Here is a 56823-nt window from a genome sequence, read left to right on the forward strand (position 1 = left end):
GCGGCGGTTCCGGGGCGGGTGGTGTCGGGCTGGTCAGTTCAATGGTCATTTCCGGAACTTGCGGCGCAACTTCAGGCAGGTCTGGCTGGGCAGTTTGCATGTACCACCAGATCACCCCATGGATAAATACCGACGCAGCAATCAACACCATTACTTGTGGCTTGTTAAGGCCACCCGGTCGTGACGTATTGGCGCTGAAAGGAATGCCCTGCCACGCCGTCGAAGTGTCATCGGGCGAAGGAGAGGGAACCGCTTTCATTATTACCGCATCATTCATTAACGCTCCCTCGGGTAGTTAAAGGGCAATAAAAATCCGTTCGAATATTTTTGTGAATATTCGACTGAGGGCGGCTTGCACACTGTTTATATGCAGCGCACCGCGGTGCCTGCGCGCGGCAGGCTTAAACAGGGAAAAGCGGTGTACATCAGGGCGCTGGCATTGCTGATCCTTGCTTCTTATCGTCATGTACGGGGACGTACAGCGATGTTCCTGAATGCTTACATTGCAACCGCTGTGCCAGAAAGCCCACGCAGGGACCGTTGATTCAGAGCGGGTGTCGCATTCATGTAACTATTTATCGAATCCCGATTTCATGGACTTCGAAGGCATTCAAATGAAGGACTCCTTAAACAAAACAGCAGACAAAATCGTACCCTCTGCTGTGCCAGACGCGTTCAAAACTCGTGACCTACTAGTCACTTTCCTGGATGCACCAATACTGTGTAACGAGGATCAACTTGGTGCGTTAGTTACTCAACACTTCATAAAGGGCTGCTCCGTGTGCGTCCGTGTTTATATGATCAGTCACCGCTAAAGAAACAAAAGCCATCGCACAAATGATGGCCAAATGAAACCACTCCAAATAAAGTGTCGGACAATCTTTATATGTGGGTTGCCCGTTAATTAGAAAACAGGGGGTTTATCCTTATTGCGCGCACAGTTCTGCAAGGCCCTGATTAATCGTCAGAACATTCAAGGGCACACGCAAAATGACTTACGTCCAGACGTGCAGGGTCGTCGAAAAACAACAAGCAGATCTGGATAACGCGCAGGCACCGCCCAAGGCAGGCAATGCCTCAAGGGTAGGCAGCCAGCGTAACGGTGGTCTGACACAAGACTGATAGAGCACGGCTAGATTCCTTTCCTGGTGAGGAGAAAGACTTGTGGTCTGCCCTCCTGCACTGTTTGTGGACGCTCTGGCGTCCGTTAACTGCACTTTGGTGCGTGTAGGCACCCCTTGAATGCAGCGTGCACCAATGGTTTATGGCACGACCGTTCCACTTGAAAGAACTGTGCCAATTTGTGTCTTTTTGTATCTGAAGGGGTACATTTTCATGTAATCGACGCTAAAGGCCCCCGCCGGGTGATGTTCGGGGCCTTGACTTGAAGACATGGGAGAAGATGAAAGCCAGCGATGGCTGGCTCTGGGGAAGGGCATTACTTTTCAGAGCGTCAGGGACCGCTTCGATACTCAGAGCTGCTCCAGCGCTTGTATCCGGATCTTGAACCCGTTGGGTGCGAGGATTTTCTGCCAGCCGACGTATCTGAATTGGGCGTCGGGGTTGATCCAGTCACCGCTGTTCACGCCGCGGGTTCCTCTGATCGCGAATCTTTTTACTGACCCACATGGGCCATTGAATCTGGGGTCAGTCGTATAAATGACGTACGGCTCCACGTACTGCGTGGCCCGCAGATACTTTCCGCATTGCTGGTCAACGTTAATCAGTGTTGACTTCAGCTCAGCGTCACCGACCATGTCGTCATACATTTTCAGAAACGTGATATTGCCTACGTCCTTGAACCCCAACGATCTCGCCTGTTTGTATTCAGGTAAATTCTGGTGAGCGATCAAGTCGGCTTTCTTTTGCTTCTTGTCTTCAATGGCCTGAGCGGCCGCCAGAGTAGCTTCGGCCTGCTTGCGCAACTTACCCGCTTTAGAGTAAGTGGCATTGCATCGCGCAAGCTCCTCTGCGCTCACACCCATTTCGCTGGGGGTGTAGTTGTCAGCGCTGAGGGAGTAGGAAGTAATAGTGAGCGAGTTGATCACTTCTTTTGGGTCCAGCGGGCCTTGTTGAGCCTCCAGAGAATCCACTTGCTCTTGCGTTTTGTTGCAGTGCTCCATGTAGAGGGTGTAGGGAGAGTAGGCGTCATTTTTGTCGGAGTCGGTATACATCTTGGCAAAAACCAGGGGGCTGATGGCGGTCGTCACAAACGCCAGGAAAATACACCTGATTGGAAGAGCAAAGGTCATGACTTATTCCTTTAGGGTTAAAACCTGATCCGTGAGCATCACTTGGCAGCCGCCGGGTTGTGCCATTATAACGACATCGCTCTGTTGTTGCTTTTTCTGATCTCGAAAATACTGGTCACCAGAACGCAGCAGGTGCGCTGAGCGCCTTGCTGAACACCTCAATGGCACGCTCGACGTCTGCCTGCGTGGTGTAGCGGCCAAGGCTGACACGCACGCTGGCCAGGGCCTTGGCTGAATCCATACCCAGAGCGAGCAGCACATGCGAAGGTGCATTGCTGGCCGAGTTGCACGCGGACGTAGAAGACAACGCCAGGCTGTGGGATAGCTGCGAGCTGGTGAAGCCACTGCGGGTGATGCACAGGTTCAGGGTGTGCGGGATGCGTTGTTGCGGACAGCCGTTGAGCTGCACATCCGGCAGGCTCAACAAGCCTTCGCGCAGGTGGCGACTCAGCTCTTCGATACGGCGGTTTTCAGTTTCGGCCTGGCTGATCGCCAACGCAAAGGCTGTACCCATGCCGACGATCTGATGGGTTGCCAATGTGCCCGACCGAAAGCCGCCTTCATGTCCGCCGCCGTGGATCTGCGCTTTCAGCAACGAATGCGCGCGTGGGCCCACGTACAGCGCGCCAATACCCTTGGGGCCGTAGGCCTTGTGCGCCGAGAACGACATAAGGTCGACGGCCAGACTCGCCAGATCGACCTTCACCTTGCCGACGCCCTGCGCAGCGTCCACATGAAACAGCGCGCCGTGCTCGCGCACCAAGGCGCCAATGCTGGCGATATCGGTCAGCGTACCCAACTCGTTATTCACCAGCATCAGCGATACCAGCAGCGTGTCTTCGCGCAATGCAGCCTGAACCGCCTGGGGCTGGATCAGGCCCTGGGCGTCCGGTTTCAGCCAGGTGACGGGAAAGCCCTGACGCTCCAGCGTGCTGGCGGTATCGAGCACTGCTTTGTGTTCCAGCACGCTGGTGATGATATGCCGGCGTTGCGCGCTGCTGTCGTGAGCAATGCCCTTGATCGCCAGGTTGTTGGACTCCGTGGCACCGGAGGTCCAGACGATGGTGTCGGCAGACGCACCCACCGCATCGGCCACCTGACGCCGAGCCTGCTCTACAGCCTGCCGCGCAACCTGCCCGTAACCGTGCCCGCTGGATGCCGGATTACCGAAATGACCTTCGCGGCCCATACAGGCAACCATGGCTTCAATCACCTGTTCATCGACAGGCGTGGTAGCGGCGTAATCCAGGTAGAGCGCAGAGGTGGTCATGGGCAATTCACTTGGTAATCGAGTCAGAATCAAGGGCTGGCATTACCAGACCGACTGCTTGAAAGATTACTGATCCGCACGCGAAATTTTTTTGATATTTGCACGTATACCAGCAGCCAAAGCGAAAAATTATTCGCTTTGGTTTGGATTTTTACGATTAAAAATTCTAGGATGCTGCTTCAGGCGCAGAATCGCAGTCATACACCATCGTTCCTCACGCTCCGCGTGGGAATGCAGTTCTGGACGCTCCGCGTCCAATCCGGGATGCAAGGGGCTGCACCGTTGGGTGACGCAGAGCGTCACGAAATGCATGCCAACGCGGAGCATTGGCACGATAGTCATGCTGTGTGAGGCGCAGAATTGGAGTCAGACACCCATCGTTCCTCACGATAAGTGTAGAGCGACTAACGCAGGAAACCGCTAATGGACAAATTCGACCGGGCAATTCTCGACATTCTGCAAACCGACTGCACCCGCTCGGTGGCGGACATCGCCGAGCGTATTGGCCTGGGCAGCACAGCGTGCTGGCGACGCATTCAGAAGCTGGAAGAAGCCGGCATCATCGACCGCCGGGTAGCCCTGCTCAACCCGCAACGTCTGAACGTGTCGGTCAGCGTATTTGCAGCCATCCGCACCAACCAGCACAACGCCGCCTGGCTCGAACAGTTCCACGCCGCCGTCGGCGAACTGCCTGAAGTGGTCGAGTGCTACCGCATGGCAGGCGACACCGACTACATGCTGCGCATTGTCGTGGCTGACATCGCAGGATACGACGCGGTGTACAAACAACTGATCAGCATCCCCGGGATCAGCGACGTAAGCTCCAGCTTCGCCATGGAACAGATCAAGTTCACCACCGGCCTGCCGCTGCAATATGCGTCGTTTGGCGGGTAAAGCCCGCCACGCTCATCGATTGAATCGAACCCTCAGCCCAATGCCACGTCCACTTTCTTTGGCAAACGAAAAAGGTGGCTGACATGACAACCGATCACATACTCACAAACAGCGTGCCCAAAGAAGACCCCGCCAGCCCGGAACTCGGCCAATACGACCGCGAAGCGGACCCGGTCCTCGCCATGAACTCAAACAAGCCCGGCGTCGGTTCTGCCAGAGGCGATGAGGTCAAGAAACGCACGGAAGGCGACGAGGCTTACGAAGACGATGAGCCGGAAGTCTATTCGGATGACCCGGATATCGTGGCAGATGAAGGTGGTGGTGTTTCGCCGGGTTAAGGAAGTACAAACCTGGCGTTGAGGTGGTGTAACAGCTCAAACGTGTTCATGTAAGGGACGTTGAGCTGCTCACACAGGTTGGGGATGATGAACTTTCGCTTTGCGTCCAGATTACGCACCTCATGCGTAACTACGGTTGCTCCGGATGTCAGCGCCTTGGCAATCAGCCATGGATCGGCCCCCTTTAGAAACTCCTCCATTGCTCCCGTCTTCATGCCTTGCGCTTGTGCTACCAACGTAGCGACTTTCACGAATTCGGCCTGAGTCTTTTGATCCGAAATGCTTTGGAAAAAAGCCGAATTATTTTTTGCCCAGTCAGCCAGTTCATCATGGCCTTTGGTAAGTTCGTCTTTAACAGGACCGATACTGGCCAAGAAAAATGTCTGGTTTTGGAGCAGCAACCACTGCCAATAAGCCGGACAAATCGTCATGCCGTAATAGCGATTCTTGGCTTCAATCAGGGTGTTGGAGTCCATCAGAAACATCACCGGGCCAGTGTCTCCGCCAGCGTTCTTAACTTGGCTGGCTGTACACCGAGCAGACTACCAGCCTCACGCAACAGCATCCGCCCATTCAGGGTTTCGGTCAGTACAGCCTTACTCAGCCGCGTACTGTTTTTGGCCGTTGCATTGCGGTAGTAATCCCCGGCACCGCCTTTCTCGTCCCGGAATGCCTTTAGGACCTTCTGGTAATACACGCCGTACTGCTCTTGCGTAACGTAGCCCAGGTCCATCGCGCGTCGGCCAATAACAAGCTTGCTGACATGAAACCTCGTAGCGAGAGGGGCCAGATTACTTTCCCATTCAATACCAGCGTTCCATACAGCTCGAAAAAGCTCTTCGGGTACAAGAAACTCACCCGCCACGGCGTTGCAGAATCGCTCTTCCTCTCGACCATTTGCAGTACCCGCGTCAGAAACGCCGCTGCTGCCAATCCAGAGATGAGCGAGTTCGTGCATTAACGTAAATAGGCGAGCTGTCGGAGCATCCGAACTGTTGATAAACACCACTGGAGCCAGCGAATTACTGATGGCGAAGCCTCGAAACTCACTGACCTCCAGTTTGCGATGGGTATTGCCCAGCGCGATACCACTGCGCATGACAAGCACACCAGCCACTTCAGCAGCATCAATCAGCGCGCGGCTGTATTTATCGTAATCAAGGCGGGACTTTTCCGGATCGACACCGAGAGTTTGCCGAATATCACTCACAACCGTCTTCACCGGCGTCCGGCTGTCGAAGCGACCGACGAACGGAAGAGGCTGGTGCTCTTGTACGTGAAGGTATTCCAGATACCAGTCCTGTTTGCGAATTGCGTCTTTTACTGTGTCCACAAGCTCCAGACTTGGCCGCAAGGGTGCCGAGTTACCGACTGTGCGCAGGTCTGGTAGCGGCAGCTGTTCGACAGGAGGCTGAGGCAAGAACAAAAACCCAAAGGGAACATGCGCAACGCTCGCCCACTTCTGGGCTTGCAAAAAGGTTGGTCTCGCCTTTCCTGCTTCCCACTCCTTGATACGCTCAGGTTTCACAGGCAGCTTTCTGGCGACCTGGGCGGCAGACAGGCCTGCCCGCTCGCGGGACCACGTGAGGATGCTTGGGTTAACGAACGCGGCTTGGCTCATGGCAAATTTGGAATATCAGAGAGGAGTGTGTCGGGCCAGTGCAAGCGCGGGCTACTGTGCATTGCCTTTTCCTTGGCTATGACGAGCACCGCAGAATACAGCGCGTGCACGTACACTATGGGCTCGCAACGCTACGGTCAATGACGGCAGCGAGTGAGATGGGGATGATGAACCCGATTTTCGCGGGCATGTAGGTAAATAATTACCTCATTTGCCACGCCAGCCGATCATTCAAGGGCGAGAAGCAATCTCGTCCAGATGATTCAGCAGATCCAGCGGATCTTCATAGACCCTCAAGGCACCTGCGCGCTCAAGCTCGCCTATGTCATAGCCACCCGACAGCAGGCCGACGCCGGTTGCCTTGCAGCGACGTGCCGCCAGCATGTCCCAGATCGCATCGCCAATCACCAGACACTCGTCAATCGGAGCGTTTATCTTCTTTGCAGCCGCCAGAAACAGGTCGGGGTCAGGCTTGCCATAGCTCACGTCATCGCGCGTAACAATGTTGATCTTTTTGATGTCCAGTTTCAGCGCTTTCAGGTTGATCGTCGCCGTATCAATCCCGCCGCTGGTGGCGATGCACCACTTGAGGTTTTCCTTGTCGAGCGTCTCCAGCAACTCGACGGCGCCGGGCAATGCGATGATCTGTCCTTGCAGCCGCTCGTAAGCCTGAGCATGTTTCTCGCTGAGCCGTTCGGCTTGTTCTTCGCTGATGTTCAAGCCGGTTTCACGCGACAGTGATTTCAACATCAGTCCGCCGCTCATGCCGATCTTGCGGTGAATACGCCACATCGCAAGCGGGATTTCTTCTGCGTCCAGTGCTTCTTTCCAAGCGGCAACGTTTTGATAAACACTGTCGGTCAGCGTGCCGTCCAGGTCGAAGATGAAGGAGGTTTGGGGTCTCATAGGGTTACTCTTTTTGAATGCGGATTGACCATCTGGCGAGGTCCGGAGCGCTGTGGTCGACACCTGATCGGCGGTATCGGGATGTGGCGTTCATCAATGAAGCGAGGGCTGTACCGGGGCTTCGAACACGGAATTGCCAGATGGAGGGAAAGGGCGGGTTTTTGAGGTCACACCCTTTCGAGTGTGCGTGGGAGTGGCGGTTCGATCTTTCGCGCGGGGGGCAGCTTGGTAGCAGAAAATCCTTATGGCTTTTCAGCCGCGTTGAAGACTCTCCAGCCGCGTTAACGCTTTAAGTAATCTTTCACCAGCGCCTATCCGCGCCGCCTCAGCATGGATAACCGGGTTATAAACAATCATCGACAGAACGCCCACAGGCACGCTGCTTTTTACAATTCGTTTAATTACGTTACCCAACAGGCGGCTTAAACTCGTGCGTTTGCCATGCAAGGGAAGCAAACGATGAGCATCAACCAGCTGCGTAAAGATGTAGAAGAACACTTTCAGCGGTTTGAGCGGGCACCTTTCAAAGAGGCTTGGCGTCGGCGTGATGCCCGTATCTGTCTGATCTGGATGGCTGCGTTGATATTGGCATTTTCAGGTGCGCTGATATTTTTACCTGCGCCGACCCTGACTGACTACGTTCCCGCGTTGCTGCCAGTCCTGCTGACTTCCCTGATATGCACAGTACATCTGGGAGAGGTGTACGCGCGGATCAGAGCAGAGCGGATGGGCGCCGCTTCAATTACTACGCCCTCCGAAAGGTTAAAGCTGAAACAGGACTGGCTATGCACACGCTATAACTGCGGACCCGGCGAGCTTGTCGATAAAGCGAGGGCGCTTAGACATCTGTGGGAGGAGCGTCAGGAGCTCAAGCAACTGGCCAGTCACGACACAATGGGGCCACGTATTGCTGCGTTCTTCCGGCTACCTGACCCTGGCAGATTCATTGCAGCACTCTTCACTATCGCCGCGATCTTTACAACGATGGTGACCTTGGGCAGCAGCATCGACGCCATCTTCGAAGCCTTGCAAGACTGGCGAACGATAGGTGCCACTGTTTTGATTGTCACTTTCCTGTGTGGCGAAATCATACTGCTCTGGATCATGGTCACCAGCATGGTCCGCGAGGTGGGCCCTTCTATACTTGAGCAGATCGGGCTGCTGCCGATGAGTAGCCGTCGGGTGTATCGGTATTTGCTTGCCGTCCATGATGCGAGTGAGCCTGTTATGACCATTCGCAGAGATGTGCCTGGAGTGCTGAAGCTGATTTCGGTGTTTTTTATGCCGGTTGGCGAGGTGTGGGCGAAGGTGCGTGCTCGCTTTATGGCCGGTTCGGCAACCGGGGCCTGAATGAGATGTTGAGGTGACTATCGTGCCAATGCTCCGCGTTGGCATGCAGTTCGTGACGCTCTGCGTCACACATCTACAGTCTGGCAACGCAGCCCAAGGACCCTACAGAATCGCGTGTAATCAGCGTGATTACTGGTGAGTGTCCGCATTCTCAGCTGGATAAAACTCACCCTTGCTTCCCATCCTTTCCAGCCGCTCACGAACGAGCGCCTCGACGCTGGCCACTGCAGCCCGGTCGTCAGGGTTGACCAGTTGCAAGTGCAGGCGACTATTGTTCTGATCGTGGGTACCCTCGCTGAGCATGTCGTGTGTGACGACTTGTTCGCCACGCCACAGACATAGCTGAGTATGGGTATCACCAAGCCATATCTCTTTAACTGATCTGAGGTCAGTTTTAGCCAGTTGGTCCACGGTGATTGTCTTTTCCATTGCGCTGTACCTTTTCAGTGAGTCGATAGAGGTCTGACGTACTGGCGCAGCGGGTCGTTCCCGACATCGTCAGCTCGACCGCGCGAACGGTGATTAGCCGATGCTCCAGATCAACCCCGGTCAATCAACCGTTGCATGGCGCAAGGCTTATTTCTTCAGCCAACTCTCGACGACATCAGCACCGTGCTCTGCTTTCCACTCTTTCAAGGCTCTATGATTCCCACCTTTGGTTTCGATCACTTCACCGGTCTTCGGATTCTTGTACACCTTGAGTTCACGCGGCTTGCGCGTGCCCGCAGGTTTATCCGCGACCTGGCGACGCGACGAGTTCTGTGGGTCCAGCAGATTGACGATGTGCTTGAGGCTGAAGCCATAGTGCTCAAGCAGCTTGCGCAGCTTGGTTTCGAACTCGATCTCTTTCTTCAGGCCCTCGTTGCCTTTCATGGTCTCCAGTGCCTGAAGTTGCTCGGCGAGGTGTTTTTCCAGCTGACGGTATTCTGCGAGTTTGGACATGGTATTTTCCTCATAAACAGGTGTGCGTAGTTATTGAGAGAGACAGTGCCCGTTACAAGTTCAGCCTATTTTCCGCAGGTCGGTTGGCCTTTAACAAGTCGGAGTAACGTCATAAGCCGGATTGCCCGGGCTTCCGGTTATTTTCAAAAATGCGGTTTTTCGCGCACAGAATTAACAGCGGTTTTTGCCCATCTGTTCTGCAAGCCAGTGGAAAGTTTTGATTGGCCTATTTCCTGACGCAATAAAACGGCGACTCCATCTATTGACTGCGCGCCAGCGAAAAGCAAGAGCGGAAGGCGAGCGCTTTGACAGCGAACCAGGCCTGGTCGCGTTGAAAATGCAGGAGCAGTGAGCATCAATACCGCTCACTGTTCCTGCCTTGTAGGCGTCCAGGCAACTAAAGGTGGGAAGGGGAGCCCACACGCTAGCTGTTCAGGTGATATCAGCTCGCGAGGTCGACGGCGGTTTGACCCACGAGCGCCACGTCTGCCGTATCGGCAACCACCAGGTCGGCGTTGGTGAGCTCTCGCGTGTAGTCGAACCCTGCTAGCGTGACCTGGAACGCATGCCCATCGGCGCCTGGCTCGCTACTGCGCAGGTAGGTACGGTCGGTGTTTTCATCGTAGGTCATGCTCAAGGTGCCGTCGCGGCCGTTGCCAAAACCGGTTACGCCGAGCGCAGAGACGTCGAGCTTGTCCTGGCCCCAGATGAAATCAGTGATCAGATCGCTGCTGCCCGCATGGCTGTCGGCGCTGCTAGTGAATACGAAACGGTCGTTGCCTGTGCCGCCGGTGAGCTTGTCCGCGCCCAACCCACCGGTCAGCACATCATCACCGGCGTTACCCTCGAGGGTGTCGTTTCCGGCGCCACCGACGAGGGTATCGTTGCCCCAGTAACCATAAAGGATGTCGGACTTGTCACCACCTACCAGACTCACCGAGGTGATCGGCTGCGGAGTGGTCACAACCGTCGCATCACTGGGCGGGGCGAACAGCACAGTGCTGGCGTTGAGTTCATTGACATGGTTGCCACTGAGCAGAATTTCAAAGCGGTTACCGTTGACATCAGCCTCTAGTGATTTAAGCGCGGTGGCATCGCCGGCCAGGTTGAGGACCACCTTCAGCGTACCGTTGTAGCCGTTACCCAGCCCGGTGAAGCCCAAGGCGGACACGTCGATCATGTCATGGCCGTTGCCACTGAAGTCGGTGATCAGGTCGCGGCTGCTATAGCTGCCACTGGCATCGTTGCGGTAGCTGTCGCTGAGCCGGGTATACACGAAGCTGTCGGCACCCGCGCCGCCGCTCAGAGTGTCGCCGCCGGAGCCACCGAACAGCCGATCATTGCCCGCACCCGCTTGGACGTTGTCGCGGCCAGCGCCGGCTTTCAGGGATTCGCTGGCGTCTGTGCCTTCGAGCAGATCGTTGTGCGAAGTGCCGTTGATCAGCGGCTGGAAGTTGGCATCGGTAATAAGGCCGCTATTGGCCAGGAACTGCGCGGCAAAATGTTTGCCATTACCGTCTCGCTCGTAGCTTTCCAAAAAGTAAATGCCGCGCAGAGGCTCGCTACGGATGTGCAAGGTATCGCCATAGCCATCACCTAAATGGCTATAGCCAAGGGCCGACACGTCGAGGGTATCGTGGGCGGGGTCAAAATGGCTGATGGAATCGGTGTGCTCGCCTCCGCTATTGATATAGCTGTCGCCGATGCGGTCGAAGCGGAATACATCATTACCGGCGCCGCCGTCCATACCGTCGTATCCGGCACTGGAGACCATCACATCGTTGCCACCCCCGCTGACTAGCTGGTCGTTGCCGCTCCCACCCATCAGCAGTTCATTAGCCAGCCCACCACGTATGTAGTCGTTGCCAGGAGTGCCCTGCACGATGAGTTCGACCGGGTTATTGCTGACCTGGCTACTGGCGCTTTTGACCTGCAAATTCCCAAGCGCCGCAGGGTTGGTGGCGTCCTTGATGTCGAATACCTGGGTCATGCCGTGCTCCTTACTTGCAGTTGGTCCACTGGGAGTGGGGTATGACGCCAGTAATGCCGTCTCGTTGATAGCAGTGGGCCTTATCCGACGAAGGGGTTATAAGCGGCGGGGACTTTCCGACCAAAACAGCCCGTTAGTGAGGACGGATAGCGACCTCATTCTCACAAGTGAAACAAGTCACCAGACAATCGGCTTATCGTCCCAGGCCCAAAAGGTCCCGCTGTCGGCCGGTCCATGTGCGCCTATCACTTCAATAATGCGATCCGCCGAGAACGCCGGTTCGAACAGCTGGCCTTCGGGTACGTTCGCCTGGAATGGCTGAGACAGCTCCGTGTCCGTCGTGCCTGGGTGTATTGCCAGGACAGTAGAGGCCGGGTTAAGGCGTTTCAATTCGATACTGGCCGTGTGCAGCAACTGGTTCAGCGCTGCTTTGCTGGCTCTGTAGCTGTACCAGCCACCCAGTCGGTTATCGCCAATGGAGCCAACCCTCGCGGAGAGCGCCGCGAAGGTAGAAGGTTGTTTGCGCAGTAGTGGGAGTAGGTGTTTGAGCAGCAGGATCGGTGCAAAGGTGTTGGTCGCGAAACTGGCTTGCAGGCTCGCAAGTGTCAGTTGTGCCAGGCCCTTTTCTGCTTTTGCGCCGTCCTGATGAAGAATGCCGAGCGTACTGATGACGAGGTGCAGATGCTCACATCCATCAAGCGTCTCGCTCACGAGTGCCTCAAGGGATTGCTCATCACGCGCGTCGCAGTCGACTCGTTTGATGCGTTGGCCATATTGCTCTGCAAGCGTTGCCAGCTCTGTGGAAGTGCTGGCTTGTCGCGCGACCGCCCATACCTGAGCCACATCATCGCGAGCAAGCAACGCCGCGCACAGTGCCAAGCCAATACCTCGGCTGGCCCCGCATATCAGCACGTTAGCCTCGCTGTTCAGTTCGGGTATCAAACTCATAAGGCACCTTGAGGAGCATGGTTGAAGTGTTTTTGACTTCGGGGCAAGACATTGCGTTCAGGCGGACAGTTGCTTACCAATACGGAGCTCAACGAAAGGGGGCTTATGCAATCTTGCGGATAAGTTGAGTGCTCGTTTAAACAGCTTTCGCCATGCAGCCGAGTTCGAAGCGTTTCTATTCGGCCTGCGGTGAATGGCCGAAGCGTTCTGCGGCAGTTGCCAGACTGCCGCCGCAGATGAGTTCGACGAAGGCGGGGGCTTTTAAATCAATCCATGAGTTGGGTATCAGACCCGACAGATCAAGCGTTCGCCAGCGCAGCATGGGTCTTCAATTCTTCATTGATGAAAGCAGCAATCATCGCACGATAGACCTGCTCCACTACCTCGGGCGAAGCGCCGGTCTCGCTTGCCATCGCTCGCACCTTTGCAATGACCTGTTCCACCCGGTTGGGCGCGCGGACGTCATCGGTTGTCTTCTTGAAAGCGGCAGCCTGGTTGACCAGTTTGCCCCGCTTGGCCAGCAGGGCGACAACGTCGCGGTCGATATTGTCGATGTGCGTGCGGACTTCTTCGATTGTGCTGTACATGACTTCCATGTGGGGATCTCCGAGAGGACAGGGTTGGGTTGGATTGGATTGTGTTGCGAATGGGACGTTAACGGGCTGCGGTGGCAGGTGTCTACTCGGTTGCACGACTTTTTTGTGTGCGGCACTGCAAGCTGTGATGGTGATGTTATGCGACGTTTTTCGCGAGCCGGCTTACCAAGGCAACGGTATTGGTCGGCGGATATTTTGGGGCCTGCACATTAGGTACGTAGACAGCTCGTAACGTGCAATCAGACCAGGCACACCCTAGGCTGGTAATCTGAGAGAGAATTCGGCTAATATTTTCTTTTTGATATGTTGAAAAGCAGGGAGCTAAGATTATGTCTTTTGATGCTTTTATGAAAGTTGATGGTGTTGAAGGCGAGTCTCTTGACGATGGACACAAAGGTTGGATAGAGCTGCTTTCTTATCACTACGACGCCATGCAGTCGATCAGTCAGACTGCCAGTTCCAGTGGCGGAGCGACCGCTGGAGGCGTTTCCCTCGGGGATTTTCAGATCAGCAAATATATAGACAGAGCCACCCCGAAATTATTTGAGCTTTGCTGCAGGGGCTCACACATCAAAAATGTGACCATCCGAATCCATAGGGCGGGAACTGAAAAATTCAAGTATCTGGACATAGTGCTTGAAGAGGTGCTGATTGCATTAGTCAGTGGGCAAGGTGCAGAACAGTCTGGCTTTCCCGTTGAAGTTGTGACCTTAAACTACGGTCGAATCAAATTTGAATACTCACAACAGCGACGTGCTGATGGTGGAAGTGCGGGTATCGTTTCTGGTGGTTGGGACAGGACCGCCAACAAGCCATTTGCGTAAGGAAACGCATTATGTCTGATGATGGAAGCTTTCGCGTCATCCTCAATTTTACACAAATGGCAGCGGTACTCTCTCATGAGTCTCTTACGCCTGCTGAAATTATGTCTAACCGTATATTTGGCAGCCTTCGACTTGTCGGCGGCATCATTGAGCTTGCTGGTTCAGGCGTTTTGTGTGCGTTACCTGATCCAACGATGATTTCAAAAGTCGGTTGTGTGGCAATGGGAGTGCATGCATCTGACCAGCTTTCAGCCGCGTCAACGCAGATTGTTACAGGAAAGCAAACCGATTCTTATGCATTTAAAGCAGGGATGACTGCGGCTGAGGCATTGGGGGCGTCTCGAGAAACCGGTCAGGTTATTGGTCTAGCTACTGAGTTCGTGGTTCCCCTGACTACTGCTTCTATGTACAACGCATTTCGAGTTTCCTCGGTACGCGCTGGTAGAATGACAGTTGATGTTAGTGAAAAGCCAAAAAATGTGCCAAGAAAAGATCCGGGTGGTCATACATGGAAGGATCACTTTCAAAAAGATATTCCCGGATTACAGCAACGCCTGAAAAAGGTAAGATCGGCGACTGTAATGTCTACGTTTGAAAGAGTAGATATTGCAGAGTGGGCGGTGAGCCAAACACTGAAAGCAAATCGCCTCAGAATTCTAATGTATTCCAAAACTCAATTTATTCGTAAGAGCAACCGACTAGTCTTAGATTTCGATGCTCAACAGGAGGTAGGGTGGGGCATATACCGTTCAGCGCCAAATACCCCCGTAACCATGACAAGGTTGAGGGTAATTATAGAGTTTGTTGAGTTTAATCACATGCCCAGATACATCCTTACTGCCTTTCCAATTCCTTGAGGTTTTTGCAATGCGCGGATATATGGAGTTGATAAGCTTTATGAAGGCGTTGAGTGATGGATTGCTCGATTATCTGCCTGAAGATCAAAGAGCTGGACAGCTTACCGTCGAAGAGGTAATCGGGCAATGGATGTCAAGCAAATCTTATTACTCTAGTCTCTCACTGCGAAAAGATATAGTTACTTATATAAGACTCCAGAAGTCCGGCGATTTTTCAGTTGATGAGATACTGTCATGGTATGACCTTTGCTTCATCCCTGAAAGATTTGGTGTTGAAGAGCATGTTTTTTTTAGCGGAATACTCAAGTCAATAGACTCGCATATTGAAAAGAAAAAGAAATCTTTTTTTGCTAAATATTTTAGTTGGGCAGGATGCAAGTAATTGCATATTAGCCCATTAAAAATTGCGTCGATAGAGCAGATGCTGCACGTTGCAGATTATCGTCTTGGTGGCTAATTTTTGATTTCATCAGGCGTCAGCGCCTCCTGAAGGCCCGGATGCAGCAGCCAAGAAGGCCACGAGCAGGAAAATCCCGGGTGTGGTGCTTCTGAAACACCACACTGATGTGCTGCATGCACGAATTCAGCGGAGCAACTATAAGCCCTACCGCCTCGCCAACAACCGCGCCAACACAGCCGTCACCACCACAGCCAGCAAAACGGCAGCCGCGATAGACACAAGCGCGCCCCATTGCAATATGGAATACCTGAGGGTCAGGTAGAAACTCACCACCCCGACAGCGCCAATGGCATTGCCTCGGACTATTGCCGCCAGTTCGTAACGCCCGCCTTGAACGTGGACAAACACTGCAAGCGGCCAGGCGATCACCGGGATCGGCGCCAGCAGCCCACTGACCAACGGCCCGAGCCAGGTGGCACTTGCGGTAATCGCCAGCAGCAGAAGGGTGGCGGTCAGCATTCGCATCGGAATGACCCAGCGCGGCAGTGCCACGTATGACGCTACGTCCGGCGGTGTCTGTTGCGAGGTGGCAACGATGATCAGCGCAACCATCAGCAGCGTGACAATGATCGACAGCGCCAGTAAGCCCGACAGGTTCACCGCAAAGGCCGTTGCGCCATACACAGCCAAGGCCAAGGTGCATCCCGTCACCGCTGAAACGCGTCGAGTGACCAGAAAATAAAACAGATAAGTCACCTGAATCGCCGCCAGCCCGGCCAGTGCGCCGGGAACCGCCATCGACGCGAATTGGGTGCCTTGCTCAAGACTGAGAAACAGCATGACCAGTGCCGAGGTCATCGGCAGACCAGAAAGAAGCCCCGCCACACCAGTGCCCCAGCGCCTGGCCGCCAACGAAATAGCCAGCATGAGCGCGGGGGTAATGAGTAACTTGAGGTAGAAGGCCGTCATGCAGAAAAACTTCACATCCGAAGGAGGGCTGAATGCTAAACCTTTTAGCGGTTGGCAACGATGCGTGTCTGCTCTTACTCCTCGCTCAACGGCGCATCCGCCAATAGCCAGAAACAGAAAAGCCCGGCGAACCGGGCTTTCTGAAGCAGAGCGGTGCTTATTTAGCCGTTTTCAGCTTGATCACGTCACCAGAAACGGTAGTGGTGTAGCCGTTCAGGACCCAGGCCCAGAACCACTTCTCCTGCACTTGGGTATTGATCAGCGCATCGCCACCCTTGGCCTGAATGGCGCTGTTCTGCGCACGAACGAAACGGTCGTTCTGACGAATCGGGATCAGACCGAACAGCATCAGGCCGGTGGCGCTTGCTTCACTGTGACCTACGACGGTGTATTGGCTGCTGTCGTATTGCGGGGTTTTCATAGGGGTGCCGGTGCAACCCGCCAGAACCAGACTACATACTGCTGCGGCTACGACTTTGCTAAATGACTTCAAGGTGAAACTCCATGAGAAAACCCGGATCCACGTCTCGGGCGGCGGTACTTTACTCGCCGAGTTCATGCTTGAGGTAATTTTTTGAAATTGCCTCACAGCGCGCTCACGACCGAGCATCCGCCAATCCCGAGAGTGGCTGTTTTCCAGTTGTAGCGGGGCGCTCCACCTCCAAGATATTCAGCACGCCTGCAAAAGTATTAACGCAGCAGGCGGAAGGTTTCACGAACATGCTCGGTGAGCGTTGTCGGGTTTTCCATGGCCGTGAAGTGGCCGCCGTGCTCGGCTTCCGCGAAGAACCGCAGGTCGTCGAAACGCGCCTGCGCCCAGCGCCGTGACAGGCGCAGCGGCTCGCCCGGAAACATGCTTACGCCCGCAGAGATAGGAATCGCTGGGGCAGGGCCTTGCTGTTGCATTTCGCGCATACCTTCCCAATAGAAACGCACCGAGCTGGGACCGGAACTCGGCAACCAGTACAGCATGATGTCGTCGATCAGCGCATCGAGCTCGATTACCCGCTCAGGCTCGCCGCCACTGTCGGAGGCATCCTGAAACAGTGCATACACCCACGCCGCCAGGCCAACGGGCGAATCCGCCAGGGCGAATCCTACTGACTGCGGCCGGGTGCTGTGCACTTTCATGTAACCGGAAAGCTCTCGGTCGTAGCGCTGCGCGTCGGCCAAAATACGTTGTTCTTAAGGGGTGTCGCCCATGATCAAGACCTGACCCTACGGGATTACCAAGCGCGTCATTGCTGCGGCTAAGCGGCTATGGTCGGCAGTGGCGGGATGCAGTTGAACTCATGTGAACCCAAGAGGCGTCTGACGCAGATCGACATCGCCAACTGCATGGAGAACGCTCCAGCAGCCTAAAAGCTAATTTCCGGATTGCGGCCTAACGTCGTTGATCCTTCGCTTGGGTCGGTTGAGTTCCCCGATCAGCGCTCATTGAGGTGCTCGCCTTGCTACTGGTGGAGTGCTGCCAGACTGATAGCGGAATAGCCGTCATCTGGGTTTCTCAAATCCAAGGTACAAGCCCCGGCGTCCCGTATTCTGCGATAACCTCACCACGACGGCCTAAAAGCATGGGTTTGGGAATGGGGGCCCAAAAAAACGGATCGTTGAATCTCGGCAGACGCTATGATTGCTCCAAACTCATTGGTTATCGGCGCATGCCAGCAGTAGGAAACCGACCCAATCTGTGGTTCGGGGAAAGGAGTTAAGCTCCATCAATGGTGGGGAGGCATTTGAACGTGAGACGATTTGCTGGGGTTAGGAGGCCGATGCGTTACAGCACTATGAATCGAACGCACGTCAGGGATAGTCACAGGTATGGCACAGCAAAGTAGGTGCATTTAAGGAGGGGATTATGAAAGCTATACCATTCAATGTTTCCGCCAGAACCGCAAGACTAATCGGCAGGGAAAACGTTTCATCTGCCGAAGGCGCGCTGATTGAGCTAGTAAAGAATAGTTATGATGCTGATGCATCATTTTGTATTGTCTATTTTGATGATGAGTTTGTTGAATTTCCAGATACATTAAATGCTCTCGAGTATGAGAAATTTAAGAAGGTACTTGGTGGACTAGAGCTGCAAGATGTTCTTTGTTTCTACTTACTTGATATGTTTAGTGAGTCTTATGTCTTTTCAAGGATGTCTTATGAAAAGGCTTACACTGCTGACCAGAGAAAAATAATAGAAAAAACCCTATCCGAAAGCGGTACGGTTTATATCCTTGATGATGGTGATGGGATGACCGAGGATATAATTGAAAAAGCCTGGATGACAATTGGTACCGATAATAAGAATTATGATTTTGTATCTGTTAATACCGGTCGTGTGAAGTCTGGAGCTAAAGGCATTGGTCGTTTCGCCTTGGATCGATTAGGAGAAAAGTGTGAATTATTAACAAAAACAAAGAATTCGGAAAAATGCCTTTTTTGGAAGGTTAACTGGAACGATTTCGATCAGCAAGGATTGACTATCGACGGAGTTAATGCAACTCTAGGTTTCGTAGGTCGGTCTTTACAACTCAACTTTTCAGATGCGCTTGGTGAGAACTTAGCGCAGTCTCATGACATTCTAAATTTAGTGCAAGGCAGCCAAATTAAAATTTCCCGTACTAGGGACTGCTGGAAAAAATCCAATGTTGAAAAAATATTTTTGGAGCTCGCATCGTTAGTGCCTCCAGCAGAGGCTGGAGGGTTTAATGTTTATGTATATAGTAAAAGGCATAATTCGGAATTTGGTCAGGTATTGCCAAGTATCTGTGATGACTTTGACTATAAGCTTTCAGCTCACATGGATGATGAAGGGCTAATTAGTTTCGAAGCGACTCGACAAGAATTAGATGTGCACCGCCTTAATGAAGACCTTCTTTCTAGAGCGTTCTTTAAGAACCCTGCGTATATGAAAACTAGGTTGTTTGGAGAGTCGGTAAAATATGCGAAGTCCCTTTATCAGCTTATTCCTGGCCTCAAGGAAAGCAACGAGAACGCGCATAAGCTTATTGGTAGGTTTGATTTTACCCTATACTTTTTGAAGCGAGTAAGTGACAAAAAAGACATTGAAATATTTTTGCACCGCTCTTATAATAGTGATTCTCGCAAAAGATGGCTCGAGCATAATAATGGTGTTCGTATATATCGAGATAATTTCAGGGTACGGCCTTATGGGGAAATTGGTAAAGCATCTTGGGATTGGTTGGGATTAGGTCGGAGACAAGCTGAGGATCCGTCGGCGCTTCGATCGGGTCGCTGGCGAGTAGCCCCTCATAACATGTCAGGTATTATTAATATCTCTAGGCTGAATAACATTGGCTTGGAGGATAAGTCGAGTCGAGAAGGCATACAAGAGAATGAGGCATTTAGTCTTTTCAAGTCAATAATTGAAGCTATTATTAAAGAGTTCGAGCAAGACCGAAGCTCATTGTATAAGGAGATATATTCTTTTTATAATGATAAAAAGAAAACCCCTTCAGATGAAGAGCTTAATCCAAAGCAAGAGGAAGATGCGGAAAAATTAGCTCAGAAGATATTCGACAATATCAAAAAAGAACATGCTGAAGTTAAGGATGATTCTGAAAAGCTTGCACTGGCACTACTCAAGGAAAAGGCTCGAACTCGAGAGATTGATGACCGGCTAGAAGATATGAAGAAGGAAAACTCTCTATTGAGAGTCTTCGCTTCAAGCGGAATTACGATTGCATCCTTTACTCATGAGCTGGATAGCTTGAACTCAAAACTGGGTAATCGGTTTGATCAGTTAGAGAGCCTAATTCATGGTTATGCTGATTTAAGTTTAGATGCTAGAGCATTGATTCAAGATTTTAAGAATCCATTCAAAAGAATAGAAATGCTCAGACGCGACGATGAGCGAGTTAAAAATTGGATAAAGTACTCCCTGAGAACTATCAGAAAGGATAAGCGAAAAAGAGTAAAAATTAATATAAAGACCTATCTTGAAAATTTGCGTGATGAGTGGATGGGCACGCTTTCAGAGCGCCATGTTTCTGTGCGCGTAGAAGTCGATGATTCATCACTTTACCTGAAGGCTTATGAGATAGACTTGGATTGCATATTTAATAATTTAATTATCAATTCGGCGGACGCTTTTAAACGCCCCGGGTTTTCTGGCGGGCGTGGAATCACAATCGGTTCCAGAGGGTTAAGCGGGAAAATAATCTTCGAGTATAAAGACACTGGCCCTGGTCTTTCTCAAGACATCCAGAATCCACTAGATATTTTTCGACCGACTTTCACTACGAAGACAAATAGTCTGGGCGAAGAAGTCGGCACTGGACTCGGGATGTGGCTTGTTCAGAAAACAATTGAAGAATATGGTGGTACAGCCCAGCTCGGGCGAGGGAGTGGTTTTAGCATAGCAATGGAGTTGAATGGATGAATAAGGGTCGGGTGGTTTATATTGATGAAGATCCTGATGATATTGTTTATTTTCAGGAATTTATGGATGGTCATTTCTCCTTAGAAGTTTTCCAAATCGTCAATGATTCAGATTTGAATGACGTAGTCGACGAGATAATGAATTCACCTCCAGATGCTCTAGTGACAGATTTTATGTTGAACGAGAAGGCAACTGTCGGTTTTAATGGGCAGGCTTTAATAGAGCTGGTACAAGAGCGTAACAAACACATCCCCTGCTTTTTGCTGACATCTCACGCTCCAGATGCACTAGAGGCTACACATGATGCTCGCTTAGTTCAAGCTAAAGCGGTAATGATGAAAGATGATCTAAAATCCTTGTTCAGAGCCCAGATAGCTAAAGTTATTGAAGATCACAGAGTTCGACTCAATAGTTCTGAAGAAGAGTTTGAAGCTCTGCTTGCGCTGCCACGTGAAGGGCTCACAGCCCAACAGAGACAGAGAATTATTGAGCTGGATAGCTATCTTGAAGAGCATGGCCTTTCAGGCTCGATGCTCCCTAATGAACTAAAGGAAGATCGTAGTTTAGAGCTGTTGACCCAATTGGTTTGCCAAGTTGATATATTGCTGAAACGCGGGGGAGGGGCGTAATGTACCCAATTCATACCTGTCGCCCGGAACGTCGCGCCGCTGTTGAGCAGAAGACTCGATACTCACTATACAAATTAGAGCTGCGAGAAGATTTTATCTCAAAGTGCGGTTATTGCGACACTCCCGATTACTATTCGGGAGGGAAGCGGGGTTTTCACATCGACCACTTTGCTCCAAAGTCAAAATTTCATGCACTTAAAAATGAATATAGTAATTTAGTTTATTGCTGCCCTACATGTAATATTGGGAAAAGTGACGATTGGCCAGGAGAAAGCTCAGATACTTCATATATTGGTGAGGTCGGATATGTTGACCCGTGCCATCCGGATTATCACAATCACCTCGCTAGAGGCGGAGATGGCGCAATCCTACCGTTGACCCCTTTGGGAGCATATATACACAAGAAGCTTAAATTTAGTTTGCGGAGACGACAGATCTGTTGGCTCATGGAACGTATGGAGCATCAGTTGATTGAACTCGCCAAAATTGCTGCTAAGTCGGAAGGAGAGAGTCAGGAGGTCAAGGCACTTTGTGAGCTAACACTTAAGTATTTTGAATATGCGGGAATGTTGAAGCGTGAGTAATGCTTTTTTAGAAAAAATCGAAAGGTCTCGAGTCTCGACCACAAACGAGATCGCGGCTGAAAAGAAGAAACTGGCAGAGCAATATTTTACTCCAGCTAGAGTCTCAGGAATTATGGCTGACATGTTTCGAGCTCGTCCTGGCCAAACAGTTTCTGTTTTGGACCCTTGTTGTGGGGTCGGAAACTTGTCTGCTGCTGTTTTAACCCGTGCTGAAAGAGAACAGGAGCGTGCAGTAATAACGTTGATAGAAAAGGACAGCTTCTTAGCCGAATTAGCAGAAGATAACTTTTATGGCATCGTTGACGCTAACGTAATTAATTCGGATTTCTTTGACTGTTTTCCGACGCTTCCTAGTTTTGATCGGATTGTCCTTAACCCTCCATATTCAAAAATTCTCGCAGGCACTGATGCTGCTAAATACTGTGTTAGTTATCTTGGATACAAAGAGGCAAATATTTATTCCGCATTTGTGGCTTGTTGCTTAAGGCTGCTTTCTGACGATGGCGAATTAGTCGCGATTATTCCTAGGAGTTTTTGTAATGGCCCATTGTTCAAACGATTTAGAAATAATATTTTGGAAGGATTTTGTTTAAATGAGATGTATCTTTTTGAGTCGAGAAAGATATTCTGGGATTCAAGCGTTTTGCAAGAGGTTTTGATTCTTAAAATCTCAAGAAAAAGTAATGAGCTCGTTCGTATTTCTCATGAAAAAAACAATGGCGAAATTTTCAGCAAAGAAATATGTCGAGATAAAGTTTATTTTAAAGGGGATATGCAGAAGTTTATTCATATCCCTCTGGCCGCAGGTGATGATGAGCTTCTTAATAAAATTTCTAGATTTGGTAATACTCTTCTTACTTTAGGGTTGCGAGCGTCTACGGGTAAGGTTGTAGATTTTAGATGTGGCGATTGGTTGTTGGAGAGGAAAAGTAAAAGTTCGTCATTTCTTTTGTATCAAGATAGCGTTAGGGTTGATGCGACCATTGCTTTTGGGCGCGGAACTACTGGGAAGCCTCGGCACATAAAAACATGTAAAGAGTCAATGTCTGTTTTGATCCCTAGGAAAAACTATTTATTGGTGAGACGAATATCTTTTAAGGAGTCATCTACAAGGATTGTAGCCGCTCCGCTTTTAGAAGAGTCTTATGTCGGTGAATATTTAGGTGTGGAGAATCATTTAAATTACATTTGGGGTGAGACGATAACACTCAGCAGTAATGCCTGTATCGCGCTTTTTGCATATCTGTCTACTAAAACTATAGATTCATATATTCGAAGATTTTCTGGGCATACTCAGATTAATGCTACCGACTTGAACTCAATCCCCATTCCAGAGCTTGCGGAGTTAGAATTTTTTGGGGCGCGTAATGAAACTATGTCTATGAGTGAGCTTATCGTTTGTGCGGAGAAAGTTTTCTTTTGTGATGCATAGTAATTTTTATGATTGCTTTGGCGATTTAATTAAAATGGTTACGCAGTCTGAGCCTTTATAAAAAGAGACATCTTAAAGTCTTCTATGCGTTCCTGCTTACTTGGCGGGCCTGTTTTCAACTTCGTCGACGCGGTGCTTGGTTTTCCACTCCTTCAACGTCTTGTGATTACCGCCTTTGGTTTCAATACCTTCACCGATGCGTGCGGTTTTATAGGTCTTCAGCTGGCTTGGTCTGCGAGTGCCGGTCGCTTGGCGGCGTGAGCTGCTTTGTGGGTCGATCACATTAATGATGTGTTTGAGGCTGAAACCATCTTGAACCAGCTGCGCACGCAGCTTTGTCTAAAACTCGATTTCTTTTTTCAGCGCGCCGTCACTTTTTAGAGCTTCCAACGCCTGAAGCTGCTCGTCCAGGTGTTTCCAGCCGGTTGTATGCTGCAAGTTTTCACATTAGCATGCCTTATGTGTGTTTTGAAGATATCTATATGAGCAGTATTAAAGCCAATAAGATTATTATTGTTGGCCTTTCAACTTACTTCTACGTAGCTCATTTCACTCTTGATCAGTTTGATGGTGAGTGCCTGAACCATCGTGGTCTTTCCGGTTTTGATCTCGACAATCCTCAGCAAAGCGGTCAAGTGCTCCTTGGATGCTTTCAAGGTGTCGCTCCAGCGCGCGCAGCCTTGGATTCGATTGATCATGGTTTTCGCCCCGATATAGCTATTAACAGCCCGCGTGCTCAGGCTGTTTCAGGTGGCTCAGTGCGTTACAGCGAGAGTATGTCTTCTTCGGTGAGCGTCTAAAGAGCGGTCAGCGAGTTTACGACTACCCACGTGTCGAATACTTCAACCTCTTTAGGCAGCACCAGCCTTCTAAGGCTTAGTTGATCGTCACCCAGCAAACATCGGGTAGCCCACAGGCTGGCGCCCATATCCATTAGTGCTTGAGCCTTTTCGCTCCGCTGCTCTTCCATTACTTTTCGGCCAGCAGCAAGGCCGTTCTTTGGATGCGTACCTTGATGCCCGCTTTCAGTTCTCTGTTCGCTTGGGCCATCTTCTCGCAGATCACGTACGGAGAGCACATAACGATCTCATCCAGCACCAAAAACCAAAAACAAAAAAGCCCGCACAAGGCGGGCTTCGGGCATTTCATAGACTGTCCACAACTCAAGACACATCCAGACTGCAAAAGATGGCGCACCAGGCGGGATTCGAACCCACGACCCCTGCCTTCGGAGGGCAGTACTCTATCCAGCTGAGCTACTGGTGCGACGCGGGCGCCATGATACTCACATGGGTACGGGGCGTCCAGTTGCGGGCGGCCTGCAACGCAAATCATCCCGCGCACCCGGCAGACGGACGCCAGCAAGCCTTTCATCACCCCACACCCACTGACGCCCACAAAGGGCCATCCCACCGCTACCGGCACAACCGCCAGCTGGTGCATGATGCATCGCAATCACCCAGCCAGATCGTTCTCACCGAGGGCATTTTATCAATCAGTTCAAAAGCATCGAGCGCAGCCCGTGCCGCGTTCTTATTACCGGGGCCAGTATCGCGGGGTGTGCCGCGGCCTGGTGGCTGACGCAGCGCGATTGCGATGTCACGGTTGTCGAGCAGGCGCCTGCCTTTCGCGATGGCGGGCAGAATGTGGATGTGCGGGGGGCCGCTCGGGAGGTCTTGCGCTTGATGGGGCTTGAGCAGGCGGTGAAGGATCTCAACACCGGCGAGACGGGGCTTGCGTGGGTCGATGAGGATAACCGCACGGCGGCGCAAATTGATCTGTCCGGTCTGGAGGTCGATGGTCCGACGGCTGAGCTTGAGGTGTTGCGCGGGGATCTTGCGCGCCTGCTTTATGAGGCGTCGTCTGCTGATGCGTTCTATCGCTTTGGTGATCGTATTGTGTCGGTCGAGCATGATGCTGAGGGCGTATCTGTCACGTTCGAGAGCGGTGGCGAGGAGCGTTTTGATCTGTTGATCATTGCTGAAGGTGTCGGTTCGCGCACGCGGGAGCTGGTGTTCCCCGGCGAGAATCAGCCGCGCAGGATGGACTTGGCCAGCGCGTTCTTCACTGTGCCCCGCGCGCCGACTGATAGCCAGACGGCGCGTTGGTATAACGCGGTGGGCGGGCGCAGTGCGGGCGTTCGTCCGGATAATCGAGGTACGACGCGTGCGTTCTTTAATGTGCATGGCCGAAGCCACCTTGCGGTAGGCAACAGTGTTGCCGAGCAGAAGGCGTTTCTCCGGGCGTCGTTTGCAGGCGCGGGATGGGAGGTGCCTCGCCTGCTGGAGGGGATGGAGGCGGCGGAGGATTTCTGGTTCGATGATTTGCGCCAGGTGAAGATGGATCGCTGGTCGAATGGCCCTGTGGTGTTGCTGGGCGATGCGGCCTGGTGTGTCACGCCACTGGGTGGGGTCGGTGCTTCGCTGGCGCTGATTGGTGCGTATGTGTTGGCGGGCGAACTCACCAGAACCGACACCATTGCAGGGGCCCTTGCTGCGTACGAATATGTGCTGCGGCCTGTGGTGAAAAAGTCGCAGAATGTGCCGAAGCTTGTGCCGCGTCTGGTTCATCCTCGCAGTCGCACAGGGGTGAAGGTCCTTCGCGCCGTGCAGCGTTTGGTCGCAACCCCCTTCATCAGCAAGCGTGCTGCCAAGGCGCTGACCCCGGCGATTCAGTCCTTCACGCTTCCGGATTATCGATAGCGCTAAAGGCGTGCGTTAAAAGCTGCGCCGGGCCCTGCGGTGGTCATGGCGCTGTCGAACTCGATCAGCCACGGCCCGGCCAGGACGATGATCGGGTCGTTCGGCAATGCCTTGAGGTTGATCGTGACCTTCGCCGGTTACTCCGTGGTCACTCACGGCTTTTATGCGCCGCATGATCACACTGCGGCTGCCTTGCGTTCAGGTTCGGCGCTGATCAGAAAACCACACAACTCCCTACGCCCGTTCTTTTTTTCGAACGGGCTATTGTCCTTTCCCCCCGCAATGCCTAGGATTCGTTTGAGATTTCAAACGCTCTTGTTCGGTCTTCCTGCCTTCATGCGTTGCGCAGCGCTGGAACCCGATGGAATGTTTTCCTGACGATGGCTTCCAAATGGGGTGCATCGATATCAATTGTTCGCGTCGCCTCTCGGGCGATGCTGTTTAGGAGGCCGACATGCAGCTCAAAGATTCCACACTGTTCCGCCAGCAAGCCTACATCAATGGCCAGTGGCTGGACGCGGACGGTGGTCAGTCGATCAAGGTCAACAACCCTGCCAACAACGAGATCCTCGGCACTGTGCCAAAAATGGGCGCAGCCGAGACGCGTCGGGCGATTGAGGCGGCTGACAAGGCGCTGCCAGCCTGGCGTGCACTGACCGCCAAAGAGCGCGGCAACAAGCTGCGCCGCTGGTTCGAGCTGATGATCGAGAACCAGGACGATCTGGGTCTGCTGATGACGCTGGAGCAGGGCAAGCCACTGGCCGAAGCCAAGGGCGAGATCACCTACGCCGCATCGTTCATCGAGTGGTTCGCCGAAGAAGCCAAGCGCGTCTATGGCGATGTGATCCCTGGTCACCAGCCGGACAAGCGCCTGATCGTGCTCAAGCAGCCGATTGGTGTGACGGCGGCGATCACCCCGTGGAACTTCCCGGCGGCAATGATCACCCGTAAGGCCGGTCCGGCACTGGCGGCGGGCTGCACCATGGTGCTCAAGCCTGCTTCGCAAACGCCTTTTTCTGCACTGGCGCTGGCTGAGCTGGCCGAACGTGCGGGTATCCCGGCTGGTGTGTTCAGCGTGGTGACCGGCAGCGCAGGCGACATCGGTGCCGAGCTGACCGGCAACCCGATCGTGCGCAAACTGTCCTTCACCGGCTCGACCGACATTGGTCGCCAGCTGATGGCCGAGTGCGCCAAGGACATCAAGAAGGTTTCCCTGGAACTGGGCGGTAACGCGCCTTTCATCGTGTTCGACGATGCCGACCTCGATAAGGCGGTCGAAGGCGCGATGATATCCAAGTACCGCAACAACGGCCAGACCTGCGTGTGCGCCAACCGCATCTACGTGCAAGACGCGGTGTATGACGCGTTCGCCGAGAAGCTCAAGGTAGCGGTCGGCAAGCTGAAAATCGGTAACGGCCTGGAAGACGGCGTCACCACCGGCCCGTTGATCGACGACAAGGCCGTGGCCAAGGTCAAGGAACACATCGCTGACGCGGTCAGCAAAGGCGCAACCGTGCTGACTGGCGGCAACAGCTTGGAAGGCTCGTTCTTCGAACCGACTATTCTGGTCAATGTGTCGAAAGATGCCGCCGTGGCCCGGGAAGAAACCTTTGGTCCGCTGGCCCCGCTGTTCCGCTTCAAGGACGAGGCTGAAGTGATCGCGATGGCCAACGACACCGAGTTTGGTCTGGCGTCGTACTTCTATGCGCAGAACATGAGCCGTGTGTTCCGTGTTGCCGAAGCGCTGGAATATGGCATGGTAGGTATCAACACCGGCCTGATCTCCAACGAACTGGCGCCGTTTGGTGGTATCAAGTCGTCCGGCCTGGGCCGTGAAGGCTCCAAGTACGGCATCGAAGATTATCTGGAAATCAAATACCTCTGCATGTCGGTTTGATTTACTCGGTCTGACTGACGTTGAGGTATTGCAGCCGATGATGCGCGAGAGCGACGTGTCATCGGCTTTTGTTGCACCGCAGTTTCCTGGTGGCCTGAAGGCTGCAGCAGTCGATCATCGTATGCTGCCGCAGTTGATCCGGTCCGCTTGATCCTTGACCCACGCCGACCGATGAGCGGCGAATGAGGAATACATGAGCAAGACTAACGAATCCCTGATGCAACGCCGCCATGCTGCCGTCCCGCGTGGCGTTGGTCAGATCCACCCGATCTTCGCTGCTTCGGCGAAGAACGCGACCGTTACCGACGTGGAAGGTCGTGAATTCATTGACTTCGCGGGCGGCATTGCCGTTCTGAATACCGGTCACCTGCACCCGAAGATCATCGCCGCTGTGCAAGAGCAGCTGACCAAGCTGAGCCATACCTGCTTCCAGGTGCTGGCCTACGAGCCTTACGTCGAGCTGTGCGAGAAGATCAACGCCAAAGTGCCGGGTGATTTCGACAAGAAAACCCTGCTGGTGACCACCGGTTCCGAAGCGGTGGAAAACGCCGTGAAGATCGCGCGCGCTGCCACTGGCCGTGCGGGTGTTATCGCCTTCACCGGCGCTTACCACGGTCGCACCATGATGACTCTGGGCCTGACCGGCAAGGTTGTGCCTTACTCGGCGGGCATGGGCCTGATGCCGGGCGGTATCTTCCGCGCGCTGTACCCTTGCGAGTTGCATGGCGTGAGCGTTGACGACTCCATCGCCAGCATCGAGCGCATCTTCAAGAACGACGCCGAGCCCAAGGACATCGCTGCGATCATCATCGAGCCGGTTCAGGGCGAAGGTGGTTTCTACGTGGCACCGAAAGCGTTCATGCTGCGTCTGCGCGAGCTGTGCGACAAGCACGGCATTCTGCTGATCGCAGACGAAGTGCAGACTGGCGCTGGCCGTACCGGCACGTTCTTCGCGATGGAGCAGATGGGCGTTGCGGCTGACCTGACCACCTTCGCCAAGTCCATCGCCGGTGGCTTCCCGCTGGCGGGCGTGTGCGGCAAGGCTGAATACATGGATGCCATCGCACCGGGCGGTCTGGGCGGCACTTATGCCGGTAGCCCGGTTGCTTGCGCTGCGGCGCTGGCGGTTCTGGATATCTTCGAAGAAGAGCACCTGCTGGACCGTTGCAAGGCAGTCGGCGAGCGTCTGGTGACTGCGCTCAAGGGCATTCAGGCCAAGTACCCGGTCATCGGCGAAGTGCGTGCGCTGGGCGCGATGATTGCCGTCGAGCTGTTCGAAGACGGCGATTCGCACAAGCCTAACGCTGCGGCAGTGGCGCAGGTGGTTGCCAAGGCGCGTGACAAGGGTCTGATCCTGCTGTCGTGCGGTACTTACGGCAACGTGTTGCGCGTACTGGTACCGTTGACCGCCGAAGACGAATTGCTGACCCGTGGGCTGGCCATTCTGGAAGAATGCTTCGCTGAAATCGCGTAAAAAGTGTGAAGTCGTAAATTGATTAATTTATGACCAAACAGACAAAAAAAGCCCGTTTCGACGGGTTTTTTTTGGTCTGGAGCAGGGTATTTCGCTCTTTTTGCTATATCCGGACGAAGGCTTTGGCTAAGGTGAACGCATCGATGTCGGAGAGTCATGATGACTGCTGTAGATTTGCCCGCGGTACCTCGCGTATTGATTGCTGAGTCTGATCCGTGGGTTCGCGAAACACTCAGCGATCTGGTACTGGGTGTGCGAGCGGACGTCGACCTGGAAATGTGTACCGATGGCAAGCAGGCCGTCGAGTGGATGAAGAAACAACTGCCTGATCTGATCATCGCCGCACGCGAGCTGCCGGGGATCGACGGGTTGAGCCTGTTGCGTGGCGTACGCAATCTGCGTCGTCAGCCCGCCATCCCGTTCATCCTGATCAGCAATCGCAACGACAGCGCCAGCGTGCGTGAGGTCTTGCCACTGGCACCGACTGCCTATCTGACCAAACCCCTGAATACCGAAGGGCTACGCCAGCGTCTGGAAAGTCTGCTGCTGGAACGTCAGGCCCCGGTTGCGGGCGCAGTGCCCGCGCTGACGCCGGGTTTGACGCTGACCAAGTTTCTCGACAAGCGCCGTGACGTGGCTGACGGCGCGCCGCTGTTCGTCGATGTCGCGACGGCGATAAAACTCAGCCAGACCGCCAATGGCATCGACGCTGCCTTGCTGGAGCAGGAGCTGCGCAACGATCCGCACATCACCGCCGTGTTGATCGCCGCCGCCAACAGTGCCGCGCAACATTTGGGCAAGCCGGTGCAGACCATGGGCGGGGCGCTGGCCATTCTCGGGCCGGTGCAGGGCGCAAATATCGCATCAGGCCTGGCCAAGAAACGTATGGCCGTGCTGACCAGCGACGCGTTGCTGGCCCAGGCCAGTGAGCTTTGGACGATGTCGCAGCGCACGGCTGATTACGCGCGCATTCTGGGCGGCATGCTGGAGCTGGATGTAGAGCGTTGCTTCTGCGCCGGTCTGCTGCAGTCGCTGGGCGATCTTGCTGTGCTGGGTTGTTTGCAGGAGTGGCTGCTGGCCGGTGGCGAGCTGAATGAAGACGTGATCAAGCAATCGCTGGAGCAATATTCCGCTGCCTTCGGTTCCGCTCTGCGCACCCGCTGGCGTTTGCCGCTGGAACTGCGTGAGCTGATCGCTGCGGTGTATCAGTACAACACCGGCATCTTCACTCGCGAAGTGCTGGCAATGAACCTGGCGGGGCAGATGGCACGTCTGGGCGAGGAAGAGAGTGTTAACACGCTGATCAAGACCAAGTCGGCCAAGTTGTTGAAGCTGAGCGTCGGTGACTTGCAGCGTTTGCGCAAGAAACTGACCGGCGTGACTGACCCTAGCCTGTTGAAACCCTTGCCGACCGAACCTGAAGTGGCTGCCGAGACGGTTGAGGGGGAAGACGAGCCTGATTTGCTGGACCTGACACCTGAGCCACCTGCCGAAGAGCCTGCTGTAATCGAGGACCCGGCCAGTGCCGTTCAGGGCCCGATCGAAAAGTAGAACCTGACTGAGGCCTTCGCGAGCAAGACGGACCGCCGCCCAGTCGCTCCCTCAGGGCGTCATGCCGTGTGCACACTCGTGGGAGCGAGCTTGCTCGCGAAGGCTATATTCCTGACGCAGAAAATCCAGCGACAGCCCCGCCCTCTTCGCGAGCAAGCTCGCTCCCACAAAGCACCGCAAACGCCTGTAAGAGCGACCGGGCGGCGATCCGCTTTGCCCGCGAAGGGCCAGTCGTGCTTTCTACAGTCGAGAAGGCATGTCAGACCAGCACGATCTGATTCTTGCCCTGGCGCTTGGCTTGATACATGGCAGCATCGGCACGGCCGTAGAGGGTTTCCAGGCTTGGGTCTTCCGGGCCCAGGTTGGTCAGGCCCTGGCTGGCGGTGATGCTGAAGGTGGTGCCGCCTGACTGGAAGTTCTGGCGCTGGATCTCGCGTTGCAGGCGCTCGGCGATCTGCATGGCCATATCCGGCGCGCAGCCTGGGAATACCGCTGCGAACTCTTCGCCACCGATACGCCCGAACAAATCACCACGTCTCAGTGCCGAGCGGCCACTTTCAGCGATGCGTTGCAGCACGGTATCGCCTTCCTGATGGCCGTAGGTGTCGTTGACCAGCTTGAAGTCATCGATATCCAGCAGCAGAAAGGCCAGCGGCGTGCCGTTGAGGCGAGCCAGTTCGAACTCGCGCTGGGCGCATTCAAAAAAGTGCCGACGGTTGCTGCTCTGGGTCAGCACGTCGGTGGTTGCCAGGCGTTGCAGCTCATCCTCGAGGTGTTTCTTGTCGGTGATGTCTTCGGCGATGCCCACCACGATCAGACGCTGGCTGGCGTCGGCGCGATGGCTGACGAAGCATTTGTCGCTGAGCCAGCGTACTTCACCGTCCGCACGGATGATTCGGTACTCGCGGTCCTCTATCGAGCCTTTCTCGATTACCTCGTTGAGGCTGCGCTCGGCGTAGTTCAGGTCATCCGGGTAGATACTGTCGCGCCACTCGCTGTAATCGGCCAGCAGCAAGCCAGCCGAGCGGCCGAAGATACGCTCGTACGCCGGGCTGACATAAATCATGTGCTGGGTTTCCCAGTCAAACGCCCACAAAACAGCATTCACGCTCACCAACAATGAGCTGAACAGTTGTTCACGCTCGCTCAGGCGGGCAACTTCTGCCTGGGCGTGCATCAGGGCTAACAGGGTTTCTGCGGCTGCGGGCATATCAGTGATCGGCGTGCCGGGTAGGGAGGTCGGAGGCTGCTTTTCCATAAGATCCATCTCAAGCGTTACGGCCAGTGCCGTGCCCTATCCCGTTTGGCGGGAAAGTTGATGAGATAGATTGGCAGGGGATAAGTTCCGGGACCGGCGCACCTGCGGGAGGCGCGCCGATCAACGGTATCAGGCGTGGGCGGGGCGTAGCGAGTAGGTTTTCAGCTGGTCGGCGAACTCGCGCAGCGAGTGAATGCCACTGGCTTCGGCCTCGTGAATCCACTCTTTGATGGCTGAAAGCATGTCATGGCCATTGCTGCTGGTCTTGACCCAGATCTGCTGCAACGCCAGACGCTTTTCGTAGATCACTTTCAACGCATGGCTGTGTTCCAGCATGGTCTGGATGCGCAAGTGGTGCTTGTCATCGAGCAGACTGGTCTCACGTGACAGCAGCCGTTTGGCACGACTGAACTGATGACGCACCGATTCGTCGGCCTTGGCCAGTTCCTGGGTAACCAGCGGCGCAATTACCAGCTTGCGATACTGCGCCATGATCTGGAAACGGTTGTTGAGGATCGCCATGGCGGTGTCCATGTCCATGTGGCCCTTGCCTTCGACCCGATGGGCGATGGGCGCGACCCGCTGGACTTTGGCCAGACCCAGGAAACTGAACAGCTTGATCCACGCCCAGCCCATGTCGAATTCCCAGGGCTTGACCGACAGTTTGGCCGAGTTGGGATAGGTGTGGTGGTTGTTGTGCAGCTCTTCGCCGCCGATCACGATGCCCCACGGCACCAGATTGGTGGCCGCGTCACGGCATTCGAAGTTGCGATAGCCGACGGCATGGCCCAGACCGTTGACCACGCCAGCAGCCCAGAAGGGAATCCACATCATCTGCACGGCCCACACGGTGATACCGAGCGCACCGAACAGCGCCACGTCGATGACCGCCATCAGGGCGATACCCAGCAGCTTGTAGCGCGAATACAGGTTGCGCTCGATCCAGTCTTCCGGGCAGTTCTTGCCGTAGATACGCAGGGTGTCCTGGTTCTGCGCTTCTTCGCGGTACAGCTCGGCGCCTTTGCGCAGCACGGTGGACAGGCCTTTGACGACCGGGCTGTGCGGGTCGTCGACGGTTTCGCATTTTGCGTGGTGTTTGCGGTGGATGGCTGTCCACTCGCGGGTGTTCTGGGCAGTGGTCAGCCACAGCCAGAAACGGAAGAAGTGTTTCAGCCCCGCATTGAGCTCAAGCGAGCGGTGGGCTGAGTAGCGGTGCAGATAGACCGTGACGCCGACAATAGTCACATGGGTCATCGCCAGCGTGACTGCTATTACCTGCCAGACAGAAAGGTCGAGCAAACCGTTGTACCACATAGGCTGTTTGGCCCTCGTAAAGATACTCATGAAGAAAAAAGTTACGCGTGCATTATCACTGACATCCCACAGAAAACCAGTCACCCTTTCAGATAAGAGTCGCAGGATGTTTCTTGCTTTATAATTCCGGCTTTATCCGAGGTTCTTCGTTTCCGATGTCAGATTACTCCCTTGGCGCGCTGCGAACGGCCGTCCTGTATGGGCTGCTGTCCATTTTGTGGTTTGTGACGTGCGACCTGTTGCTGCCCTTTTTCATCGAAGAACCCGCTCGATTGGCGTTCTGGCAACTGATGACCGGTTACAGCTGGGTGTTGCTCAGCGCGGTCATGATCTTCATCGCACGTTACAGATTAAGGAGCCTTATCGGCGGCGATGCGCTTTTTCAGCGCCAGCAAACCGATTACGACCGGCTGCGGCTGGCGGAAGCGGTGTTCGACAGCACCCGCGAAGGGGTGCTGGTCAGCGATGCGCAGGGCCGCATCGTTCACGTCAACCGCGCGTTCGTCGATATCACCGGCTATCAGGCCGAAGAAGTGCTGGGCCTCAACCCCAGCAAGTTCAAGTCCGGCCGACACGGCCCGGAGTTCTACAAACAGATGTATCACTCGATCATCAGCGAGGGCCAGTGGAGCGGCGAGATCTGGAATCGGCGCAAAAGCGGCGAGATCTACCCGCAATGGCAGACCATTCGCAGTGTTATGGGCAACGACGGCCAACCCAGGCACTTTGTAGCGGTGTTCTCCGACATAACAGCTATTAAACGCTCCGAGCAGGAGCTGGCCCAGTTGATTCACTTCGATGGGCTGACCGATTTGCCCAATCGCCTGCTGCTGACTGATCGCATCAGCCAGGCGCTGACTTCGGCGCGCGCCAGCAAACGCGGCTGCGCACTGTTGCTGATCGACCTGGACCACTTCAAGAACATCAATGACAGCCTGGGCCACAACGTGGGCGACGATGTGCTCAGGGCCGTCGCCGAGCGGCTCAAGAGCGTGTCCGGCAACGAAATGACCCTGGCGCGTCCGGGTGGCGACGAGTTCGCCCTGTTGATCAAGAATTGCTCGCAGATGGTTCAGGCTGCCGCACTGGCACAGCAGGTGATCGATGCGCTCAAGGCACCTTTCGCGATTGCCGCGCATCAACTGTTTGTGACTGCCAGCATTGGCATCAGCCTGTTCCCCGGCGATGCGCTGACCGCCGAGCAACTGTTGCGCAATGCAGACTCGGCGCTGTTCAAGGCCAAGGGCGACGGTCGTGAGTGTTATGCGCTGTACACCGAGGAATTGACTGCTCATGCCCAGCAGCGCGTGCAACTGGCCTACGAGCTGCGTCAGGCCGTCGAACTGGAACAACTGCGGGTCTTCTATCAGCCGGTTCATGACCTTGTCACCCGCCGTATTCGCGGTGTCGAGGCGCTGGTGCGCTGGCAGCACCCCGAGCGCGGGATGGTTTCGCCGGGGGAATTCATTCCGATTGCCGAGCAAAGCGGGCTGATCGCCGATATCGATGCCTGGGTCTTGAAAACAGCCTGCCTGCAAATGAAGGCCTGGCTGGCGGAAGATGTACCGGTCGAGTTTGTCGCGGTAAACGTCTCCAGCCGCCTGTTCAATCATGGCGACCTCGACCGTCGGGTAGCACAGGCACTGCATGAGACCGGGCTTGAGCCTGCCTTTCTGGAGCTGGAAGTGACTGAAAGCGCGGTCATGGAAGACCCCGAACAGGCGATCGAACAATTGCATCGCCTGCGCGAACTGGGCCTGAGCCTGGCCATCGATGACTTTGGTACGGGTTATTCTTCGCTGTTGCGGCTCAAGCGCATGCCGGTTCAGAAGCTGAAGATCGACCAGGGTTTTGTGGCTGGACTGCCGGGCGACGATGACGACATCGCCATTGTCAAAGCGGTCATCGCGCTGGCCGGCAGCCTGGGCATGCGGGTGCTGGCTGAAGGCATCGAGCATGCCAATCAGGCTGCGTTCCTGCTGAGCAACGGTTGCCAGTTGGGCCAGGGCTACTGGTTTGCCCGGCCAATGGTCGCGCAAGCGATCGACTGGACGCATGCACCGGTCTTCGAGCAGCCCGGCTGAAGCCGCCAGAGCAAGGCTTGCCAGGGTGTGCAACGCATCCTGGCAAAATCTCTAACCTCTAAATTTCTTTTGGTTATATCTGCATTCTTAAATAGTCTTTTTAAGAATATCCGCACCTCATTATTATTGCCTCACCGCCATACGCCATCGCCCCCAGTCGCGACGGCCGGCTCCTCATCTTTCAAGGAATAAGGCAATGAGCGCATCTCTACGTAGTGTTGACGGTCAGGACGAAGCAGCAATTCTGCGTGAAATTCAGAGTGCGTTGCGCGACCTGCGTTTTGGTGCCGTCGAAATCACTGTGCACAACGCACAAGTGGTGCAGATCGAGCGCAAGGAAAAGTTTCGTTTGCAGAACCCCGCTGCCAAGCAGAGCTGAAGCGGCATCACCCGACTGGTCAACCGGAGGGTCTCATTCTGACTCCTGATACCTCCTCTGAAAAAGCAGCGCGCCCATGCGGATGCCGTTCTGACGCGCCAAGAAGAAATTAAAAAAGCCAACACACCGCATTTCCAGGAGCTTCATCTATGTCCATTCGCCGTTTCGCTCTGGCCGCTCTCGCCAGTGCTGTTTTTGCAGGTTCGGCTGTTGCCAAGGATTACGAACTGCTCAACGTGTCTTACGATCCGACACGCGAGCTTTATCAGGATTACAACGCAGAATTCGTCAACTTCTGGAAAAAATCCCATCCGGACGACAAGGTCGAGATCAAACAGTCGCACGGTGGCTCAGGCAAGCAGGCCCGTGGCGTGATCGACGGTCTGCGTGCTGACGTGGTGACCCTGGCACTGGCCGGTGACATCGACGAAATCGCCAAGCTGGGCAAGACCCTGCCGGAAAACTGGCAAACCCGTCTGCCGGACGCGAGTACGCCTTACACCTCGACCATCGTGTTTCTGGTGCGCAAGGGCAACCCCAAAGGCATCAAGGACTGGGGTGACCTGATCAAGAAAGACGTCTCGGTGATCACACCGAACCCGAAAACCTCCGGCGGTGCGCGCTGGAACTTCCTGGCTGCCTGGGCTTACGGCCTGAAGTCGGGCGGCGGTGACGAAGCCAAGGCCAAGGAATACGTGCAGACGCTGTTCAAGCACGTGCCGATTCTGGATACCGGTGCGCGCGGTTCGACCATCACCTTCGTCAACAACGGTCAGGGTGACGTGCTGCTGGCGTGGGAAAACGAAGCGTTCCTGGCGCTGAAAGAAGACGGCGGCAAAGACAAGTTCGACATCGTCGTGCCGTCGCTGTCGATTCTCGCCGAACCTCCGGTAGCCGTAGTCGACAAAAACGCCGAGAAGAAAGGCAACACTGAAATCGCGACTGAATACCTGAAGCACCTGTACAGCAAGGAAGGTCAGGAAATTGCGGCGAAAAACTTCTATCGTCCACGTGATGCCGAAGTGGCCGCCAAGTACGAGAAGCAATTCCCGAAACTCGATCTGGTGACTATCGACAAAGACTTTGGTGGCTGGAAAACTGCGCAGCCGAAGTTTTTCAATGACGGCGGCGTTTTCGACCAGATTTATCAGGCGCAATAAGCCGAAATGAGGATGCCGCCCGAGCGGCATCGCAGGCTTGGCCAAACAGCCCGGATTAACCTCCGGGCTTCGTGCAAGTGAAACCAGGGACTTTTATGTCGCGTCGTATCTCCCCCGTCATACCCGGCTTCGGGCTGACGCTGGGCTACACCTTGGTGTACCTCAGTCTGATTGTGCTAATACCGCTGGCCGCCATGTTCGTGCATGCAGCGCAGCTGACCTGGGATCAGTTCTGGGCCATCATCACGGCACCACGCGTGATCGCGGCGCTCAAGCTGAGTTTCGGCACCGCTTTCTATGCGGCCCTGATCAATGGCGTGATCGGCACGCTGCTGGCCTGGGTGCTGGTGCGTTACACCTTCCCCGGTCGCAAGATCATCGATGCCATGATCGATCTGCCGTTCGCCCTGCCGACTGCTGTGGCCGGTATCGCCCTGACAGCGCTGTACGCGCCCAATGGCTGGGTCGGGCAGTTCGCCGCCGACCTGGGCTTCAAGATCGCTTACACGCCGTTGGGTATTACCCTGGCGCTGACCTTCGTCACCCTGCCATTCGTGGTGCGCACCGTGCAGCCTGTGCTGGCCGACATCCCCAAGGAAGTTGAAGAAGCCGCTGCCTGCCTGGGCGCGCGTCCTCTGCAGGTGTTTCGCCACATCCTCGTTCCGGCCTTGTTGCCTGCCTGGCTGACCGGCTTCGCTCTGGCGTTTGCCAGAGGCGTGGGCGAGTACGGTTCGGTGATTTTCATCGCCGGCAACATGCCGATGAAAACCGAGATCCTGCCGCTGCTGATCATGGTCAAGCTCGACCAGTACGACTACACCGGCGCGACCGCTATCGGCGTGATGATGCTGGTGGTTTCCTTCATTCTGCTGCTGCTGATCAACCTGCTGCAGCGGCGTATTGAAACCCCATCCTGAGGAGGCGCAGAACATGTCTTATTCATCTGTTTCAGCCGCCGCCTCTGCCAATGCAGCCCGTCGTGGCAGCGCGGTGTCGCGACGTATTCTGATCGGCCTGTGCTGGCTGGTGTTCTTTCTGTTTCTGGGCCTGCCGCTGTTCATCGTGGTGTCTCAGGGGCTGAAAAACGGTCTGGGCGCGTTCTTTACCGCAATCCTTGAACCGGATGCCTTGTCAGCGCTGAAGCTGACGGTCATTGCGGTACTGATCTCGGTGCCGCTCAATCTGGTATTCGGCGTCAGCGCCGCATGGTGCGTGAGCAAATACTCGTTCCGCGGCAAGAGCATTCTGGTCACGCTGATCGATTTGCCGTTCTCGGTATCGCCGGTCATTGCCGGTCTTGTCTACGTATTGATGTTCGGCGCGCAGGGCCTGTTCGGGCCCTGGTTGCAGGACCACGATATCCAGATCGTCTTTGCCCTGCCGGGCATCGTGCTGGCGACCATTTTCGTCACTGTGCCGTTCGTTGCGCGCGAACTGATCCCGCTGATGCAAGAGCAGGGTACTCAGGAAGAAGAGGCGGCGCGGCTGCTGGGTGCCAACGGCTGGCAGATGTTCTGGCACGTCACGGTGCCGAACATCAAATGGGGCCTGATCTACGGCGTGGTGCTGTGTACTGCGCGGGCGATGGGTGAGTTTGGCGCGGTGTCGGTGGTTTCCGGGCACATTCGCGGCGTCACCAACACCCTGCCGCTGCACGTCGAAATTCTCTACAACGAGTACAACCACGTTGCAGCCTTTGCCGTGGCGAGCCTGTTGCTGATCCTGGCGCTATTCATCCTGCTGCTCAAGCAGTGGAGCGAATCCCGCATTAACCGTCTGCGCCATAACGCGGCGGAGGAATAATCATGTCGATCGAAGTCCGTAACGTCAGCAAGAATTTCAACGCCTTCAAGGCTCTGAACAACATCAGTCTGGACATCCAGAGTGGCGAGTTGGTGGCTTTGCTCGGCCCGTCAGGCTGCGGCAAGACCACCCTGCTGCGCATCATTGCCGGCCTGGAAACCCCGGATGACGGCAGTATCGTGTTCCATGGCGAAGATGTGTCCGGCCATGACGTGCGTGATCGCAACGTCGGGTTCGTGTTCCAGCATTACGCGCTGTTCCGCCACATGACGGTGTTCGACAACGTCGCGTTCGGCCTGCGCATGAAGCCCAAGCGTGAGCGCCCGAACGAAACGCGCATCGCGGAAAAGGTCCACGAACTGCTGAACATGGTGCAACTGGACTGGCTGGCCGACCGTTATCCGGAGCAGTTGTCCGGTGGTCAGCGTCAGCGTATCGCTCTGGCCCGTGCCTTGGCGGTCGAGCCCAAAGTGCTGTTGCTGGACGAGCCGTTTGGTGCACTGGACGCCAAGGTGCGCAAGGAACTGCGTCGCTGGCTGGCGCGCCTGCACGAAGACATCAACCTGACCTCGGTGTTCGTGACCCACGATCAGGAAGAGGCCATGGAAGTGGCCGACCGCATCGTGGTGATGAACAAGGGCGTGATCGAACAGATCGGCTCACCGGGCGAGGTGTACGAGAACCCGTCCAACGACTTCGTCTACCACTTCCTGGGTGACTCCAACCGCCTGAGCCTGGGCGAGGAAGGGCACCTGTTGTTCCGTCCGCATGAAGTGTCGTTGTCACGTCAGGAAATCGAAGACCACCACGCCGCCGAAGTCCGCGACATCCGCCCGCTGGGCGCGACAACGCGGGTCACGTTGAAAGTGGAAGGGCAGAGCGAACTGATCGAGGCCGAAGTGGTGAAAGACCACGACAGCCTGGTAGGCCTGGCCAAGGGCGAGACGCTGTTCTTCAAACCGAAGGTCTGGCAAAAGCTTTAAGCCCGCCCTCCAGCTATCGTTCCCATGCTCCGCGTGGGAATGCCTTTCTGGACGCTCTGCGTCCGATCTTGAGTGCGCGGCGTCAGCACGAGCATGTGACGCGGAGCATTGGCACGATAGTGATCTCGAGATTTTATCGTTCCCATGCTCCGCGTGGGAATGCCCTTCTGGACGCTCTGCGTCCTCGGGCTGTTATCGCACGGACAACGCCAGCATGAACGCCGCGACGATGCCGCACACGGCGAACAGTTGTTGCAGGCGTGGGCCGGCGAGGTAGCGGGCGACTTGCCTGCCGACTATCAAGCCGATGACTGCGCCCAGAGCAAAAGGCGCACCCACCGTCCAGTGCATCACCCCGCTCAGTGAGGCGGTGATGACGCTGCCCGTCGAGACCAGCGCAATCACCGCCAGTGACGTCGCCACAACGCTTTTCATGCCCAGATCGCTGTAGCGGGTCAGCGCCGGAATGATCACGAACCCGCCGCCAACCCCCAACAACCCGGACAGCAACCCGGAGCCCACGCCGGTCAGCGTCAGTGCGCGCAGGCAGGGCATGGTCCAGCGCAGGCGGCCCTGCAACGGGTTGAGCACGCAGGGCAGAATCTCTGCGCGCGGCGGCGGTTGGCCGTGACGCAATTCGCGGCTGGCCCTGATGAACATGCGCGTGCAGGCGTACAGCAGCACGACCGAAAAGACCAATGCCAGCGGTGTATTGGGCAGTCGATGGGCGAGCCACAGGCCCAGAGGTGCCATCAACACACCGATGGATGCGATGTACCCGGCAGCGCGATAGCGAACGATGCCCTGACGCAGCCCCAGCACCGCGCCGATTCCCGCCGCCAGCCCGACGGCCAGCAGGCCGACAGGTGCCGCTTCGACAATCGACAGGCCAAGACCAAAAACCAGCAGCGGGACCGCGAGAATGCCACCGCCTGCGCCTGTCAGCGCCAGTACCACGCCAATGATCGCCCCCAGGCCAACGCCCAGCAGTTGATGCTCATCCATGCCTGGCGTCAGCCTTTTCCGGTTTGGCCAGCCATTCACGTCCCTTGAGCATGCCATGCCAGTAAAGTACGGGCAGAATGCGTTCTTTCAGCCACCAGGCCAGCCGGGTCGGTTGACGGCCATCCAGCAGCCAGCGCGGGAAGCTCGGCGCAACCTTGCCGCCATAGGTGAATTCAGCCAGTACGATCCGGCCTTTCTCGACGGTCAGCGGGCACGAGCCATAACCGTCGTAGACGGCAGACTCACTCCGACGACCCAGCGCGACCAGCACATTATTGGCCACCACCGGTGCCTGCTTGCGGGCGGCTGCGGCGGTTTTGGCGTTGCTGGTATTGGTGGCATCGCCGAGACCATGAACATTGGCGAACTGTCGGTGCCGGAGCGTGGCAGGGTCCACGTCCACCCAGCCTGCGGCATCGGCCAGCGGGCTGCTGCGAATGAAGTCGGGGGCAATCTGCGGTGGCACCACGTGCAGCATTTCAAAGCTGTGCTCGACGGTTTCGCTGCTGCCATCGGCCTGCGTGCAAACAAACGTAGCACGCTTGCCCGGCCCGTCGACGGCCACCAGCCGATGGCTGAACTTGAGGTCGATGGCGTAACGCTCGATGTACTTCATCAGCGCCGGTACATAGTCCGCCACACCGAACAGCACGCCACCGGCGTTGAAGAACTGCGTATTGATCTGCGCCAGACGGCCGGTTTTCAGCCAGTGGTCACAAGACAGGTACATGGCCTTCTGTGGCGCACCGGCGCATTTGATCGGCATGGGCGGCTGAGTAAACAGCGCGCGCCCTTGCTTCAAGCCCTGCACCAGCTTCCAGGTATAGGGTGCCAGGTCATAGCGATAGTTGGAGGTCACGCCGTTGGCACCCAGCGTCTCGACCAACCCGTCGATGGCCGCCCAGTCCAGCTTCAGACCGGGGCAGACCACCAGTTGCTGATAGGCAAGCATGCGCCCGTCGGCGAGCGTCAGGGTATTGTGCTGCGGTTCGAACGTCGCCACGGCGGCCTTGATCCACTGCACGCCTTTGGGAATCAGCGACGCCATGCTGCGTGCCGTCGACTGCGGCGTGAAAATGCCCGCGCCGACCATGGTCCAGCCCGGCTGGTAATAGTGGGTATCGGCAGGGTCGACCAGCGTGATCTGCAGGGCAGCATCACGGGCGAGCAGGCTTGCGGCGGTGGCGATACCGGCAGCACCGCCACCGACGATCAGGATCTGACAGCTAGTTGTCGAAGCATTCATCACAGGGTTTCCCAAGGCGGGCAGCGGTCAAAAGGCATTGAGCGGGATCTTCAGGTAGACGACGCCGTTGTCTTCCGGCTCGGGAAAGTGCCCGCAGCGCATGTTGACCTGCACCGAAGGCAGCATCAGTACGGGCATATCCAGCGTCACGTCACGGGCTTCACGCATGCTGACGAACGCGTCTTCATCTACGCCGTCATGAACATGGATGTTGCTGGCGCGCTGTTCGGCGACGGTGGTCATGTATTTCAGCTCACGACCGTTGGGCAGGTAGTCGTGGCACATGAACAGCAGGGTGTCAGGCGGCAACGCCAGCAACTTGTGAATGGAGCGGTACAGCGTGCGCGCATCGGCTCCGGGAAAGTCGCAACGCGCGGTGCCGTAATCGGGCATGAACAACGTGTCGCCGACAAACGCGATGGTTTTGTCGTCGACCTGCACAAGGTAACTCATGCACGCTGGTGTATGCCCGGGCGTATGCATGGCCTTGACCTGAAGTGTTCCAAGGGCAAACGACGCGTTATCTTCCAGCAGCACATCGAACTGGCTGCCATTGCGGGCAAAGTCAGACGGCGCGTTGAACAGCGCGCCAAAGGTTTCCTGCACGGCGGTGATGTGGCTGCCGATGACGATTTGTCCGCCAAGCTGCTGTTTCAGATACGGCGCAGCCGAGAGGTGATCCGCGTGCACATGGGTTTCGAAAATCCACTGCACCGAAGCCCCCAGCGCCTGTACCCGGCCGATCATCCGGTCGGCAGACTCGGTCCGGGTGCGGCCCGACTTGGGGTCGTAATCGAGCACGCTGTCGATCAGCGCGCACTGCTTGCTGTACAGGTCCATCACCAGGTAGCTGATGGTCCAGGTATGGCTGTCGAAGAGGGCTTCGACATAAAGTTTTTCACCGATGATCATGTGCAATTCCCATGGCTGTAAATCGCCTCGAGGCCCGTTTGGTCAAGCCGGACGGTTGGCAGTCGTTGCTATGACTTCTCAATAACCATGCCAACGGCCGGAAAACCTGTTGAGCATAGTAAATACAGGGCGTTGAGGGATTCTGCGGAAACCCGCATGATGGCTGCCAAGACGCTGACTGCCACATTTTGGCAGTCGCTTGGCAGACAGTGGCATAAGCTGGCAGCGAGATGGGTTAAGCTGCGACCAATCCACAGGAGCAAGCATGACCCTCATCGCCACCGATTTTCCCGGCAGTCGCATGCAGTCACTGGTGTCATACCTCGAACATGACCTGCGACCGACCATCGTTCTGGACACCGACTACAACATCATCGCGGCCAACACCGCCTATCAGCGCCAGTTCGGCGTTGAAGGCACGCCCCATGTGGGCGAGAAGTGTTATCGGGTGTCACATCAGTTCGCGGTGCCGTGCGATCAGGCCGGTGAGCATTGCCCGATGCGCAAGGCCCACGAAACGCGGCTTCCGGAGCGTTTGCTGCATATTCACCACACACCTCGCGGCCCTGAGCATGTGGATGTGGAGCTGCGGCCGATTCTCGATGACGGGGGTGAAGTCATCGCCTACGTCGAGCGACTGAGTTCGGTGGCCGTGGCGTCGGTCCAGCCGCAGCAGCATGGGCTGGTCGGTCGCTCAGCGGCGTTCAAGGAAGTTCTGGGTGCCTTGCAACGCGCTGCGCCCGCGCAGATTCCGGTGCTGCTGCAGGGTGAGTCGGGTACCGGCAAGGAATTGTTCGCTCGCGCACTGCACGCCAGCAGCGCCAGATCCGCCGGGCCGCTGGTGGTGGTCGATTGCACCGGGCTTACCGAAACCCTGCTGGAGAGCGAGCTGTTCGGCTATGAAAAGGGCGCATTCACCGGGGCGTTACAGCGCAAGACCGGTCTGGCCGAAGCCGCTCATGGCGGCACGTTGTTCCTTGATGAAATCGGCGAGGTGCCGCTGGCCATGCAGGTCAAGCTGTTGCGGCTGATCGAATCAGGCAGCTTCCGCCCGGTGGGCAGCCTGCGCACGGTGCATTCGGATTTTCGGCTGGTAGTGGCCACCCACAAACCGCTCAGGGAGATGGTCGCCGATGGCAGTTTTCGCCAGGATTTGTTTTACCGCATCAGCGCTTTCCCGATCCGTCTGCCGGCACTGCGCGAACGCAGTGAAGACCTGCCGCTGCTGATCGACAGCCTGCTGCAACGCATCGCGCCCGGCGCTGCTCCGCGTGTCGACCCCTCGGCCATGAACCTGCTGAGTGTGTACAGCTACCCCGGCAACATTCGCGAACTGCGCAACATACTCGAACGCGCCCGTTTATTTACCGACGACGGCATCATTCGCGCGCAGGACCTGCCCGCCGAGGTGCGCGGCCAGGGCGAAGAAGCGGGTGGCGTGACTTACCGCCAGCAGGACGACGGCCTGGAGAAGCTCGCCCATGCACTGCGAGTGTTCAACGGCTCGCGCAGCGAACTGGCCAGAGAGCTGGGGCTGAGCGAACGCACCCTGTATCGACGCTTGCGTGCCCTCGGTATTCCGCGCTGAAGCACAGACACTATGACGCAGAGCGTCATGAACGGCATTCCCACGCTGGAGCGTGCGGAACGATAATCGTAACTATCGTACGGCGCTCCCCCACTGGAGCGTGCGGAACGATAATCGTAACTATCGTGCGGCGCTCCGCGTCGCATGCCTTTCTGGACGCTCCGCGTCCTCTTGGCGACGCAGAGCGTCGAGAACTGCATTACCGCGCTGGAGCGTGCGGAACGATCATCGTAACTATCGTGCGGAGCTCCCCCACTGGAGCGTGAGGAACGATAATCGCAACTATCGTGCGGCGCTCCGCGTCGCATGCCTTTCTGGACGCTCTGCGTCCTCCCTTGAGCGCGTTACTTGAACGTCACAACCCCACCGGCCAGGGACTCAACCCGCGCCAGCGATTCCACTCTATAGCCCTGTGCATCCAGTTCGGCACGGCCGCCCTGGAAGGACTTCTCGATCACGATCCCCAGCCCGGCCACGGTCGCACCGGCCTGTTTGATGATCGAGATCAGCGCCTGCGAGGCTTTGCCGTTGGCGAGGAAGTCATCAATGATCAGCACGTGGTCGTCGCTGCTCAGATGACGCGGCGAGATCGCCACCGTGCTCTCCACCTGTTTGGTGAACGAGTACACGGTCGCCGACAGCAGGTTTTCGGTCAGGGTCAGGGACTGGTGCTTGCGGGCGAAAATCACCGGCACGCCCATGTTCAGACCCGCCATGACGGCCGGCGCAATGCCGGAAGCTTCGATGGTCACGATTTTGGTCACGCCAGCGTCGGCGAACAGACGGGCGAATTCGTCACCAATTTCCTTCATCAAGGCCGGATCGATCTGATGGTTGAGAAACGCATCGACTTTCAGCACCTGATCGGACAATACGATGCCTTCTTCGCGAATCTTCTTGTGCAGTGCTTCCACTTCAATTCCTAGACTGCGCCATTGCGCAATAAATGATCAATTTCGTTTGTCGACTAGCGTTTCAGCATGGCGCGAATATCGGCAAGCGCGGTATTGCCGCGAACCGCTTTGACTTCCGTCGGAGTGTCGTCATTGCCTTCCCAGGCCAGGTCATCCGGGGGCAGCTCATCCAGAAAGCGGCTTGGCGCGCAGTCGATGATTTCACCGTACTGCTTGCGCTTGGCGGCGAACGTGAAGGCCAGAGTCTGCCGCGCGCGCGTAATGCCGACATAGGCAAGACGGCGTTCTTCTTCGATGGTGTCGGCTTCGATGCTGGAGCGGTGCGGCAGGATCTCTTCTTCCATGCCCATGATGAACACGTAAGGAAACTCCAGACCCTTGGAGGCGTGCAAGGTCATCATCTGCACGCCTTCGGCACCATCTTCCTCTTCCTGCTGACGTTCAAGCATGTCGCGCAGGACCAGCTTGCCGATGGCTTCCTCGATGGTCATACCGCCTTCTTCGTCCTTTTCCAGCGTGTTTTTCAACGCCTCGATCAGGAACCAGACGTTACTCATCCGGTAATCAGCGGCCTTTTCGCTGGAGCTGTTCTGCCGCAGCCAGTTCTCGTAGTCGATGTCCATGACCATGCTGCGTAGCGCGGCGATGGGGTCGTTCTGTGCGCATTGCTGGCGCACGCCGTCCATCCAGCGCTTGAAGCGCTGCAAACGGTCGGTGTAACGGCTGTCCAGGTGCTCGCCCAGGCCGATTTCTTCGGTGGCGGCGTACATCGAGACCTTGCGTTCGGTGGCGTAGTTACCGAGTTTTTCCAGCGTGGTCGAGCCGATTTCTCGACGCGGCACGTTGATGACCCGCAGGAAGGCGTTGTCGTCGTCCGGGTTCACCAGCAAACGGAAATACGCCATCAGGTCTTTCACTTCCTGGCGACCGAAGAAGCTGTTGCCGCCGGAGAGTCGATACGGCACCTGGTGATGCTGCAATTTGAGTTCGATCAGCTTGGCCTGGTAGTTGCCGCGATACAGGATGGCGAAGTCGCTGTAGGGCCGGTCGGTGCGCAGGTGCAGGGTGAGGATTTCCATCGCCACGCGCTCGGCTTCGGCATCTTCGTTACGGCAACGGATGACACGGATTTCGTCGCCGTGGCCCATCTCGGACCACAGCTGCTTTTCGAAGGCGTGCGGGTTGTTGGAGATGAGCACGTTGGCGCAGCGCAGGATGCGGCTGGTGGAACGGTAGTTCTGCTCCAGCATGACGACTTTCAACGACGGGTAGTCGTCCTTGAGCAGCATCAGGTTTTCCGGTCGCGCACCGCGCCAGGCGTAGATCGACTGGTCGTCGTCGCCCACCACGGTGAACTGATGGCGCGAACCGATCAGCAGTTTAACCAGCAGGTACTGGCTGGCGTTGGTGTCCTGATATTCGTCCACCAGCAGGTAGCGCACCTTGTTCTGCCATTTCTCCAGAATGTCGGCGTGTTCCTGGAACAGCTTGACCGGCAGCAAAATGAGGTCGTCGAAGTCCACCGCGTTATACGCCTTGAGCGTGCGCTGGTAGTGGGTGTAGACGATGGCGGCGGTCTGTTCCTTGGGGTTGCGGGCGTTTTCCAGCGCGTCGGCAGGCAGGATGAGGTCGTTTTTCCACGAGCCGATCATGTTCTTGATCTCGTCGACACCGTCGTCGCCCGAATACTCTTTCTGCATGATGTCGGTCATCAGGGCCTTGACGTCGGTCTCGTCGAAGATCGAGAAGCCCGGTTTGTAGCCCAGCCGCGTGTGTTCCTTGCGGATGATGTTCAGACCCAGGTTGTGGAAGGTCGAAACCGTCAGGCCGCGTCCTTCGCCGCCTCGGAGCAGCGTACCGACGCGCTCCTTCATCTCGCGCGCGGCCTTGTTGGTAAAGGTCATGGCGACAATGTACTGGGCGCGGATGCCGCAGTTCTGGATCAGATGCGCAATCTTGCGGGTGATCACACTGGTCTTGCCGGAACCGGCACCGGCGAGCACCAAAAGAGGGCCGCCGACGTAGTTCACGGCTTCCTGCTGCCGGGGATTGAGTCGGGACATGGCGGTATGAAGAGTCGTCTGTAAAAAAGGTCGGGCATTTTAACAGGCCCACGGGTTTGTGCAGCGGTCATCGTAGCCAGACAGTGATCGCTATCTAATTCTTCTGTTTTTGTTACATTTGCGCCGCGACGCAACGATACGTGTATTTGTCATGCTCCAGCGGGAGTGCGGCCACCGGTTTTTCCTTTGCACTTAGGAAGTTAGATTGCCTACACCTGTCGAACCCTTGCGATTGCTGTTATTGGCGCACGAGCCTTTCTGGTACGCGCTGCTGCGCGATTGCCTCACTGCGCCGGGCAGCAACGTAATACTTCTGCATGGCGAGAACTGGGACGCTTTCAGCGCCGGGTACGCTAACGAGCGCAGCACCGTGCTGCTGACAACGCCCGACCTGCAGCCCAGAACCGGAACCTGCCTGCTGCCCACCGTGGTGCTGCTCGAAAAGGAACCGCTGGTCGGACCGAGTGGCGTCAGTGACTGGCTGGTGCGCGATGCATTGACCGGCGATGCGCTGCGCCGCTGCCTGCGCTATGTCCACGAGCGCAGTCGCCTGGAAGACAGCCTGCGGCGTCTGGTCGGTCAGGACCCATTGACCGGCATCGCCAATCGTCAGGGTTTTCAGGCGCTGTTGACGGCGCGTCTGGCCGAGGGTGGCAGCCTGGCGCTGGGGCATCTGGACCTGGACAACTTCCGCCGCGCCAACGATTCGCTGGGGCATCAGGCCGGTGACCGACTGATTCTGCAAGTCGTGGCACGTCTGAAAAACCAGCTCGCTGCGGGCGATCAGCTTGCACGCCTGGGCGGCGACGAATTCGCCCTGTTGATTGACACCCGCACAACACCTGCACGCGCCATGCAACTGGCCGAGCGAATTACTGACGTGCTGTCCGAACCCTACTGGGTCGATGGCGAAAGCCTGCTGCTGGGTTGCAGCCTGGGCATTGCCCATTCACAAACCCGGCCCGAAGCAGACCCGCTGATGTGGCACGCCCACATCGCCATGCGCCAGGCCAAGAGCACGCAGGGCTGCACCTTTCATCTGTTCGACGAGCGCATCAACCGCAACGCCCGCAGCCTGGCCGATCTGGAAGGCGAGCTGCGACGAGCCCTGCGCCGCGATGAACTGGAGTTGCATTATCAGCCGCGGCTGTGCCTGGAGACCGGGCGCGTTGTCGGCCTGGAAGCGCTGGTACGCTGGCGCCACCAGGCGCGCGGGCTGCTGCCGCCCAGTGAGTTCGTGCCACTGGCCGAGCAAAGCGGCCTGATCGTGCCGCTCGGCTACTGGGTCATTTTCCGCGCACTGCGTGACATGCAGGCCCTGCGCGAGCAAGGATTTGCGCCATTGCACATGGCGATCAACCTGTCGTTCCGGCAATTTCAGGACAGCCAGTTGTTGCCGACACTGAGCCGCCTCATCGAGGAACTCGACGTCGACGCGCACTGGCTGGAGTTCGAACTGACCGAAACTGCCGTCATGCGGCGCAGCGATCAGGTCCTGCAGACCATGGATGCAATGCGGCGGCTGGGTGTGCGCTTTTCGCTGGATGATTTCGGTACGGGCTACTCGTCGTTCATGCACCTCAACAGCCTGCCCATCGCGCTGCTCAAGATCGACATGGGCTTTGTCGGGCAGATGGAGCTACGCGAAGAGAACCGCAAGCTGGTCAACGCCATGATCAAGCTGGCCCACAACCTGAACCTGGAAGTGGTCGCCGAGGGCGTCGAAACCGCCGGGCAACTGGAGTTGCTGCGCGATTTCGGCTGCGACCAGGTGCAGGGTTATCTGATCAGCAGGCCGCTGCCGATAGCGGATCTGGTGGCTTACCTGCGCTCGGAAGCCGCCAATACGGGTGCATCAAACTCCGGATGACGGCGCGCCGGATCAGGCCGGCACCGCCAACCCGGCTGCCTCCCGACGCAACAGGCGAGCCGTCTTCCATTCAAACGCATAGGTCAGCGCCACGGCAGAGCAGAATAGACCCAGCGCCAGCCCCCACCAGACGCCTGAAGCACCGGCATCGGTAGAAAAGCCGAGCAACCAGGCGGCAGGCGCGGCAATCAGCCAGTAACAGCCCAGACCGATCAGGAACGTGGTGCGCGCATCCTTGAGCCCGCGAATCGCCCCCATCGCAATCGTCTGAGTACCGTCGAAGAACTCGAACAGGGCCGCAATGGCCAGCAGTTTTGCGGCCAGCACGACAATCTCGGCAAAGGCCGGGTCATTGATATCCAGAAACAGACCGATGACCACATTAGGCGCCAGCCAGAACAGCAACCCGAACATCAGCATCACGCAGCCGCCAAAACCGATGCCCAGACGGCCAGCCATGCGCACCATCAACAGGTTGCCCGCGCCATAATGCTGGCCGATACGCATGGTTACCGCATAGGACATTCCCACCGGAACCATGAACGCCATGGACACTGTCTGCAGGGCGATCTGGTGCGCGGCCATTTGCGTACTGCCCATTGCCCCCATGCAGAACGCTGCGAAGGTGAACAGGCCGACTTCCACCGCATAGGTCCCGCCAATCGGCAGGCCGAGACGCCAGAGTTCTCTCAGATGGGTGCGCGACAGCTTCGAAAGCCCCTTGCTGATCGGGTACGCCGCGTAGGCCGGATGGCGCTTGATATGCAGCGCCAGCGCCAGGGCCATGCAGTTGGTCACAATCGCGGTCACCAGCCCGATGCCCATCAGCCCCAGATTCGGCAGCCCGAGCCATTGATGAATCATCGCGTAATTGAGCACGAAGTTTGCGGCCGCACCGGCCAGACTGATGGTCATGACCGGCCCCGCACGCCCGAGTGCGCTGGTGAAGCCGCGCAATGCCATGAAGCTGAGCAAGCCAGGCAAGGCAAAGGGCAGGGTGATCAGAAACTGGGCAGCCATATGCACGTTGGCTTCGGCCTGACCGAACTGCAACAGGATGGGCTCGAGGTTCCACAGCAGCAGCGCGGCAACCAGCGCCATGCCCCACGCCAGCCACAGACCGGCTTGGGTCAGGCGCGTCGCACCTTCGGTATCACCAGCGCCATGGCGAATCGCGACCAGCGTGCCGACCGCAGCCATCACGCCCACACAAAAGAACGAAACGAAGCTGTACGTGGCCGCACCCAGGCCACCGCCTGCCAGCGCCTCCGGTCCGATCTTGCCCATCATCACCGTGTCGGTGAACACCATCAGCATGTGCGCCATCTGCGATGCAATCAGCGGCCCGGCAAGGCGCAGGATGATCCAGAGTTCTTTAAGTGCGGGCTGCATGTGGGCGGTGCTCTACGGCGGAGTTCGGATGAGGGCCTATTCTGGGCGGTTGGACGCGCAAGCACAAAACGATAAACCTGATGCGCTGCATGAGTAAAACTCATGTGAGACGATTTGCAGTAAAGTAGCCACTCATCGCCAGCAGGAAGCGCCATATGCCTCGCAGTCTCCCCCCTCTTTATGCACTAAGGGCGTTCGAAGCTGCGGCGCGGCATACCTCGTTCACACGAGCGGCCGAGGAGCTTTCGATTACTCAAAGTGCAGTAAGCCGTCACATCCGCACGCTGGAAGAGCACTTTGCCTGTCGTTTGTTTCAGCGCAACGGGCGCAACTTGCAACTGACTGAATCAGCGCGTGCGCTGTTGCCCGGCGTGCGTGATGGGTTTTTGGCGCTTGAGCGAGCCTGCAGCACTTTGCAGACCGACGAAGGCATTCTGCGCATGAAAGCGCCATCGACGCTGACCATGCGCTGGTTGCTGGCGCGGCTCAGTCGCTTCCGTCATCTGCAAGTAGGCAACGAGGTGCAGCTGACCAGCGCCTGGATGGATATCGATGCCGTGGACTTTACTCTGGAGCCTTTCGACTGCGCGATTTTACTCAGTCACGGGCATTTCCCCTCGGACTGGGAAGCCACTTTGCTGTTCCCGGAGCTGTTGATTCCGGTGGGGGCACCTACGTTGTTGAAGGACCCGCCATGGGACGTGAAGCGGCTGGCCAAGGCCGAGTTGCTGCATCCCACCCCTGACCGGCGTGACTGGCGCACCTGGCTGAACCGCATGGGGCTGGCCGATCAGGTGTCGCTCAAAGGCGGGCAGGTGTTCGATACGCTTGAGCTGGGAATGATTGCAGCGGCACGCGGTTACGGCGTATCGATGGGCGACTTGCTTATGGTCGCCGAGGACGTGGCTCAGGCCCGTCTGAGCCTGCCGTGGCGCACCGCGGTATTCAGCGGAGAAAATTATTATCTGGTCTGGCCGCGCACAAGGCCCGGCGCAGAGCGGTTGCGTCGCCTCAGCGATTTTCTGCAGACGGAAGTCAACGCTATGGAGTTGCCGTTAGTTGAAGTACTGCATTAAAAATTAGTTTAGTATTGAACTGCCATCATTGGTTAATGTCGCGACCGTTACTCAAGTAACGACTCTGGTGGCCGAAGCACTGCTTAACGACTGCCTGTTCAGGCAGCTTAAAACACTCATTAATTTGTTCGCTGAATGGTAAGCCACGGATCAGGCAACTCCAATCATTCGGCATGGAGTCTCTATGTCCAAGCCCCGTACCCGAATTGCCTCGCAACTCGGTATTGCTCTGGCCGTGATCCTGGCTGTGGTTATCAGCGGCAGCACCCTGTTCGCGTTAAGGTCTCTGGACGCGTCCAACCTGGTCATTCGCGAAGAGCACATGTCGAGCGAAGCCAGATTGCTCGCCGACCAGTTGAGCACGTTTCACAGCACACTGCGTGATAGCACTCAGCGCCTCAGTGGTCTGTTCGAAAAGCGCTTTGCCGGTGGCCTGAGCCTGCAACCCGACAAACCGGTCACAGTGGCGGGCACTTCCACGCCAGGCCTGTTCCTGCGTGATACCGCACTGAACAACGACTTTGCCGAGGTTGATGAATTCCGCTCGATGACCGCGGGCGTGGCGACGATTTTCGTGCGCAGCGGCGACGACTTTGTTCGTATCAGCACTTCTCTGAGCAAACAAGATGGCACGCGCGCCATCGGTACCGTGCTGGATCGCAAGGGCGCAGCCTACGAGCGTTTGATCGCCGGTCAGAGCTATGTGGGCAAAGCGGTGTTGTTTGATCGCTATTACATGACTCAGTACAGCCCGGTTCGCGACAGCAGCGGCAAGATCATTGCGGCGCTGTTTGTGGGCTTCGATTACACCGACGCACAGAAAACCCAGTTCGATAACCTCAAGAGCTTTCGCATTGGCTCTACCGGCTCGCTGGCACTGCTGGACGAAAAAGGTGCCTGGCTGGTTCCGCCGGCGGGCGTCAAATCTCTGGACGGTGCAGCGAAGTCCGTTGCCGACCTCGCCAGCAAACCGGGCAAGGCGCAGTTCTGGGATGACGGCGATGACGACTACTACAGCGTTGGCCAGCCGTTCGCTGGTGGCCCCTGGACCGTCATTGCCAGCATGCCGCGTGACGAAATCAGTGAAGTGACCTGGAACGTCGGCACCCAGCTGGCCATCGGCAGTGTGCTGGCCATGCTGATCGCGGTGATCAGCGCGATCTGGTTGCTGCGCAGCAAGCTGCGTCCACTGTCCGAACTGGTACGCCAGGCCGATGCATTGGGTGCGGGCGACCTGAGCGTCCGCCTGAATGTGACGAGCAATGACGAGATCGGGCAGCTGTCGGGCAGCTTCAACAAGATGAGCGAAGCGCTGTCATCAATGGTGTCGCATATCCGTACTGCGGCGCAGGAAGTCAGCACTCGCGCCCACGCATTGTCCGGCCTGTCCGGTGGCGCGTTCGAGGGCATGGAGCAACAGTCCGGCGAAATCACCAGCATGGCCGGTGCCGTCGAGGAGTTCAGCGCCACGTCGATGAACATCGCTGACAACATGAGCAATACCGAGCGTCTGGCACAGGAAAATGCGCAGCAGACGCGCATTGGTCGTACCTCGATGGACGAGGCGTCTTCATCGCTGCAACAGATCGCAACCTCGCTGAGCAGTACGGCAACGGTCATCGACACACTGGGCCAGCGCTCGCAGGAAATTGGCAGCATTGTCGGGGTGATTACCTCGATTGCCGACCAGACCAACCTGCTGGCGCTCAACGCCGCCATCGAGGCCGCACGTGCCGGTGAACAAGGCCGCGGCTTTGCCGTGGTGGCCGATGAAGTGCGCAGCCTGGCTTCTCGTACCCGTGAAGCGACGGACGAAATCTCCGGCATGATTGCCAGCATTCAGCAGGAAACCGGCAACGCCATCAGCACTATGCAACAGGGCAACACCCTGATGCAGGAAGGCCTGTCGCTTAACGCCAAAGTGGCCTCGGCACTGGCCCAGATCGACGAACAAAGCCGCTCGGCCGGTCACCAGTTCGCCGCCATCACCACCGCAACCCAGGAACAAAGCAGCACCGCCACCATGCTCAGCAGCAACCTGCAAAGCATCGCCATGGCCAACAGCGAACAGCGCCAGGTGATGTCCAACCTGGCGGTCACCGCTCAGGAGCTGAATGGGTTGGCGACAGAACTGCGTAACGAGGTTGACCGGTTCCGTTGATGGCTGCTGGAAGCCTGACACTATCGTACCCATGCTCCGCGTCGGAGGGCGATAAGTGCTCTCAAGAACACCATCGTACCCATGCTCCGCGTGGGTATGCCGTTCTGGACGCTCTGCGTCCTCTCCTGAATAAGCGGTGTGGCGTAAATCCATGACGCAGAGCGTCACGAACGGCATTCCCACGCTGGAGCGTGCGGAACGATAATCCCAACTGTCGTGCCGAAGCTCTTCAGCCATCGTGCGATGCTCCGCGTCGCATGCCGTTCTGGACGCTCCGCGTCCGGTCTTGCGTTTGCGGTGCGGCGCAGACTTGTGACGCAGAGCGTCACGAAAGGCATTCCCACGCTGGAGCGTGCGGAACGATAATCTCAACTGTCGTGCCGAAGTTCTTCAGCCATCGTGCGACGCTCCGCGTCCGGTCTTGCATTTGCGGTGCGGCGCAGACTTGTGACGCAGAGCGTCACGAACGGCATTCCCATGCTGGAGCGTGCGGAACGATAATCCAACTGTCGTGCCGAAGCTCTTCAGCCATCGTGCGACGCTCCCGCGTCCGATCTTGCATTTGCGGTGCGGATTTATGACACTTTTATTTCAATGAATCCCACCCTGTGCGATGCTGGCGCCAAGGCTAATAGCCGACTAAAAGCTTAGTAGAGCGTTACACCCTTTCCCCGCTCGCTACATGCACATCTTTCAATTCATCGCCTGAACGGGCAAACCTCAGGGGGCTTTCAGCATGCTGACCCTGCTCGATTTGCTATCTGCCGTCGCCCTGCTGATCTGGGGCACGCATATCGTGCGCACTGGCATCCTTCGTGTTTACGGTGCACAACTTCGTCGTTTACTCAGCCAGAACATGTCCAAGCGACCACTGGCGTTCATCGCCGGCATTCTGGTGACAGCCATGGTGCAGAGCAGCAACGCCACTGCCATGCTGGTGACCTCATTTGTCGGCCAGGGGCTGATGACGCTGACACCGGCGCTGGTGATCATGCTCGGCGCCGATGTCGGCACGGCATTGATGTCCCGCGTGCTGACGTTCGATCTGTCGTGGCTGTCGCCGTTGCTGATTTTCCTTGGAGTGGTGTTCTTTCTGTCGCGCAAGCAGACCCGTGCCGGTCAGTTGGGGCGGGTCGGTATCGGCCTGGGCCTGATCGTGCTGGCGCTGCAATTGATCGTCGCAGCGGCTGCACCGATCACCCAGGCGGCCGGGGTCAAGGTGCTGTTTGCCTCGTTGACCGGCGACCTTCTGCTGGATGCGCTGGTCGGTGCCATGTTTGCGCTGATCTCCTATTCCAGCCTCGCGGCAGTTCTGCTGACGGCCACCTTGGCGGGCACGGAAGTCATTGGTCTGCCAGTGGCGATCGGCCTGGTGATCGGTGCCAATATCGGCAGCGGTCTGCTGGCGTTTCTCAGCACCAGCATGCAGAACGTCGCTGGTCGGCAAGTCGCCTTGGGCAGTCTGCTGTACAAACTGTTCGGCCTGTTGCTGATCATTCCGGTGCTCGACCCGCTGGTTGCCTGGATCGACACGCTGGGCTTTCGTCCGCAGGAGTTGGTGATTGGCTTTCACCTGATCTACAACACGTTGCGCTGCCTGATCATGCTGCCTACCGTTGGCCCGATGGCGCGGTTGTGCGCGGCCTTGCTGCCGCAGCAGAACGAGGTCGGTGGCCTGGCCAAACCTCGCCATCTGGACCTGACCGCACTGTCGACGCCCAGCCTGGCACTGGCCAACGCAGTGCGAGAAACCCTGCGCATGGGCGATTTGATCGAGAGCATGCTGGGCTCGATGCTGGCGGTGCTGCGCGGCACGCAAACAGCGGTTACTCAGGAAGTGCGCCGCCTCAACGATGACGTGGAAGCGCTCTACAGCGCGATCAAGCTATACCTGGCGCAGATGCCGCGTGAGGACCTCGGCGAGCACGATAACCGGCGCTGGGCCGAGATCATCGAGCTGACCATCAATCTGGAACTGGCCAGTGGCCTGATCGAACGCATGCTGCGCAAGATCCAGCAGCAGAAGACCTCGCACCGCCGCTCATTCTCGGAAGTCGGCCTGGAAGAACTCGCCGATCTGCAGATCCAGTTGCAGTCGAACCTGCGTCTGGGGCTCTCGGTGTTTCTCAGCGGTGACGAGGAAAGCGCGCGTCAATTACTGCGTGAAAAACGCCGTTTTCGAGCCCAGGAACGCCGTCTGGCGCATGCTCACGTCAGCCGTCTGCGGCAGAAGGTTGTGCAGAGTATCGAGACCAGTTCGCTGCACCTGGAACTGATTGCCGACATGAAACGCCTGAACTCACTGTTTTGCAGCAGCGCTTATGTGGTACTGGAAACGGCCGACACCGGGGCCTTGTCGAGCGAGAGCGAGCCCGAACGATCACTATGAACGTAAGGGCCGAGGTGAAGTCTGTTAAACATACCGGCCCGCCAGGAAAGCTGTTTTATGCGTTGCCTGCTGTTCGCTTGTCTGCTCCTCGGTTCACTCCCTTCGTTTGCCCTTGACCGCCTTCAGGTCGAGGGCTATCTGCTGCCCAATGGTTTGCAAGTCCTTCTCAAGCCCGGTTCCGAAAAGGGTCACGTCGCCATCCGGCTGGTGGTAGGTATCGGTTTCGATGACTTCCCCTGTCAGGACAAGGAGCTGCCGCATCTGCTGGAACATCTTCTGTTCAGCGGGGTTGATGACAGCGGTGAAGGCGGTCTGGAAGAGCGCATGCAGGCACTGGGCGGCGAGTGGAACGCATTCACCAGCAATGCCGATACTACCTTCGTGATTGAAGCCCCCGCGCGAAACCA

At 56.4% G+C, this 56823-nt stretch carries 50 protein-coding genes, 1 tRNA gene and 4 pseudogenes (1 of these 55 only partly in view); 29 read left to right on the forward strand and 26 right to left on the reverse strand.

Features of this window, described 5'->3' with window-relative positions; translation table 11 throughout:
* From RYB09_RS08110 to RYB09_RS08120, 3 genes and pseudogenes are all read right to left on the reverse strand, one after another.
* Positions 1-277, reverse strand: a pseudogene (locus RYB09_RS08110) (energy transducer TonB); the annotation flags it as partial.
* 1195 nt (positions 278-1472) lie between these two features.
* The gene (locus RYB09_RS08115; RefSeq protein WP_122258672.1) at positions 1473-2252 is read right to left on the reverse strand and encodes a hypothetical protein; all 780 of its coding nucleotides are present in this window, start codon (positions 2250-2252) and stop codon (positions 1473-1475) included.
* A 115-nt stretch (positions 2253-2367) separates the two neighbouring features.
* On the reverse strand, positions 2368-3522 hold the full coding sequence (locus tag RYB09_RS08120) for a cysteine desulfurase family protein (protein WP_316887868.1): 1155 nt from the start codon (positions 3520-3522) through the stop codon (positions 2368-2370).
* 423 nt (positions 3523-3945) lie between these two features.
* Between RYB09_RS08120 and RYB09_RS08125 the strand changes: the two genes are divergently transcribed.
* Together RYB09_RS08125 and RYB09_RS08130 are read left to right on the forward strand one after the other, a co-directional pair.
* A complete protein-coding gene (locus RYB09_RS08125) occupies positions 3946-4416 on the forward strand; it encodes an Lrp/AsnC family transcriptional regulator (RefSeq protein WP_002555835.1) in 471 nt (156 codons plus the stop codon).
* Positions 4417-4499: 83 nt separating this feature from the next.
* Positions 4500-4754 carry a hypothetical protein gene (locus tag RYB09_RS08130; RefSeq protein ID WP_057460536.1) on the forward strand — a complete coding sequence of 85 codons (255 nt, stop codon included), beginning with the start codon at positions 4500-4502 and terminating at the stop codon, positions 4752-4754.
* Here the strand turns inward: RYB09_RS08130 and RYB09_RS08135 are convergent.
* The 3 genes from RYB09_RS08135 to RYB09_RS08145 form a co-directional block, all read right to left on the reverse strand.
* On the reverse strand, positions 4751-5239 hold the full coding sequence (locus RYB09_RS08135) for a DUF4411 family protein (protein ID WP_058401813.1): 489 nt from the start codon (positions 5237-5239) through the stop codon (positions 4751-4753). The genes RYB09_RS08130 and RYB09_RS08135 overlap by 4 nt on opposite strands.
* Positions 5239-6375: an ImmA/IrrE family metallo-endopeptidase gene (locus tag RYB09_RS08140; RefSeq protein ID WP_316887871.1), complete on the reverse strand. Its 1137-nt coding sequence runs from the start codon at positions 6373-6375 to the stop codon at positions 5239-5241. Before RYB09_RS08140 ends, RYB09_RS08135 begins: the two co-directional genes overlap by 1 nt.
* A 231-nt stretch (positions 6376-6606) precedes the next feature.
* Positions 6607-7281, reverse strand: coding sequence for an HAD family hydrolase (locus tag RYB09_RS08145; protein ID WP_003435091.1), 675 nt, complete (start codon positions 7279-7281; stop codon positions 6607-6609).
* 459 nt (positions 7282-7740) lie between these two features.
* Here RYB09_RS08145 and RYB09_RS08150 point away from each other — a divergent pair, with 459 nt between their 5' ends.
* Positions 7741-8631 carry a hypothetical protein gene (locus tag RYB09_RS08150; protein WP_058401810.1) on the forward strand — a complete coding sequence of 297 codons (891 nt, stop codon included), beginning with the start codon at positions 7741-7743 and terminating at the stop codon, positions 8629-8631.
* A 129-nt stretch (positions 8632-8760) separates the two neighbouring features.
* On the opposite strand, the gene RYB09_RS08155 is transcribed toward RYB09_RS08150, so the two are convergent.
* From RYB09_RS08155 to RYB09_RS08180, 6 genes are all read right to left on the reverse strand, one after another.
* Positions 8761-9060, reverse strand: a complete 300-nt coding sequence (locus RYB09_RS08155) for a hypothetical protein (protein WP_002555839.1) — start codon at positions 9058-9060, stop codon at positions 8761-8763.
* A gap of 147 nt (positions 9061-9207) precedes the next feature.
* Positions 9208-9573 carry a histone-like nucleoid-structuring protein, MvaT/MvaU family gene (locus RYB09_RS08160; RefSeq protein ID WP_002555840.1) on the reverse strand — a complete coding sequence of 122 codons (366 nt, stop codon included), beginning with the start codon at positions 9571-9573 and terminating at the stop codon, positions 9208-9210.
* Between the two features lie 442 nt (positions 9574-10015).
* A complete protein-coding gene (locus RYB09_RS08165) occupies positions 10016-11563 on the reverse strand; it encodes a M10 family metallopeptidase C-terminal domain-containing protein (RefSeq protein ID WP_316887875.1) in 1548 nt (515 codons plus the stop codon).
* Between the two features lie 177 nt (positions 11564-11740).
* Positions 11741-12511: an SDR family NAD(P)-dependent oxidoreductase gene (locus RYB09_RS08170; protein WP_122258667.1), complete on the reverse strand. Its 771-nt coding sequence runs from the start codon at positions 12509-12511 to the stop codon at positions 11741-11743.
* Positions 12512-12686: 175 nt separating this feature from the next.
* A complete protein-coding gene (locus tag RYB09_RS08175; protein ID WP_316888062.1) occupies positions 12687-12833 on the reverse strand; it encodes a hypothetical protein in 147 nt (48 codons plus the stop codon).
* A complete protein-coding gene (locus RYB09_RS08180) occupies positions 12811-13107 on the reverse strand; it encodes a chorismate mutase (RefSeq protein WP_058409802.1) in 297 nt (98 codons plus the stop codon). The genes RYB09_RS08175 and RYB09_RS08180 overlap by 23 nt, the downstream gene beginning before the upstream one ends.
* A 329-nt stretch (positions 13108-13436) precedes the next feature.
* Between RYB09_RS08180 and RYB09_RS08185 the strand changes: the two genes are divergently transcribed.
* The 3 genes from RYB09_RS08185 to RYB09_RS08195 are packed head-to-tail and all read left to right on the forward strand — an operon-like array spanning position 13437 to position 15170.
* The gene (locus RYB09_RS08185; protein WP_010408113.1) at positions 13437-13931 is read left to right on the forward strand and encodes an Hcp family type VI secretion system effector; all 495 of its coding nucleotides are present in this window, start codon (positions 13437-13439) and stop codon (positions 13929-13931) included.
* 11 nt (positions 13932-13942) lie between these two features.
* Positions 13943-14788 (forward strand): RNase A-like domain-containing protein, encoded by an 846-nt coding sequence (locus RYB09_RS08190; RefSeq protein WP_058409803.1) that lies wholly within the window; start codon positions 13943-13945, stop codon positions 14786-14788.
* A 22-nt stretch (positions 14789-14810) separates the two neighbouring features.
* Positions 14811-15170 (forward strand): hypothetical protein, encoded by a 360-nt coding sequence (locus tag RYB09_RS08195; RefSeq protein ID WP_316887881.1) that lies wholly within the window; start codon positions 14811-14813, stop codon positions 15168-15170.
* Between the two features lie 222 nt (positions 15171-15392).
* Here RYB09_RS08195 and RYB09_RS08200 read toward each other — a convergent pair whose 3' ends face one another.
* The 3 genes from RYB09_RS08200 to RYB09_RS08210 form a co-directional block, all read right to left on the reverse strand.
* Entirely contained in the window at positions 15393-16157 is a 765-nt protein-coding gene (locus tag RYB09_RS08200; RefSeq protein WP_316887883.1) for a hypothetical protein, read from the reverse strand.
* Positions 16158-16314: 157 nt separating this feature from the next.
* Positions 16315-16650 carry a hypothetical protein gene (locus tag RYB09_RS08205; RefSeq protein ID WP_316887885.1) on the reverse strand — a complete coding sequence of 112 codons (336 nt, stop codon included), beginning with the start codon at positions 16648-16650 and terminating at the stop codon, positions 16315-16317.
* A 197-nt stretch (positions 16651-16847) separates the two neighbouring features.
* A complete protein-coding gene (locus tag RYB09_RS08210) occupies positions 16848-17330 on the reverse strand; it encodes a hypothetical protein (protein WP_316887887.1) in 483 nt (160 codons plus the stop codon).
* Between the two features lie 685 nt (positions 17331-18015).
* On the opposite strand from RYB09_RS08210, the gene RYB09_RS08215 reads away from it, so the two are divergent.
* The 4 genes from RYB09_RS08215 to RYB09_RS08230 are packed head-to-tail and all read left to right on the forward strand — an operon-like array spanning position 18016 to position 23195.
* Positions 18016-20550 carry an ATP-binding protein gene (locus RYB09_RS08215; RefSeq protein WP_316887889.1) on the forward strand — a complete coding sequence of 845 codons (2535 nt, stop codon included), beginning with the start codon at positions 18016-18018 and terminating at the stop codon, positions 20548-20550.
* Positions 20547-21179 (forward strand): hypothetical protein, encoded by a 633-nt coding sequence (locus tag RYB09_RS08220; RefSeq protein WP_316887891.1) that lies wholly within the window; start codon positions 20547-20549, stop codon positions 21177-21179. Before RYB09_RS08215 ends, RYB09_RS08220 begins: the two co-directional genes overlap by 4 nt.
* Positions 21179-21763, forward strand: coding sequence for an HNH endonuclease (locus RYB09_RS08225; RefSeq protein WP_316887893.1), 585 nt, complete (start codon positions 21179-21181; stop codon positions 21761-21763). The genes RYB09_RS08220 and RYB09_RS08225 overlap by 1 nt, the downstream gene beginning before the upstream one ends.
* Positions 21756-23195 carry an N-6 DNA methylase gene (locus tag RYB09_RS08230; RefSeq protein ID WP_316887896.1) on the forward strand — a complete coding sequence of 480 codons (1440 nt, stop codon included), beginning with the start codon at positions 21756-21758 and terminating at the stop codon, positions 23193-23195. The genes RYB09_RS08225 and RYB09_RS08230 overlap by 8 nt, the downstream gene beginning before the upstream one ends.
* 96 nt (positions 23196-23291) lie before the next feature.
* On the opposite strand, the pseudogene RYB09_RS08235 reads toward RYB09_RS08230, so the two are convergent.
* A pseudogene (locus RYB09_RS08235) lies at positions 23292-23616 on the reverse strand (histone-like nucleoid-structuring protein, MvaT/MvaU family).
* A gap of 61 nt (positions 23617-23677) precedes the next feature.
* Here RYB09_RS08235 and RYB09_RS08240 point away from each other — a divergent pair.
* Positions 23678-23995 (forward strand): hypothetical protein, encoded by a 318-nt coding sequence (locus RYB09_RS08240; protein WP_316887897.1) that lies wholly within the window; start codon positions 23678-23680, stop codon positions 23993-23995.
* Positions 23996-24164: 169 nt separating this feature from the next.
* Here RYB09_RS08240 and RYB09_RS08245 read toward each other — a convergent pair whose 3' ends face one another.
* Together RYB09_RS08245 and RYB09_RS08250 are read right to left on the reverse strand one after the other, a co-directional pair.
* Complete coding sequence (locus RYB09_RS08245; protein ID WP_316887899.1) at positions 24165-24344, reverse strand: hypothetical protein; 180 nt, start codon at positions 24342-24344, stop codon at positions 24165-24167.
* A gap of 40 nt (positions 24345-24384) precedes the next feature.
* A tRNA-Arg gene (locus RYB09_RS08250) sits at positions 24385-24461 on the reverse strand.
* 182 nt (positions 24462-24643) lie between these two features.
* On the opposite strand from RYB09_RS08250, the gene RYB09_RS08255 reads away from it, so the two are divergent.
* The 5 genes and pseudogenes from RYB09_RS08255 (at position 24644) to RYB09_RS08275 (ending at position 30819) form a co-directional block, all read left to right on the forward strand.
* The gene (locus RYB09_RS08255; protein ID WP_410478298.1) at positions 24644-25897 is read left to right on the forward strand and encodes an FAD-dependent monooxygenase; all 1254 of its coding nucleotides are present in this window, start codon (positions 24644-24646) and stop codon (positions 25895-25897) included.
* A 45-nt stretch (positions 25898-25942) separates the two neighbouring features.
* Positions 25943-26023: pseudogene (locus tag RYB09_RS27160) on the forward strand (LysE family translocator); the annotation flags it as partial.
* A 328-nt stretch (positions 26024-26351) separates the two neighbouring features.
* The gene (gabD, locus tag RYB09_RS08265; RefSeq protein ID WP_316887901.1) at positions 26352-27794 is read left to right on the forward strand and encodes an NADP-dependent succinate-semialdehyde dehydrogenase; all 1443 of its coding nucleotides are present in this window, start codon (positions 26352-26354) and stop codon (positions 27792-27794) included.
* A gap of 193 nt (positions 27795-27987) precedes the next feature.
* Positions 27988-29268, forward strand: a complete 1281-nt coding sequence (gene gabT, locus RYB09_RS08270) for a 4-aminobutyrate--2-oxoglutarate transaminase (RefSeq protein ID WP_005732800.1) — start codon at positions 27988-27990, stop codon at positions 29266-29268.
* A gap of 156 nt (positions 29269-29424) precedes the next feature.
* Complete coding sequence (locus RYB09_RS08275) at positions 29425-30819, forward strand: response regulator (RefSeq protein WP_122258657.1); 1395 nt, start codon at positions 29425-29427, stop codon at positions 30817-30819.
* A 259-nt stretch (positions 30820-31078) separates the two neighbouring features.
* Here RYB09_RS08275 and RYB09_RS08280 read toward each other — a convergent pair whose 3' ends face one another.
* Positions 31079-32077 carry a GGDEF domain-containing protein gene (locus RYB09_RS08280; protein ID WP_044324137.1) on the reverse strand — a complete coding sequence of 333 codons (999 nt, stop codon included), beginning with the start codon at positions 32075-32077 and terminating at the stop codon, positions 31079-31081.
* A 129-nt stretch (positions 32078-32206) separates the two neighbouring features.
* Positions 32207-33391 (reverse strand): delta-9 fatty acid desaturase DesA, encoded by a 1185-nt coding sequence (desA, locus tag RYB09_RS08285; protein ID WP_044321075.1) that lies wholly within the window; start codon positions 33389-33391, stop codon positions 32207-32209.
* A 155-nt stretch (positions 33392-33546) separates the two neighbouring features.
* On the opposite strand from desA, the gene dibA reads away from it, so the two are divergent.
* From dibA to RYB09_RS08315, 6 genes are all read left to right on the forward strand, one after another.
* Entirely contained in the window at positions 33547-35475 is a 1929-nt protein-coding gene (gene dibA, locus RYB09_RS08290; protein WP_058401801.1) for a phosphodiesterase DibA, read from the forward strand.
* Positions 35476-35671: 196 nt separating this feature from the next.
* Positions 35672-35854: a sulfur starvation response protein OscA gene (gene oscA / locus RYB09_RS08295; protein ID WP_002551397.1), complete on the forward strand. Its 183-nt coding sequence runs from the start codon at positions 35672-35674 to the stop codon at positions 35852-35854.
* Positions 35855-36003: 149 nt separating this feature from the next.
* A complete protein-coding gene (locus tag RYB09_RS08300) occupies positions 36004-37014 on the forward strand; it encodes a sulfate ABC transporter substrate-binding protein (RefSeq protein ID WP_122258655.1) in 1011 nt (336 codons plus the stop codon).
* A 95-nt stretch (positions 37015-37109) separates the two neighbouring features.
* The gene (gene cysT / locus RYB09_RS08305; RefSeq protein ID WP_122258654.1) at positions 37110-37931 is read left to right on the forward strand and encodes a sulfate ABC transporter permease subunit CysT; all 822 of its coding nucleotides are present in this window, start codon (positions 37110-37112) and stop codon (positions 37929-37931) included.
* A gap of 13 nt (positions 37932-37944) precedes the next feature.
* Positions 37945-38817: a sulfate ABC transporter permease subunit CysW gene (gene cysW, locus RYB09_RS08310; RefSeq protein ID WP_004662918.1), complete on the forward strand. Its 873-nt coding sequence runs from the start codon at positions 37945-37947 to the stop codon at positions 38815-38817.
* Between the two features lie 2 nt (positions 38818-38819).
* Positions 38820-39800 carry a sulfate/molybdate ABC transporter ATP-binding protein gene (locus RYB09_RS08315; protein ID WP_002551393.1) on the forward strand — a complete coding sequence of 327 codons (981 nt, stop codon included), beginning with the start codon at positions 38820-38822 and terminating at the stop codon, positions 39798-39800.
* 192 nt (positions 39801-39992) lie between these two features.
* Here the strand turns inward: RYB09_RS08315 and RYB09_RS08320 are convergent, their stop codons facing one another.
* From RYB09_RS08320 to RYB09_RS08330, 3 genes are read right to left on the reverse strand one after another with little or no spacing between them, the layout of a single operon-like run.
* Complete coding sequence (locus RYB09_RS08320) at positions 39993-40805, reverse strand: sulfite exporter TauE/SafE family protein (protein WP_058402561.1); 813 nt, start codon at positions 40803-40805, stop codon at positions 39993-39995.
* The gene (locus tag RYB09_RS08325; protein WP_122281948.1) at positions 40798-42051 is read right to left on the reverse strand and encodes an FAD/NAD(P)-binding oxidoreductase; all 1254 of its coding nucleotides are present in this window, start codon (positions 42049-42051) and stop codon (positions 40798-40800) included. Before RYB09_RS08325 ends, RYB09_RS08320 begins: the two co-directional genes overlap by 8 nt.
* A 27-nt stretch (positions 42052-42078) precedes the next feature.
* Positions 42079-42963, reverse strand: a complete 885-nt coding sequence (locus RYB09_RS08330; protein ID WP_058402563.1) for an MBL fold metallo-hydrolase — start codon at positions 42961-42963, stop codon at positions 42079-42081.
* Positions 42964-43228: 265 nt separating this feature from the next.
* Here RYB09_RS08330 and RYB09_RS08335 point away from each other — a divergent pair, with 265 nt between their 5' ends.
* The gene (locus RYB09_RS08335) at positions 43229-44551 is read left to right on the forward strand and encodes a sigma-54 interaction domain-containing protein (protein WP_316887907.1); all 1323 of its coding nucleotides are present in this window, start codon (positions 43229-43231) and stop codon (positions 44549-44551) included.
* A gap of 344 nt (positions 44552-44895) precedes the next feature.
* Here the strand turns inward: RYB09_RS08335 and RYB09_RS08340 are convergent, their stop codons facing one another.
* Complete coding sequence (locus tag RYB09_RS08340) at positions 44896-45465, reverse strand: xanthine phosphoribosyltransferase (RefSeq protein WP_002551388.1); 570 nt, start codon at positions 45463-45465, stop codon at positions 44896-44898.
* Between the two features lie 53 nt (positions 45466-45518).
* Positions 45519-47528 (reverse strand): DNA helicase Rep, encoded by a 2010-nt coding sequence (gene rep, locus RYB09_RS08345; protein WP_004660029.1) that lies wholly within the window; start codon positions 47526-47528, stop codon positions 45519-45521.
* Positions 47529-47733: 205 nt separating this feature from the next.
* Here rep and RYB09_RS08350 point away from each other — a divergent pair, with 205 nt between their 5' ends.
* Positions 47734-49398 (forward strand): bifunctional diguanylate cyclase/phosphodiesterase, encoded by a 1665-nt coding sequence (locus RYB09_RS08350; protein ID WP_316887909.1) that lies wholly within the window; start codon positions 47734-47736, stop codon positions 49396-49398.
* Positions 49399-49410: 12 nt separating this feature from the next.
* Here the strand turns inward: RYB09_RS08350 and RYB09_RS08355 are convergent, their stop codons facing one another.
* Positions 49411-50790: a NorM family multidrug efflux MATE transporter gene (locus RYB09_RS08355; RefSeq protein WP_316887911.1), complete on the reverse strand. Its 1380-nt coding sequence runs from the start codon at positions 50788-50790 to the stop codon at positions 49411-49413.
* Between the two features lie 155 nt (positions 50791-50945).
* Here RYB09_RS08355 and RYB09_RS08360 point away from each other — a divergent pair, with 155 nt between their 5' ends.
* The 5 genes and pseudogenes from RYB09_RS08360 to RYB09_RS08375 all read left to right on the forward strand — a co-directional run.
* A complete protein-coding gene (locus tag RYB09_RS08360) occupies positions 50946-51866 on the forward strand; it encodes a LysR substrate-binding domain-containing protein (protein WP_002551384.1) in 921 nt (306 codons plus the stop codon).
* 184 nt (positions 51867-52050) lie between these two features.
* Positions 52051-53172 (forward strand): annotated as a pseudogene (locus RYB09_RS27165) (Cache 3/Cache 2 fusion domain-containing protein); the annotation flags it as partial.
* A gap of 132 nt (positions 53173-53304) precedes the next feature.
* A complete protein-coding gene (locus tag RYB09_RS27170; RefSeq protein WP_371912909.1) occupies positions 53305-54027 on the forward strand; it encodes a methyl-accepting chemotaxis protein in 723 nt (240 codons plus the stop codon).
* 736 nt (positions 54028-54763) lie between these two features.
* On the forward strand, positions 54764-56416 hold the full coding sequence (locus tag RYB09_RS08370; protein ID WP_057401733.1) for a Na/Pi cotransporter family protein: 1653 nt from the start codon (positions 54764-54766) through the stop codon (positions 56414-56416).
* A gap of 57 nt (positions 56417-56473) precedes the next feature.
* A protein-coding gene (locus tag RYB09_RS08375; RefSeq protein ID WP_316887915.1) for a pitrilysin family protein crosses the window boundary here: on the forward strand, positions 56474-56823 show its 5' end (the start). The gene runs 1027 nt beyond the window's last position; the window shows 350 of its 1377 coding nt (coding positions 1-350); it begins with the start codon at positions 56474-56476; its stop codon lies beyond the right edge, outside the window.

Source organism: Pseudomonas syringae group sp. J254-4, from assembly GCF_032586855.1.
Taxonomy (GTDB): domain Bacteria; phylum Pseudomonadota; class Gammaproteobacteria; order Pseudomonadales; family Pseudomonadaceae; genus Aquipseudomonas; species Aquipseudomonas amygdali.

What these genes read in the sequence shown, in the direction of transcription:
- RYB09_RS08150 (WP_058401810.1), top strand. Translation starts at nt 7,741, where the DNA reads ATGAGCATCAACCAGCTGCGTAAAGATGTAGAAGAACACTTTCAGCGG.
- RYB09_RS08140 (WP_316887871.1), bottom strand. Translation starts at nt 6,375, where the DNA reads ATGAGCCAAGCCGCGTTCGTTAACCCAAGCATCCTCACGTGGTCCCGC.
- RYB09_RS08330 (WP_058402563.1), bottom strand. Translation starts at nt 42,963, where the DNA reads ATGATCATCGGTGAAAAACTTTATGTCGAAGCCCTCTTCGACAGCCAT.
- RYB09_RS08135 (WP_058401813.1), bottom strand. Translation starts at nt 5,239, where the DNA reads ATGTTTCTGATGGACTCCAACACCCTGATTGAAGCCAAGAATCGCTAT.
- cysW (WP_004662918.1), top strand. Translation starts at nt 37,945, where the DNA reads ATGTCTTATTCATCTGTTTCAGCCGCCGCCTCTGCCAATGCAGCCCGT.
- RYB09_RS08180 (WP_058409802.1), bottom strand. Translation starts at nt 13,107, where the DNA reads ATGGAAGTCATGTACAGCACAATCGAAGAAGTCCGCACGCACATCGAC.
- gabD (WP_316887901.1), top strand. Translation starts at nt 26,352, where the DNA reads ATGCAGCTCAAAGATTCCACACTGTTCCGCCAGCAAGCCTACATCAAT.
- RYB09_RS08120 (WP_316887868.1), bottom strand. Translation starts at nt 3,522, where the DNA reads ATGACCACCTCTGCGCTCTACCTGGATTACGCCGCTACCACGCCTGTC.
- RYB09_RS08130 (WP_057460536.1), top strand. Translation starts at nt 4,500, where the DNA reads ATGACAACCGATCACATACTCACAAACAGCGTGCCCAAAGAAGACCCC.
- RYB09_RS08360 (WP_002551384.1), top strand. Translation starts at nt 50,946, where the DNA reads ATGCCTCGCAGTCTCCCCCCTCTTTATGCACTAAGGGCGTTCGAAGCT.
- RYB09_RS08115 (WP_122258672.1), bottom strand. Translation starts at nt 2,252, where the DNA reads ATGACCTTTGCTCTTCCAATCAGGTGTATTTTCCTGGCGTTTGTGACG.
- RYB09_RS08225 (WP_316887893.1), top strand. Translation starts at nt 21,179, where the DNA reads ATGTACCCAATTCATACCTGTCGCCCGGAACGTCGCGCCGCTGTTGAG.
- RYB09_RS08160 (WP_002555840.1), bottom strand. Translation starts at nt 9,573, where the DNA reads ATGTCCAAACTCGCAGAATACCGTCAGCTGGAAAAACACCTCGCCGAG.
- rep (WP_004660029.1), bottom strand. Translation starts at nt 47,528, where the DNA reads ATGTCCCGACTCAATCCCCGGCAGCAGGAAGCCGTGAACTACGTCGGC.
- RYB09_RS27170 (WP_371912909.1), top strand. Translation starts at nt 53,305, where the DNA reads ATGGCCGGTGCCGTCGAGGAGTTCAGCGCCACGTCGATGAACATCGCT.
- RYB09_RS08125 (WP_002555835.1), top strand. Translation starts at nt 3,946, where the DNA reads ATGGACAAATTCGACCGGGCAATTCTCGACATTCTGCAAACCGACTGC.
- RYB09_RS08280 (WP_044324137.1), bottom strand. Translation starts at nt 32,077, where the DNA reads ATGGAAAAGCAGCCTCCGACCTCCCTACCCGGCACGCCGATCACTGAT.
- RYB09_RS08370 (WP_057401733.1), top strand. Translation starts at nt 54,764, where the DNA reads ATGCTGACCCTGCTCGATTTGCTATCTGCCGTCGCCCTGCTGATCTGG.
- RYB09_RS08175 (WP_316888062.1), bottom strand. Translation starts at nt 12,833, where the DNA reads ATGCTGCGCTGGCGAACGCTTGATCTGTCGGGTCTGATACCCAACTCA.
- RYB09_RS08335 (WP_316887907.1), top strand. Translation starts at nt 43,229, where the DNA reads ATGACCCTCATCGCCACCGATTTTCCCGGCAGTCGCATGCAGTCACTG.
- RYB09_RS08215 (WP_316887889.1), top strand. Translation starts at nt 18,016, where the DNA reads ATGAAAGCTATACCATTCAATGTTTCCGCCAGAACCGCAAGACTAATC.
- RYB09_RS08245 (WP_316887899.1), bottom strand. Translation starts at nt 24,344, where the DNA reads ATGAAATGCCCGAAGCCCGCCTTGTGCGGGCTTTTTTGTTTTTGGTTT.
- RYB09_RS08185 (WP_010408113.1), top strand. Translation starts at nt 13,437, where the DNA reads ATGTCTTTTGATGCTTTTATGAAAGTTGATGGTGTTGAAGGCGAGTCT.
- RYB09_RS08165 (WP_316887875.1), bottom strand. Translation starts at nt 11,563, where the DNA reads ATGACCCAGGTATTCGACATCAAGGACGCCACCAACCCTGCGGCGCTT.
- RYB09_RS08320 (WP_058402561.1), bottom strand. Translation starts at nt 40,805, where the DNA reads ATGGATGAGCATCAACTGCTGGGCGTTGGCCTGGGGGCGATCATTGGC.
- cysT (WP_122258654.1), top strand. Translation starts at nt 37,110, where the DNA reads ATGTCGCGTCGTATCTCCCCCGTCATACCCGGCTTCGGGCTGACGCTG.
- RYB09_RS08300 (WP_122258655.1), top strand. Translation starts at nt 36,004, where the DNA reads ATGTCCATTCGCCGTTTCGCTCTGGCCGCTCTCGCCAGTGCTGTTTTT.
- RYB09_RS08200 (WP_316887883.1), bottom strand. Translation starts at nt 16,157, where the DNA reads ATGACGGCCTTCTACCTCAAGTTACTCATTACCCCCGCGCTCATGCTG.
- RYB09_RS08325 (WP_122281948.1), bottom strand. Translation starts at nt 42,051, where the DNA reads ATGAATGCTTCGACAACTAGCTGTCAGATCCTGATCGTCGGTGGCGGT.
- RYB09_RS08220 (WP_316887891.1), top strand. Translation starts at nt 20,547, where the DNA reads ATGAATAAGGGTCGGGTGGTTTATATTGATGAAGATCCTGATGATATT.
- RYB09_RS08240 (WP_316887897.1), top strand. Translation starts at nt 23,678, where the DNA reads ATGAGCAGTATTAAAGCCAATAAGATTATTATTGTTGGCCTTTCAACT.
- desA (WP_044321075.1), bottom strand. Translation starts at nt 33,391, where the DNA reads ATGTGGTACAACGGTTTGCTCGACCTTTCTGTCTGGCAGGTAATAGCA.
- RYB09_RS08275 (WP_122258657.1), top strand. Translation starts at nt 29,425, where the DNA reads ATGATGACTGCTGTAGATTTGCCCGCGGTACCTCGCGTATTGATTGCT.
- oscA (WP_002551397.1), top strand. Translation starts at nt 35,672, where the DNA reads ATGAGCGCATCTCTACGTAGTGTTGACGGTCAGGACGAAGCAGCAATT.
- RYB09_RS08190 (WP_058409803.1), top strand. Translation starts at nt 13,943, where the DNA reads ATGTCTGATGATGGAAGCTTTCGCGTCATCCTCAATTTTACACAAATG.
- RYB09_RS08355 (WP_316887911.1), bottom strand. Translation starts at nt 50,790, where the DNA reads ATGCAGCCCGCACTTAAAGAACTCTGGATCATCCTGCGCCTTGCCGGG.
- RYB09_RS08170 (WP_122258667.1), bottom strand. Translation starts at nt 12,511, where the DNA reads ATGAGTTTGATACCCGAACTGAACAGCGAGGCTAACGTGCTGATATGC.
- RYB09_RS08195 (WP_316887881.1), top strand. Translation starts at nt 14,811, where the DNA reads ATGGAGTTGATAAGCTTTATGAAGGCGTTGAGTGATGGATTGCTCGAT.
- RYB09_RS08155 (WP_002555839.1), bottom strand. Translation starts at nt 9,060, where the DNA reads ATGGAAAAGACAATCACCGTGGACCAACTGGCTAAAACTGACCTCAGA.
- RYB09_RS08315 (WP_002551393.1), top strand. Translation starts at nt 38,820, where the DNA reads ATGTCGATCGAAGTCCGTAACGTCAGCAAGAATTTCAACGCCTTCAAG.
- RYB09_RS08145 (WP_003435091.1), bottom strand. Translation starts at nt 7,281, where the DNA reads ATGAGACCCCAAACCTCCTTCATCTTCGACCTGGACGGCACGCTGACC.
- dibA (WP_058401801.1), top strand. Translation starts at nt 33,547, where the DNA reads ATGTCAGATTACTCCCTTGGCGCGCTGCGAACGGCCGTCCTGTATGGG.
- gabT (WP_005732800.1), top strand. Translation starts at nt 27,988, where the DNA reads ATGAGCAAGACTAACGAATCCCTGATGCAACGCCGCCATGCTGCCGTC.